53 protein-coding genes (2 of these 53 cut by a window edge) are annotated in these 56,421 nt (G+C 68.5%); 23 read left to right on the top strand and 30 right to left on the bottom strand.

Features of this window, described 5'->3' with window-relative positions; translation table 11 throughout:
• The 6 genes from BM133_RS27405 to BM133_RS27380 all read left to right on the top strand — a co-directional run.
• Positions 1-84: the end of an SMP-30/gluconolactonase/LRE family protein gene (locus BM133_RS27405; RefSeq protein WP_093441023.1), read on the top strand. It extends 849 nt beyond the left edge of the window; only the last 84 of its 933 coding nucleotides appear in the window; the start codon falls outside the window, past its left edge; its stop codon occupies positions 82-84.
• Positions 85-372: 288 nt separating this feature from the next.
• Positions 373-1,254 (top strand): LysR substrate-binding domain-containing protein, encoded by an 882-nt coding sequence (locus BM133_RS27400; RefSeq protein ID WP_093441021.1) that lies wholly within the window; start codon positions 373-375, stop codon positions 1,252-1,254.
• Between the two features lie 130 nt (positions 1,255-1,384).
• Positions 1,385-2,887, top strand: coding sequence for an FAD-linked oxidase C-terminal domain-containing protein (locus tag BM133_RS27395; RefSeq protein WP_093441017.1), 1,503 nt, complete (start codon positions 1,385-1,387; stop codon positions 2,885-2,887).
• Positions 2,888-2,896: 9 nt separating this feature from the next.
• Positions 2,897-3,994, top strand: coding sequence for a glycolate oxidase subunit GlcE (glcE, locus tag BM133_RS27390; RefSeq protein ID WP_093441015.1), 1,098 nt, complete (start codon positions 2,897-2,899; stop codon positions 3,992-3,994).
• 20 nt (positions 3,995-4,014) lie between these two features.
• Positions 4,015-5,256, top strand: coding sequence for a glycolate oxidase subunit GlcF (gene glcF, locus BM133_RS27385; RefSeq protein WP_093441012.1), 1,242 nt, complete (start codon positions 4,015-4,017; stop codon positions 5,254-5,256).
• 89 nt (positions 5,257-5,345) lie between these two features.
• Complete coding sequence (locus BM133_RS27380; RefSeq protein ID WP_093441010.1) at positions 5,346-5,771, top strand: hypothetical protein; 426 nt, start codon at positions 5,346-5,348, stop codon at positions 5,769-5,771.
• A gap of 11 nt (positions 5,772-5,782) precedes the next feature.
• On the opposite strand, the gene BM133_RS27375 is transcribed toward BM133_RS27380, so the two are convergent.
• The 3 genes from BM133_RS27375 to BM133_RS27365 form a co-directional block, all read right to left on the bottom strand.
• Positions 5,783-8,170: a CHASE2 domain-containing protein gene (locus tag BM133_RS27375; protein WP_093441007.1), complete on the bottom strand. Its 2,388-nt coding sequence runs from the start codon at positions 8,168-8,170 to the stop codon at positions 5,783-5,785.
• 9 nt (positions 8,171-8,179) lie between these two features.
• Positions 8,180-9,442, bottom strand: coding sequence for a FecR family protein (locus BM133_RS27370; RefSeq protein ID WP_177224955.1), 1,263 nt, complete (start codon positions 9,440-9,442; stop codon positions 8,180-8,182).
• 227 nt (positions 9,443-9,669) lie between these two features.
• Positions 9,670-10,407, bottom strand: coding sequence for a response regulator transcription factor (locus BM133_RS27365; RefSeq protein ID WP_093441003.1), 738 nt, complete (start codon positions 10,405-10,407; stop codon positions 9,670-9,672).
• A gap of 303 nt (positions 10,408-10,710) precedes the next feature.
• Between BM133_RS27365 and BM133_RS35240 the strand changes: the two genes are divergently transcribed.
• Genes BM133_RS35240 through BM133_RS27350 form a run of 3 tightly spaced genes read left to right on the top strand, consistent with a single transcriptional unit; the run spans position 10,711 to position 17,180 of the window.
• Positions 10,711-15,855 (top strand): ESPR-type extended signal peptide-containing protein, encoded by a 5,145-nt coding sequence (locus BM133_RS35240; protein WP_177224954.1) that lies wholly within the window; start codon positions 10,711-10,713, stop codon positions 15,853-15,855.
• 20 nt (positions 15,856-15,875) lie between these two features.
• Entirely contained in the window at positions 15,876-16,736 is an 861-nt protein-coding gene (locus tag BM133_RS27355) for an OmpA family protein (RefSeq protein WP_093440998.1), read from the top strand.
• A gap of 42 nt (positions 16,737-16,778) precedes the next feature.
• Positions 16,779-17,180 carry a hypothetical protein gene (locus tag BM133_RS27350; RefSeq protein WP_093440995.1) on the top strand — a complete coding sequence of 134 codons (402 nt, stop codon included), beginning with the start codon at positions 16,779-16,781 and terminating at the stop codon, positions 17,178-17,180.
• Between the two features lie 2 nt (positions 17,181-17,182).
• Here the strand turns inward: BM133_RS27350 and BM133_RS27345 are convergent, their stop codons facing one another.
• The 3 genes from BM133_RS27345 to lplT form a co-directional block, all read right to left on the bottom strand.
• Positions 17,183-17,671 (bottom strand): glutathione peroxidase, encoded by a 489-nt coding sequence (locus tag BM133_RS27345; RefSeq protein WP_093440993.1) that lies wholly within the window; start codon positions 17,669-17,671, stop codon positions 17,183-17,185.
• Positions 17,672-17,680: 9 nt separating this feature from the next.
• Complete coding sequence (locus BM133_RS27340; RefSeq protein ID WP_093440990.1) at positions 17,681-18,580, bottom strand: DMT family transporter; 900 nt, start codon at positions 18,578-18,580, stop codon at positions 17,681-17,683.
• Positions 18,581-18,650: 70 nt separating this feature from the next.
• Positions 18,651-19,955 carry a lysophospholipid transporter LplT gene (gene lplT, locus BM133_RS27335; RefSeq protein WP_093440986.1) on the bottom strand — a complete coding sequence of 435 codons (1,305 nt, stop codon included), beginning with the start codon at positions 19,953-19,955 and terminating at the stop codon, positions 18,651-18,653.
• Between the two features lie 180 nt (positions 19,956-20,135).
• Here lplT and alr point away from each other — a divergent pair, with 180 nt between their 5' ends.
• The 3 genes from alr to BM133_RS27320 all read left to right on the top strand — a co-directional run bounded on the left by alr (position 20,136) and on the right by BM133_RS27320 (position 22,977).
• Complete coding sequence (gene alr / locus BM133_RS27330; RefSeq protein WP_093440983.1) at positions 20,136-21,251, top strand: alanine racemase; 1,116 nt, start codon at positions 20,136-20,138, stop codon at positions 21,249-21,251.
• Positions 21,248-21,985 (top strand): hypothetical protein, encoded by a 738-nt coding sequence (locus BM133_RS27325; protein ID WP_093440980.1) that lies wholly within the window; start codon positions 21,248-21,250, stop codon positions 21,983-21,985. Before alr ends, BM133_RS27325 begins: the two co-directional genes overlap by 4 nt.
• Before the next feature lie 290 nt (positions 21,986-22,275).
• Positions 22,276-22,977: a hypothetical protein gene (locus BM133_RS27320; protein ID WP_256219370.1), complete on the top strand. Its 702-nt coding sequence runs from the start codon at positions 22,276-22,278 to the stop codon at positions 22,975-22,977.
• 9 nt (positions 22,978-22,986) lie between these two features.
• Here BM133_RS27320 and BM133_RS27315 read toward each other — a convergent pair whose 3' ends face one another.
• The 14 genes from BM133_RS27315 to hpaR all read right to left on the bottom strand — a co-directional run bounded on the left by BM133_RS27315 (position 22,987) and on the right by hpaR (position 33,922).
• Complete coding sequence (locus tag BM133_RS27315) at positions 22,987-23,964, bottom strand: 2-dehydropantoate 2-reductase (RefSeq protein WP_093440975.1); 978 nt, start codon at positions 23,962-23,964, stop codon at positions 22,987-22,989.
• Between the two features lie 31 nt (positions 23,965-23,995).
• The gene (locus tag BM133_RS27310; protein ID WP_093440972.1) at positions 23,996-24,787 is read right to left on the bottom strand and encodes a class II aldolase/adducin family protein; all 792 of its coding nucleotides are present in this window, start codon (positions 24,785-24,787) and stop codon (positions 23,996-23,998) included.
• 18 nt (positions 24,788-24,805) lie between these two features.
• Positions 24,806-25,795, bottom strand: coding sequence for a Bug family tripartite tricarboxylate transporter substrate binding protein (locus BM133_RS27305; protein ID WP_093440968.1), 990 nt, complete (start codon positions 25,793-25,795; stop codon positions 24,806-24,808).
• 130 nt (positions 25,796-25,925) lie between these two features.
• Complete coding sequence (locus BM133_RS27300) at positions 25,926-26,393, bottom strand: nuclear transport factor 2 family protein (protein WP_093440966.1); 468 nt, start codon at positions 26,391-26,393, stop codon at positions 25,926-25,928.
• Positions 26,394-26,418: 25 nt separating this feature from the next.
• Positions 26,419-27,240: a 4-hydroxy-2-oxoheptanedioate aldolase gene (gene hpaI, locus BM133_RS27295; RefSeq protein ID WP_093440963.1), complete on the bottom strand. Its 822-nt coding sequence runs from the start codon at positions 27,238-27,240 to the stop codon at positions 26,419-26,421.
• Positions 27,241-27,253: 13 nt separating this feature from the next.
• Positions 27,254-28,057, bottom strand: coding sequence for a 2-oxo-hept-4-ene-1,7-dioate hydratase (gene hpaH / locus BM133_RS27290; RefSeq protein WP_093440960.1), 804 nt, complete (start codon positions 28,055-28,057; stop codon positions 27,254-27,256).
• A gap of 12 nt (positions 28,058-28,069) precedes the next feature.
• Positions 28,070-28,477, bottom strand: coding sequence for a 5-carboxymethyl-2-hydroxymuconate Delta-isomerase (locus BM133_RS27285; RefSeq protein WP_093440958.1), 408 nt, complete (start codon positions 28,475-28,477; stop codon positions 28,070-28,072).
• Positions 28,478-28,491: 14 nt separating this feature from the next.
• The gene (locus BM133_RS27280) at positions 28,492-29,319 is read right to left on the bottom strand and encodes a DODA-type extradiol aromatic ring-opening family dioxygenase (RefSeq protein ID WP_093440955.1); all 828 of its coding nucleotides are present in this window, start codon (positions 29,317-29,319) and stop codon (positions 28,492-28,494) included.
• Positions 29,316-29,651: an aromatic ring-opening dioxygenase subunit LigA gene (locus BM133_RS27275; protein ID WP_093440953.1), complete on the bottom strand. Its 336-nt coding sequence runs from the start codon at positions 29,649-29,651 to the stop codon at positions 29,316-29,318. Before BM133_RS27275 ends, BM133_RS27280 begins: the two co-directional genes overlap by 4 nt.
• A gap of 3 nt (positions 29,652-29,654) precedes the next feature.
• Positions 29,655-30,629, bottom strand: coding sequence for a tripartite tricarboxylate transporter substrate binding protein (locus tag BM133_RS27270; RefSeq protein WP_093440950.1), 975 nt, complete (start codon positions 30,627-30,629; stop codon positions 29,655-29,657).
• Positions 30,626-32,089, bottom strand: coding sequence for a 5-carboxymethyl-2-hydroxymuconate semialdehyde dehydrogenase (gene hpaE, locus BM133_RS27265; RefSeq protein WP_093440948.1), 1,464 nt, complete (start codon positions 32,087-32,089; stop codon positions 30,626-30,628). Before hpaE ends, BM133_RS27270 begins: the two co-directional genes overlap by 4 nt.
• On the bottom strand, positions 32,086-32,859 hold the full coding sequence (locus BM133_RS27260) for a fumarylacetoacetate hydrolase family protein (RefSeq protein WP_093440945.1): 774 nt from the start codon (positions 32,857-32,859) through the stop codon (positions 32,086-32,088). The genes hpaE and BM133_RS27260 overlap by 4 nt, the downstream gene beginning before the upstream one ends.
• The gene (locus BM133_RS27255; protein ID WP_093440942.1) at positions 32,856-33,491 is read right to left on the bottom strand and encodes a fumarylacetoacetate hydrolase family protein; all 636 of its coding nucleotides are present in this window, start codon (positions 33,489-33,491) and stop codon (positions 32,856-32,858) included. The genes BM133_RS27260 and BM133_RS27255 overlap by 4 nt, the downstream gene beginning before the upstream one ends.
• The gene (gene hpaR, locus BM133_RS27250) at positions 33,488-33,922 is read right to left on the bottom strand and encodes a homoprotocatechuate degradation operon regulator HpaR (RefSeq protein WP_093440940.1); all 435 of its coding nucleotides are present in this window, start codon (positions 33,920-33,922) and stop codon (positions 33,488-33,490) included. Before hpaR ends, BM133_RS27255 begins: the two co-directional genes overlap by 4 nt.
• Positions 33,923-34,021: 99 nt before the next feature.
• On the opposite strand from hpaR, the gene radA reads away from it, so the two are divergent.
• The gene (gene radA / locus BM133_RS27245) at positions 34,022-35,410 is read left to right on the top strand and encodes a DNA repair protein RadA (RefSeq protein ID WP_093440937.1); all 1,389 of its coding nucleotides are present in this window, start codon (positions 34,022-34,024) and stop codon (positions 35,408-35,410) included.
• A 52-nt stretch (positions 35,411-35,462) separates the two neighbouring features.
• Here the strand turns inward: radA and BM133_RS27240 are convergent, their stop codons facing one another.
• Positions 35,463-35,918: a hypothetical protein gene (locus BM133_RS27240; RefSeq protein WP_093440935.1), complete on the bottom strand. Its 456-nt coding sequence runs from the start codon at positions 35,916-35,918 to the stop codon at positions 35,463-35,465.
• Positions 35,919-36,085: 167 nt separating this feature from the next.
• Here BM133_RS27240 and BM133_RS27235 point away from each other — a divergent pair, with 167 nt between their 5' ends.
• Positions 36,086-36,463, top strand: a complete 378-nt coding sequence (locus BM133_RS27235) for a VOC family protein (RefSeq protein WP_093441264.1) — start codon at positions 36,086-36,088, stop codon at positions 36,461-36,463.
• Between the two features lie 43 nt (positions 36,464-36,506).
• Positions 36,507-36,935 carry a glycerate kinase gene (locus BM133_RS27230; RefSeq protein ID WP_093440932.1) on the top strand — a complete coding sequence of 143 codons (429 nt, stop codon included), beginning with the start codon at positions 36,507-36,509 and terminating at the stop codon, positions 36,933-36,935.
• Here the strand turns inward: BM133_RS27230 and BM133_RS27225 are convergent, their stop codons facing one another.
• Entirely contained in the window at positions 36,936-37,880 is a 945-nt protein-coding gene (locus BM133_RS27225) for a LysR family transcriptional regulator (RefSeq protein WP_093440930.1), read from the bottom strand.
• A 129-nt stretch (positions 37,881-38,009) separates the two neighbouring features.
• On the opposite strand from BM133_RS27225, the gene BM133_RS27220 reads away from it, so the two are divergent.
• On the top strand, positions 38,010-39,365 hold the full coding sequence (locus tag BM133_RS27220) for an MFS transporter (protein WP_093440927.1): 1,356 nt from the start codon (positions 38,010-38,012) through the stop codon (positions 39,363-39,365).
• 38 nt (positions 39,366-39,403) lie between these two features.
• Positions 39,404-40,615, top strand: coding sequence for a M20 aminoacylase family protein (locus BM133_RS27215; RefSeq protein WP_093440926.1), 1,212 nt, complete (start codon positions 39,404-39,406; stop codon positions 40,613-40,615).
• Between the two features lie 9 nt (positions 40,616-40,624).
• Here the strand turns inward: BM133_RS27215 and BM133_RS27210 are convergent, their stop codons facing one another.
• The gene (locus tag BM133_RS27210) at positions 40,625-41,632 is read right to left on the bottom strand and encodes a recombination-associated protein RdgC (RefSeq protein ID WP_093440923.1); all 1,008 of its coding nucleotides are present in this window, start codon (positions 41,630-41,632) and stop codon (positions 40,625-40,627) included.
• Positions 41,633-41,766: 134 nt separating this feature from the next.
• On the opposite strand from BM133_RS27210, the gene BM133_RS27205 reads away from it, so the two are divergent.
• From BM133_RS27205 to BM133_RS27190, 4 genes are all read left to right on the top strand, one after another.
• Positions 41,767-42,720 carry a branched-chain amino acid transaminase gene (locus BM133_RS27205; protein WP_093440921.1) on the top strand — a complete coding sequence of 318 codons (954 nt, stop codon included), beginning with the start codon at positions 41,767-41,769 and terminating at the stop codon, positions 42,718-42,720.
• 5 nt (positions 42,721-42,725) lie between these two features.
• Positions 42,726-42,935, top strand: a complete 210-nt coding sequence (locus BM133_RS27200; RefSeq protein WP_093440918.1) for a zinc-finger domain-containing protein — start codon at positions 42,726-42,728, stop codon at positions 42,933-42,935.
• Positions 42,932-43,342 carry an ABZJ_00895 family protein gene (locus BM133_RS27195; RefSeq protein ID WP_093440916.1) on the top strand — a complete coding sequence of 137 codons (411 nt, stop codon included), beginning with the start codon at positions 42,932-42,934 and terminating at the stop codon, positions 43,340-43,342. Before BM133_RS27200 ends, BM133_RS27195 begins: the two co-directional genes overlap by 4 nt.
• 107 nt (positions 43,343-43,449) lie before the next feature.
• Entirely contained in the window at positions 43,450-44,916 is a 1,467-nt protein-coding gene (locus tag BM133_RS27190) for a hypothetical protein (RefSeq protein ID WP_143100225.1), read from the top strand.
• A 93-nt stretch (positions 44,917-45,009) separates the two neighbouring features.
• Here the strand turns inward: BM133_RS27190 and BM133_RS27185 are convergent, their stop codons facing one another.
• From BM133_RS27185 to BM133_RS27155, 7 genes are all read right to left on the bottom strand, one after another.
• On the bottom strand, positions 45,010-46,257 hold the full coding sequence (locus BM133_RS27185; RefSeq protein WP_093440911.1) for an O-antigen ligase family protein: 1,248 nt from the start codon (positions 46,255-46,257) through the stop codon (positions 45,010-45,012).
• A 165-nt stretch (positions 46,258-46,422) separates the two neighbouring features.
• Positions 46,423-47,622, bottom strand: coding sequence for an ATP-binding protein (locus tag BM133_RS27180; protein WP_093440908.1), 1,200 nt, complete (start codon positions 47,620-47,622; stop codon positions 46,423-46,425).
• Between the two features lie 6 nt (positions 47,623-47,628).
• The gene (locus BM133_RS27175) at positions 47,629-48,351 is read right to left on the bottom strand and encodes a response regulator transcription factor (protein ID WP_093440906.1); all 723 of its coding nucleotides are present in this window, start codon (positions 48,349-48,351) and stop codon (positions 47,629-47,631) included.
• Between the two features lie 53 nt (positions 48,352-48,404).
• Complete coding sequence (locus BM133_RS27170; RefSeq protein ID WP_093440903.1) at positions 48,405-50,063, bottom strand: NAD(P)/FAD-dependent oxidoreductase; 1,659 nt, start codon at positions 50,061-50,063, stop codon at positions 48,405-48,407.
• An 8-nt stretch (positions 50,064-50,071) separates the two neighbouring features.
• Positions 50,072-50,917: a beta-ketoacyl synthase chain length factor gene (locus BM133_RS27165; protein WP_093440900.1), complete on the bottom strand. Its 846-nt coding sequence runs from the start codon at positions 50,915-50,917 to the stop codon at positions 50,072-50,074.
• Positions 50,914-52,122: a beta-ketoacyl-[acyl-carrier-protein] synthase family protein gene (locus tag BM133_RS27160; protein ID WP_177224953.1), complete on the bottom strand. Its 1,209-nt coding sequence runs from the start codon at positions 52,120-52,122 to the stop codon at positions 50,914-50,916. The genes BM133_RS27165 and BM133_RS27160 overlap by 4 nt, the downstream gene beginning before the upstream one ends.
• A 146-nt stretch (positions 52,123-52,268) precedes the next feature.
• Positions 52,269-53,909 (bottom strand): AmpG family muropeptide MFS transporter, encoded by a 1,641-nt coding sequence (locus BM133_RS27155; RefSeq protein ID WP_093440898.1) that lies wholly within the window; start codon positions 53,907-53,909, stop codon positions 52,269-52,271.
• Positions 53,910-53,968: 59 nt separating this feature from the next.
• Here BM133_RS27155 and BM133_RS27150 point away from each other — a divergent pair, with 59 nt between their 5' ends.
• Together BM133_RS27150 and atzF are read left to right on the top strand one after the other, a co-directional pair.
• Positions 53,969-54,823: a M48 family metallopeptidase gene (locus BM133_RS27150; RefSeq protein ID WP_093440895.1), complete on the top strand. Its 855-nt coding sequence runs from the start codon at positions 53,969-53,971 to the stop codon at positions 54,821-54,823.
• Between the two features lie 221 nt (positions 54,824-55,044).
• Positions 55,045-56,421, top strand: the 5' portion of a protein-coding gene (atzF, locus tag BM133_RS27145; protein ID WP_093440893.1) for an allophanate hydrolase. It continues 342 nt past the right edge of the window; 1,377 of the gene's 1,719 nt are visible here — the first part of the coding sequence; it begins with the start codon at positions 55,045-55,047; its stop codon lies beyond the right edge, outside the window.

Genomic DNA, 56,421 nt, shown 5'->3' with positions numbered 1-56,421 from the left:
GTCGAACGGCTGCCGGCATCTGGCACGGTGATCTCGGTGCGCGTCGATACGCCGGGGCTGCCTGTCAACTTCTTCGAGGACTGAAGTGGGGCATTCAGGGCGCGATCCCGCCGACGGGGTACCTTGCTCCGCGAATGTCCCCCGCCTTCGGCTCCTCCTTGATTTCGCTGCGCAAGGCACCCCATCGGCGGGATCGTTATTCAGTGCAGTCGTTGATCGGCCAACCCAACGACCGCGCTTCTCGTGCGCAGGGCATCGGGTGCTCCCCGCAGCGAAATCAAGGAGGAGGCCGCAGGCCGGGGGACATTCGCGGAGGGGAGTACCCGGTGGCCTGTGCACGCGCCCTGAACAAGAGGCCGGAACGTAGAAGCCATGGCCCTCCAGCACATCCCACCGATCCAGTGCCTCCTCACCTTCGAAGCGGTGGCCAGGTTGCGCCACGCGGGTCGCGCAGCCGACGAGCTGTGCGTCACCCCCAGCGCAGTCAGCCACCGCATCCGCCAACTCGAAGCGCACGTCGGCTTCAAGCTCTTCGGCCGCAGCGATTTCAGCCTGACAGCCGACGGAGCCGCCTATCTCGCGAACGTGCGCACGGGCCTCGCGGCGCTGCAGGCCACACCGCTCGCCAATGCCGCACCGCGCGCCACGCGCCTGCGCATTGCCGTCACACCTACCTTCAGCCGCCAGTTCCTGATGCCCCGGCTCGAACTGTTCCGCAACATCTACCCGGACATCGAACTCGTGCTGCAGGTGTCGATTCCGCTGCTCGACGTGACGGCCGAACAGGCCGACCTCGAAGTGCGCTACGGCACCGGCACGTATGCCGACTGCGAGCACCGCCTGCTGCTCGAAGAAGAAGTGGTGCCCGCCTGCAGCCCCAGTTACCTCAACGAGTTCGGCCCGTTCGATGGCTTTCGCACCGCGGCGGAGATCGCGAGCGCGCGGCTCATCCGCAGTCCGCTCGAACCCTGGGGGACCTGGTTCGCGAGTTGCAGCATCGACCAGCCCGAGCCGCACGTCGGCTCGCAGTTCAACGACCTGGGGCTTGTCTACGACGCCGCCGCGAGCGGCTTCGGCGTGGCGCTGGTGCGCCAGAAGATGGGCGCCGCATGGTTCGAATCGGGCCGGCTGGTGGCGCTCTCCGACCGGGCCGTGCCGTCGCCGCACCGGCACACCATCTGCTGGCAACCCGGCACGCTCGAGCGCTGGGAATGCGCGGCGTTTGTCGACTGGCTGGTGCAGAGCCTGCGCTGACCGGCCGGGTGCGCCGGCAAAGTTCTCTCAAGCGTCGCGCAAAAAAGCTTCAACCCGGCGGCGCTGCATTTCCGTAGAGTGCGGTACACCACGAGACATCCCGCCAGAAGAAGACAAGAGGCCTTGCCGCATGAATGCGCCGCTCACTGCCGTCCAGCACGGTTCGCTACAGAAATCAGAGCGCCAGTCGCAGGTGGTGCGCGCGCTGCAAAACCACCTGCCCGCGCACGCCCTGATCTGGCATGCCGAAGACACCACGCCCTACGAGTGCGACGGCCTCACCGCCTACCGGCAGCGGCCGCTCGTCGTGGCCCTGCCCGAAACCGAGGCGCAGGTCGCCGCCGTGCTCAAGACCTGCCATCAGCTCGGTGTGCCCGTGGTGGCGCGCGGCGCGGGCACCGGGCTCTCGGGCGGCGCGATGCCGCATGCGCTGGGCGTGACGCTCTCTCTGGCCAAGTTCAACCGCATTCTGAAGATCGATCCGGTGAGCCGCACGGCCGTCGTGCAGTGCGGTGTGCGCAACCTCGCGATCAGCGAGGCGGCCGCGCCGTTCAACCTCTACTACGCGCCCGATCCGTCGAGCCAGATCGCCTGCACCATCGGCGGCAACGTGGCCGAGAACTCGGGCGGCGTGCATTGCCTGAAGTACGGCCTCACGCTGCACAACGTGCTGCGCGTGCGCGGCTTCACCGCCGAGGGCGAGGCGATCGAATTCGGCGGCGAGGCGCTCGATGCGCCGGGGCTGGACCTGCTCGCGCTGGTCGTCGGCAGCGAAGGCATGCTGGCCGTGACCACCGAGGTCACCGTCAAGCTCGTGCCCAAGCCGCAGCTCGCGCGCTGCATCATGGCCAGCTTCGACGACGTGCGCAAAGCCGGCGATGCGGTGGCCGCGGTGATCGCGGCCGGCATCATCCCCGCGGGCCTGGAGATGATGGACAAGCCCATGACCGCCGCCGTCGAAGACTTCGTGCGCGCGGGCTACGACCTGGATGCCGCGGCGATCCTGCTGTGCGAATCCGACGGCACGCCCGAAGAGGTGGAAGAGGAAATCGGCCGCATGACCGCCGTGCTGCGCGGTTGCGGCGCCACCGCCATCGCGGTGAGCAGCAGCGAAGACGAGCGCATGAAATTCTGGAGCGGCCGCAAGAACGCCTTTCCGGCCTCGGGCCGCATCAGCCCCGACTACATGTGCCTGGATTCGACCATCCCGCGCAAGCGCCTGGCGGACATCCTGCTCGCGATCCAGGAGATGGAGAAAAAATACAACCTGCGCTGCTGCAACGTGTTCCACGCGGGCGACGGCAACCTGCATCCGCTGGTGCTGTTCGATGCGAACGACCCCGACGAGCTGCACCGCTGCGAACTCTTCGGCGCGGACATCCTGGAGACCAGCGTCGCGATGGGCGGCACCGTGTCGGGCGAGCATGGCGTGGGCGTGGAAAAACTCAACAGCATGTGCGTGCAGTTCACCGCGGCCGAGAACGAGCAGATGTTCGGCGTGAAGCGTGCCTTCGATCCGGCCGGCCTGCTGAACCCGGGCAAGGTCATTCCCACGCTGCAGCGCTGCGCCGAATACGGCAAGCAGGTGGTGCGCGGCGGCAAGCTGCCGCATCCCGATCTGCCGCGCTTTTAAAAAAGAATCATGGATCAAGCCCTCAGCCAGATCATCGAGCGCATCCGCGCCGCAGCCGCCGATGCCACGCCGCTCTGCATTCGCGGCGGCGGCACCAAGGACTTTCACGGGGAAGTGCTGCAGGGCGAGGTCCTGAGCACCGCCCAACTCACTGGCATCACGAGCTATGAGCCGAGCGAACTCGTCGTCACCGTGCGCGCCGGCACACCGCTCGTGGAACTCGAAGCCGCGCTGGCCGAGAAGGGGCAGTGCCTGCCTTTCGAGCCGCCGCACTTCGGCAACGACGGCACCGTCGGCGGCATGGTCGCAGCCGGTCTCAGCGGCCCTGCGCGCGCCAGCGTCGGCGCGGTGCGCGACTACGTGCTCGGCGCCACGCTCGTGAACGGTCGCGGCGATGTGTTGAGCTTCGGTGGGCAGGTGATGAAAAACGTCGCGGGCTACGACGTCTCGCGCGTGCTCGCGGGTTCGCTCGGCACGCTGGGCGTGATCGCCGAAGTGAGCCTCAAGGTGCTGCCCGTTGCGCCGGCCGAGGCCACGCTCGAGTTCGCCTGCAGCCAGGCCGATGCGCTGCGGCTGCTGAACGAATGGGGCGGCCGGCCGCTGCCGCTGAATGCGAGTTGCTGGTTCGAATACGGCGGTGCCGGCGCGCTCTACCTGCGGCTGCGGCTGCGTGGCGCGGTCGCGGCCGTGGAAGCGGCATGCACGCATCTCGGCGGCGAGCGCAAGGACAACGCGCGCGCCGCTGCCGATTGGCAGGCGCTGCGCGACCAGCAATTGCCGTGGTTCGACACCGCCCATGGCCCGGACGCACTCTGGCGCCTCTCGGTGCCGCAGACCGCGCCCGTGCTAGCCATCGACGGCCATGCGCCGCTGATCGAGTGGCACGGTGGACAGCGCTGGTACAAGGCGCCCCCCGGGCAGGCCGCGCGCATCCGCGAGATCGCGCATGCGGCAGGCGGGCACGCCACGCTGTTCAGGACGCCCGCTTCGGACATCCCCCGCTTCGATGCGCTGAGCGCCCCCGTCGCCCGCATCCACCGCGCGCTGATGCGCGAGTTCGATCCGCACCGCATCTTCAACCGCGGCCGGCTCTTCGCAGACGAATAAATAACAAAAGACACCCCGCGATGCAAACCGAACTCGCCCCCGAATTCCGCGACACCGACGACGGCCGCGAAGCCGAAGCCATCCTGCGCAAGTGCGTGCATTGCGGCTTCTGCACCGCCACCTGCCCGACCTACCAGTTGCTGGGCGACGAGCTCGACGGTCCGCGCGGACGCATCTACCTCATCAAGCAGGTGCTCGAAGGCAAGGCGCCGACGCGCAGCACACAGCTGCACCTGGACCGGTGCCTCACCTGCCGCAACTGCGAGAGCACCTGCCCGAGCGGCGTGCAGTACGGCAACCTCGTGGACATCGGCCGCAAGATCGTCGATGCGAAGGTGCCGCGTCCCGCGATGGAATCGGCCACGCGTTGGCTCTTGAAGGAAGGGCTGCCGTCGCCGCTGTTCGGCCCCGCGATGAAGCTGGGCCAAGCGGTGCGCGGCCTGTTGCCCGATGCGCTCAAGGCCAAGGTGCCAGCGAGGCAGGAGGCGGGCGAATGGCCCAACGCCACGCATGCGCGCAAGGTGCTGATGCTCGCGGGCTGCGTGCAGCCGTCAATGATGCCCAACATCAACAGCGCCACCGCGCGCGTGCTCGATGCGGCCGGTATCCAGGTGGTGATCGCGAAGGAGGCGGGCTGCTGCGGGGCGGTGAAGTTCCACCTCGACGACCAGGAGGGCGGCAAGGCGCAGATGCGCGCCAACATCGATGCGTGGTGGCCGCAGGTGGAGCGCAATGAAGTCGAAGCCATCGTGATGAACGCCTCGGGCTGCGGCGTCACCGTGCGCGAGTACGGCCACATCCTGCAGCACGATGCGGCCTACGCGGCGAAGGCGGCGCGCATCAGCGAACTGACGCGCGACCTGAGCGAGCTGCTGCCCGATCTCGTGCCCGCGTTGAAGGCCCGTGTGCGCGCACCCGAGGGCGTGGTCGCCTACCACCCGCCGTGCACGCTGCAACACGGCCAGAAGCTGCGCGGCGGCGTCGAGACGCACCTGCGCGCGCTCGGCTTCGACGTGCGCGTGGCCATGAACGAATCGCACCTGTGCTGCGGCTCGGCCGGCACCTACTCGGTGCTGCAGCCCGAGCTGGCCTACCCGCTGCGCGACCGCAAGCTGGGGCACCTGAAGCAGCTGCAGCCGGCCACCATCGCCTCGGCCAACATCGGCTGCATCACGCACCTGCAAAGCGGCAGCGGCGACACGCCGGTGAGGCACTGGGTCGAACTGCTGGACGCGGCGCTGGGGGCGCAGGGCAGGGCCTGATCGCACAGCAGCGCAGGGCGCGGTCCGACTCGTGCGGCGGGCGCCGGCGGCGCATCATGGCGGCACCGAATCCGAAAGGAGCCTCTGCCATGTCCCACGTTTTCCAATTTCCGCTGCGACGCATCCTGCTGGCCTGCGCTTGCGTGGCCGGTGCCGTGGCGGCGCACGCCCAATCCGCCATGCCCGCGTGGCAGGGCGCAGGCCCGACGCGCTATGTGTGCGGCGGCATCGGCTCCGACGAATCCAACGCCATGCGCGCGGCCATGAAGGAGCACCCGCTCTCGCTGCTGTTCGCGCGCGCCGACGGTGCCTACATGGCCAGCGTGGACGTCGCGATCAAGGGCGGCGATGCCAGCTCTTCCGCCGCGCTGGCCTTCCGCGCCGGTGGCCCGGTCTGCCTGGTCGACATTCCCGACGGGCGCTACACCATCGACGTCACCACGCCCGGCGGACAAGCCAAGAGCCAGACGGTGACGGTGGGCGGCGGCGCGAAGACGGCGAGCTTCCGCTTCTGAGTCTTCCGAACCTAGGGCGTGTTGTGTCCAAGCGGCAAGGTCAGCCAGAAGGTGGTGCCCGCGCCCGGCGCGCTCTCGGCCTCGATGCGTCCGCCATGCTGCTGCAGCACCGCGCGCACCACTGAAAAACCGAGGCCCATGCCGCGCGCGGCCGGCACCGTGGCCTGCGTGGCTGCGGCGCCGTCTTCCTTTTTCATCACCAGGCGCTGGCCGCGCGGCGTGGTGAGCAGCGCCTGCAGTTGCGAAGGGGTCATGCCCGAGCCCTCGTCGCCGACGGCGATGCGCACGCCGCCATCGGGCCGGCCGTCGATGCCGGGGACGATGTCCATGCGCAGGCTCACGCGGCCGCCCCGCCGGCTGTGGCGGATGGCGTTGTTCAGCAGGTTCACGATGGCGCGCGTGAGCAGCGCGCCGTCGGCGGGGATCACCGTTTCGTCGCTCTCGTCCAGCCGCGCCTCGATGCGCACGCCGTTGGCCTGGGCGTAGGGCCACGCCTGGTCGCGCGCATCGAGCAGCACCGCACCCACGTGCGTCTCGGCGAAGCGGTAGTCGTTCGACTCGGCCTCGGTGTAGTCCATGAAGCCCTCGGAGAGCGCGAGCGTGCGCTCGGCCTCCCGGCGGATGGCCTGCAGGAGGTCTGCCGAGGGCGGCGCGGCACCGGCCTCCTCGGCGTGCATGGACAGCAGGCTGAGGATGGTGACTTGCGGGCTGCGCAGGTCGTGCGACAGGAAGCGCCGCCACTCGTCGCGCTGGCGCTGGGCTTCGCGCTCGGCAGTGAGCTCGGGCAGCACGATCACCCAGGCGCGGTCTTCCGGCGCGGCGGCGCCGAAGGCCGCGGCCTCCAGGCGGAACACGCGCGCCTCGGGTGTGAGGTATTCGCCATGCAGGCGCGCGGTCCAGTGCAAGCCGTGCGTTGCCGCCGAGGGGCCGGCCGCGGCATCGGCCCTTGGCGTGGCCGCCATCGGCGCGATCAGCGCCGGCAGCGACACGCCGCGCAGCGCGCCTGCACCGTCATCGTCGTGGCGGGAAGGGAGCACCCCGCCGCCCAGCAGGCGAACGGCCGCGGCGTTGCTCGAGGCGATGCGCCCTTCCTCGTCGCAGATCAGCATGGCCACGGGCATGGTGTGCATGGCCTCGTCCATCAGCTTCTGCATGCGCTGGACGCGTGCGATGGCCCGGTCGAGCGCCCGCTTGGGGCGGGCCATGGGGTCGGCAATGGGCGCGCCGCGCGCGGGCAGCACCTCGAAGGCGCCGGCCGGCAGCGCATCGAGCGCCTGGGCGCGCTCCCGCAGATAGGCGAACTGCGACTCCAGCCGCCGCCAGCTCCACAGCAGGTAGAGGAACACGAGCCCGAGGATCGGCGCCGCCGGCGGCAGCCACCAGTGCCGCGCGAACATCGCGACCACGCTGACCAGCAGGCAGGCCGCGGCGAGGCCGAACGCGATCGGCAATGCGTGGTGCGCCATGCGGACCAGGAGCCACAACGCGATCCACAGCGGCACGAGGGTCCACGCCGCGTAGACCAGCGGCGACAGCACGCTCACGTTGCGCTCGTGCAGCAGGTTGTCGATGGCGTTGGCGTGCACCTCCACGCCGGGCAGCACGCCGCGGATGCGGGCGTTCGGCGTGAGCGTCTGGTCGCCCAGGCCCGGGGCGGTGGCGCCCACCAGCAGCAGCTTGTCGCGCAGCAGGTCGCCCGGCACCTCGCCGCGCAGCACGCTCACGTAAGGCACGGTGCGGTAGCTGCCGCGCGGACCGGCAAAGAGCAGGTGCAGCGGGTCCTGCCGCAGCCAGGTGCCGGCCGGCGCGGCCGCCACGGCGCCGGCGGGAGCACGGTTGGCCATCAGCGCGCCCACGTAAGGCTGGAGATGCCCCGCATAGCCCTCGCGCAGATAGAGCGTGCGCGCCACGCCATCGGTGTCCGGCGTCAGCCCCGCATGGCCGACGCCCCTGGCGCGCTCGGCGAACATGCCCAGGGGCGGAAGAAAGCCCGGCCAGCTGCCGGCCATCGGCGTCAACGGGTTCGCATGCAGCAGCGGCAGGTAGACCGGAAGTTTTTCCATGGCCTGCGCCAGCCGCTGGTCCTCCCGCGAGTCGGCGCTGGGCTCGGTCAGGAAAAGATCCAGCAGCACCGCGCGCGGCTTGTCGGCCGCCAGCCGCTCCAGGAGCCGCGCATGCGTGTCGCGCGGCCAGGGCCAGCGGCCCAGCTCGCTCAGGCTGCGCTCGTCGATGGCGATGATGAGGATGTCCGGCGTCGGCGTGTGCGAGGCCAGGAGCAGCGTCTGGTCGTGGATGGCGGCGTCCAGCTGCAGCAGGCCGGGACGCTGCGCGAGCCACAGCATCGCGATGGGCAGCAGCAGCGCCATCAACAGCCGTTCGACGACGAGCCGCGTGCGCATGGTGCGGGCTCAGCGCGCGGGGATGTCGAAGCTGCCGCCGAAGCCTTGCTGCAACGGTTGCAGCTGCGGCGCGTCGACGGAAGCGGCGGTGCCCGACTCGCGCACCCGCCAGTGGTAGCGGCCGCCGAGCGCGAAGGGGCCGACCGTCATGCCGGTGGCATAGACGGCGGGCTCGTTGACCAGCAGCAGCGAGAAATCGGCGCTGCGCGAGAGCTCGAAGGCATAGCGGCGCCCGGCCACGCCGGGCCAGCGGATCTCGACGCGGCCGTCCGCCGCCGGTGTCGCCGTGCCTCCTGCACTGCCGCCCTGTCCGGCTGCAGTGGCGGGCGGCAAATAGACCGTGCTGTCGCCGGGCAGGCCTTCGAGCCGCGCTGCGTCGAACGCGGTCAGGCGCAACTGATAGAAGCCGGCTTCCAGCCCGGATGGCACCGTGAACGCGGGACCGGGGCCGCGCTGTTCGTGCACCGGCAGCAGGAAGCGCTCGTCGCGCGCGAGCTGCAGCCGGTAGGTTTGTGCGCCCGCGACCGGCACGAGCCACAGCGTCCTGTCGCTGCCGCGAGGTCCGGTGGCGGGCACCAGTTGCGGGGCGGGCAGCAGCGTGCGTGCCTCGGCGTTGCCGCTTTCCAGCAGCACCGCGCCGTTGCCCGCGCGCAGCACGAGCGCGGGAGCGGGAGCGGGAGCCTCCGCGGGGCGCTGCGGGTCCTGCGCGGCCACGGGGTTCCTGCTGACCACCACCTCGCCCTCGATCACCTCGCCGGTCAGCAGGCCTTCTTCGTCGCGCACGCGGAAATGCGTGCCGCGCACGCCCAGGCCCATCGATCGCGCGCGGATCTCGAACTGCTGGCCGGGTTGCTGCTTCTCGACCTGCGACTCCACGCGGCCCTCGATGAGCCGCAGCCGGATCGTCGCGGCATCGACCGCCAGCACCTCGAGCGCGCTGCGCGATGGCAGCACGACGCGGCTGCCGCCGGGCAGGCCCAGCGTGACGAAGGCGTCGCTGCCGGTGAGCAGGGTGTCGCCCGGCTGGATCGGCATGCCGGCCGTGAGCGCCTGCTCGGGTCCGGTGCCGCGGCGGCGCCAGGCCGGTCCTTCCACGGCCGCCACCACCGCTGCGCCTTCGGGCACGATGCGGCCGTCCACGAAGTACAGCACCTTGCCCGGCTGCAGCAGGCGGGGCTCGCCCACATGGTTGCGCTGCTGCACTTCGGGCCAGCGTTGCGGCGACTGCAGGCGCTGGCCGGAAATGCCCCAGAGGGTTTCGCCAGGCTGCACGACATGCGGCGATGGTTGCGACGGTGGTTGGGGTTGGGGTTGCGGCTGCGCCGAAGCCGCCAGTGCAAGGAGCCACGCGCACAACGCCAGCGGCCCGCCCCACAACCGCGATGGCGACGGCGACGGCGACCGCGACCGAAAACCTCGCCCCGTCCTGGGCCCGCTCATCGTCATGCAGTGATCTTTTCTCGTTGGCAGGAGCATAGCCCCGGCCCATGGCGCCACCCTCATGGCTCCGCCTGCTGCGTGGCCTCGAGCCGGTAGCCGCGCCCGTAGACCGTTCGCAGGCTCAGCCCGCGCTCGGCCTCCAGGCCGAGCTTGCTGCGCAGCCGGTAGATGTGGCTGTCCAGCGTGCGCGAGGGCAGCTCTTCGCTGCTGTAGCCGGCGCTCTCCAGCAGGTGGGCGCGCGAGACCACGCCGCCGATGTGCTGGAACAGCGTGAGCGCGAGCTTGAACTCGCGGTCGGTGAGGGCATGCCGCTCGGCCGGTGCGCCGTGCGGCGCCACGGGATGGATCAGCACGCTCTGCGTGAGCCGGTCGAACTCCCAGCGCCCGAAGCGCTCCTGGTCCGACTGCGCGACCGGCGTCCTTCGTGCCATCAGGCGCTGCACGCGCGCGCGCAGCTCCAGCGGGCGGAACGGCTTGACGATGTAGTCGTCGGCGCCGAAGTTCAGCGCCTGCACCACGTCCTGCTCCGACGCGCGCGAACTGAGCATGAGCACGGGCACCAGGTCCCGCTGCCAGGTGCGCAGCCATTTCAGCAGCTCGACCCCTTCGAGCCCCGGCACGTTCCAGTCGAGCACCAGCAGGTCGAAGCTTTCCCGCCGCAGCACGCCCTGCAGCGCCGTGCCGTCGGCGAAGGTGGTGCACGCCACCGTCGTGTCACCCACGGTGAGCAGGTGCTCCAGCGTGCGCACGAGGTGCGATTGCTGGTCCGGGTCGTCTTCGAGGATGGCGATGCGCATGAGCTCCGTTCGTCTGGCGGCGGGATTCTGACAGTGAATCGGAGGCGCGAATCTGACGAATTCGTGCGGGTCCCGCGCCTGAAACATTGTTATGGCTCATTAATAAGTAGTAAAGAAATTCACACATTGGTCCGAAAAGCGCCGGCAATTCTGACCAAACCTCGTGGCGTCTTCTTGCACGAAGGCCCCCCTGGACATCATCCGCGCCCTGTGCCTTGCCGCAGCTGCGTGGACGCCGCTCCCACGACAGCTGGTTGAAGGATTCGTATGGGGCGGTTGGATCGAAGTCGAGGGATTGCTGAAATGAACAGGACGTACCGCTCCGTGTGGAGCGAACAGACCGGCACGTGGGTTGCCGCTTCCGAAATGGCCAAGGGCCGCGGCCGGGGCTCGCGCAGCGTGCGCTGCGCCGTGGCGATGGGCGTGCTGTTGCTGGGCGGCTCCGCCTTTGCGCAAAGCGGGATCGGCACGCCGTCCCCGGACCTCAGCTCGTGGTTGACGATCGGCCCGGCACCGGGTCCGGGCGTGCCGAACAGGGGTGTCTTGATGCCGCGCGTGGCATTGGGAGATGCAACAACCTGGGGCCTCGCCGCCCCGACGCCGGTGGACGGCATGGTCATCTACAACACCACCGCCGGTACCGCGGCCAATGGCCTGATGGCCGGACTGATGACCTGGAAGGGCGGCGCGACCGGCAAATGGGTCAGCGTCGACGAGACCCCCTACCTGCATGTCAACAGCGCCGCGGCAGGCAACTCCACGCTCGCCAATTCCGGGGCGACCGGCAGCGAGAGCATTGCCATCGGCCCCAATGCCGTTGCCGCAGGCGGACAAAGCACTGCAATCGGTTCCGGTGCCGTGGCCACAGGCATCGGCGGTGTATCCGTGGGGGCCGGGGCGGGTGCGAATGCCACGGGCACCGGCAACATCGCGGTCGGGCAAGGAGCGGGAACCCAGTTCGCCGGCGACTTCAACACCGGGGTCGGTGCAACGGCGGGCATCGCCACCCAGGGCTCTTACAACCTGGCTTCCGGCTACACGGCCGGCGCGAGCACCAAGGGCGATCGGAACACCGCCTCCGGCTTCTTTGCAGGCACCCAGACGACGGGCGACGACAACGTCGGCAGCGGCTCGCTCGCAGGCGCGTTGACGACCGGCAGCCGCAACGTTGCGCTGGGAACGGCGGCCGGAACCGTGGGTGCGACGACCGCGAACGGCATGACTCCCCAGTCCGGCATCACGGCCAGCGACACGGTCAGCATCGGCACCACGGCGGTCGCCAGCAAGGACAGCGCCATTGCCATCGGCACCGGCGCGCAGGCAACGGGCTGGAACAACGTGGCGATCGGCGAAAGCGCGAGGGCCATCAACAACTTCAACAACACCGCAGTGGGCTATGCCGCGAATGCCAGCGGCGCCGAGTCGACCGCGATCGGTTCGCGCTCCGTTGCGAGTGGCAATCAAGATACGGCAATCGGCGTGGGCGCTACTGCAACCGGTTCCGGCAGCTTTGCTGCCGGTGCAGGCGCGCATTCCTCCGGTGTGTATTCGGTGGCGCTGTTGAGTTTCGCGAGCGCTCCGGCGGCGGTTGCCATCGGCCTTGCTGCGAATGCCAGCGGGTCGAATTCCGTTGCCATTGGTGGCGGAGATCCCTCCACCTACCTGGGCGGGGCCGCAGCTTCGGCTTCCGGCGCGGTGGCCATTGGAAACAGCTCCGTCGCGTCGACTGTCAATTCCCTCGCGTTGGGACAGGGCGCCACCGTCAACGCGCCGGCGACTGTGACCGCCATCGACAGCGGCGTGGGCGGCATTGCCATTGGCCAGGGCGCCACGGTGACCGGAGGCTCCGACACCTATCCGAACATGGCCATCGGCTACCAGGCCAAAGCCGTCGGAGGGGTTTCCGCAACCGCAGTGGGCGGCCGCGCCAACGCGGCGGGCACCGACTCGGTGGCGCTGGGCGTGGATGCCATGGCTTCCGGGCCGCAGTCGACAGCCTTGGGGCGGTCGGCGACCGCAAACAATGTGGCGGCCACAGCCGTGGGGCGCTCCGCGACGGCGACCGCGAATCGTGCGACCTCCCTGGGCTACTCGGCCGATGCGACAAACAACCGCGCCACTGCCATCGGCAGCGATTCAACGGCATCGGGGGCCTACGCCACGACGCTGGGGGTCCAGTCGACGGCGTCGGGTACGGCATCTTTTGCCCAAGGTTATCTGTCGAACGCAAGTCAGTCGGCGGCGATCGCCGTCGGCTATGCGGCGAAGGCCAGTGCCGCCGATGCCATCGCGATGGGTCGTGGCGCGCAGGCCAGCGGCGTGAGCAGCATCAGCATCGGCACGGGCAACGTGGTCTCGGGCAACAACAGCGGTGCCATCGGCGACCCGAGCGTCGTCGATGGCGCCAACAGCTACAGCGTGGGCAACAACAACAGCATCGGCGCGGGGGCAAACAACACCTTCGTGCTGGGCAACAACGTCAACATCGGCAAGAACATCAGCGGCGCCGTGGCACTGGGCGACAGCAGCGGCGTGACGCAGGCCGACGGCGTGGCGCTGGGCAGCAAGTCGCAGGCGACGACGGCTGCGGGAGCGGTGGGCTACGACCCGGGCACGGGTGCTCCCGCACTTGCAGGCACGGCCATCGCCAACACCACCAGCACGCTGGCGGCAGTGAGCGTGGGCGGCAACGGGCAGTACCGGCAGATCACCAACGTGGCAGCCGGCGCGGCCGACAGCGATGCGGTCAACGTGAGCCAGCTGAAGGCGGTGAGCGCTTCTGCGGCAGCGGGGGCCGTGCACTACTACAGCGTGAATGACGGCGGAGCGCAGGGGGGCAACTTCAACAACGACGGTGCCACAGGCGTCAATTCGTTGGCGGCAGGTGTGAACGCGGTTGCAGCCAGCCGGTCCGGCGTGGCCATAGGCGAGGGGGCGCGTGTCACGGACACCACCGGTTTTGGTGCCGGCGTGGCTGTCGGCGCGAATGCCCAGTCCAATTCGTGGGGCGCGCTGGCCATCGGCAACAACGCTGGCAGCGGCTACACAGGCGGCGGCTTCGACACCCTGGTGGGCGTCAACACGGGACTGAATTCGACCAACGTCAACCCCAACAGCTATTCAGGCTCCACGCTGGTGGGCATGGCCGCGGGCTCGAATGCCACGCTGGGCTACCGCGACACCTTCATCGGCTACCAGGCCGGACAGCAGTCGAAGGTCGGCGCCTCGCAGGGGGGCGTCCAAGGCAACAACGTGGGCATCGGCGACAGTGCGTTCTCAGGCAGCACCGGCAATTGGGATGTGGTCGTGGGCCGCGAGGCCGGTACGAATTCGACCGGCTCCAACAACCTGGCCGTGGGCGGCTTTCGCACCGGCACATCGGTCAACGGCAGCGGCAACGTCGCACTCGGCTCGGAGGCGGGCCAGAGTGTGACGGGCAGCGGCAACGTGGCCATCGGCTCGGCGACGGGGGACGGCTTCCCGATCACGGGCACGGGTGCGGGGTCCGGCACGAACGGCTCGAACAACATCGCCTTCGGTGCTTCGGCGGGCCAGGACATCACGGCCAGCAACACGGTGTCAATCGGCCAGGGCGCGCGCGGCAGCGCGGACAAGGCCATCGCCATCGGCACCGGTGCGCTCGCCTCGGGCAACCAGTCGATCAGCATCGGCACGGGCAACGTGGTGAGCGGCGCACGTTCGGGCGCGATCGGCGACCCGAACGTCATCGACGCCGACGACAGCTACGCCATCGGCAACAACAACACCATCGCCGCCGGCGCCAAGCAGAGCTTCGTGCTCGGCAACAACGTCGCGGTGACCAACGCCAACAACGTCGTGCTGGGCAACAACAGCGCCGACAGGGCGGCCGCGCAGGTCAACAGTGCCACGGTGCCGGGCGTGATCGCCACGCTGAACCCCGACGGCACCGTCAGCTACAGCGCCGGGCCGGCCATCACCTACGGCAACTTCGCCGGCACCGCCACGGGCGTGGTGAGCGTCGGCGCGGCGGGGGCCGAGCGGCAGATCGTCAACGTGGCGCCGGGCGCCATCACCGCGACCAGCACGGATGCCGTCAACGGCAGCCAGCTGTACTCGGTGGCCAGCACCGTCAACGCGCTGAGCGGCAGCATCACCACCATCGTCAACAACGCGCAGACGCATTACTACAGCGTCAACGACGGCGGCACCAAGCAGGGCAACTACGCCAACGACGGTGCCAGCGGCGCCAATTCGGTGGCGGCCGGTGCCGGGGCCAGCGCCTCGGGGGCCGGTGCCGTCGCGGTAGGCAACGCGGCCACGGCCAGTGCGGCCAACAGCGTCGCGGTGGGCTCCAACGCCACCGCCGGCACCGCCAACAGCGTCGCGCTGGGCAACGGCTCGACCACCACCGCGGCCACGCCCACGGCCAGCACCACCATCCAGGGGCAGACCTACAACTTCGCCGGTGCCAACCCGGTCGGCGTGGTGAGCGTGGGGGCACCGGGTGCCGAGCGCCAGATCCAGAACGTGGCCGCGGGCCAGCTGAGCGCCACCAGCACCGACGCGGTGAACGGCAGCCAGCTCTACGCGACGAACCAGGCGGTCAACAACATCCAGACCGGGGGCGGCATCAAGTATTTCCACGCCAACTCGCAGGCCGCGGATTCGCAAGCTGCAGGCGCGGAGAGCGTGGCCATCGGCCCGCAGGCCATCGCGCTGGGGAACAACTCGTTCGCGGGCGGCAACGGGGCGCAGGCGAACGGCGCGGGCAGCATCGCGCTGGGGGCGAACGCCATCAGCACGAGCAGCAACGGCGTGGCGATCGGCAACGGCGCCTCGGCCGACCGCGCGAGCATGAGCGGGCAGAAGGAGTTGTTCTCGAACGCCGTCGTGAACTCGGCGCAGGGCGCGGTCTCGGTGGGCAGCACGGGCAACGAACGCCAGATCACCAACGTCGCCGGCGGCACACAGGCCACCGACGCGGTGAACGTGCGCCAGCTGCAGGCCGTGCAGGCCGGCGGCGTGCGCTACGACACCAACGTGGACGGCAGCGTCAACTACAACAGCATCTCGCTGGGCAACAACACCGGACCGACGACGATCCACAACGTGGCGCCGGGCGTGGCGCCCACCGACGCGGCGAATGTGCAGCAGCTGAACCAGCAGGGCGCAGCCAACACGGCCTACACCGACGCACGCACCAACGCGCTGGGCGGCGAGATCCGCGACGTCGCACGCAACGCCTACGCCGGCGTGGCCGCCGCCATGGCGGTGCAGATGCCCGGCACCTACGTGCCCGGCAAGACGGTGATGCGCATCGGCTACGGCGTCTTCAAGGGCGAGAGCGCGGTGGGCGTGAGCTTCCGCCGTACCTCCGAGAGCAACGCGTGGAGCCTGACGGGCGGTGTCGGCATGAGCCGCGCAGGGGCGGCCGCCACGGTCGGCGCCGAGTGGGTCTTCAATTGAGCGCAGGGAGAAAACAAATCATGAATCGAACGATCTGCGGCGCAGCGCTGGTGGCGGTGATGCTGGCCATCCAGGGCTGCGCCTCGCCGGGCGCGGCCATCGACAAGGACGCGCAGGCGCGTGTCGCATCCGAGCAGCCGGCGGCGCCCAGGCCCGAGGACTTTCCGGAGCCCGGCGGTGCCAAGTGGAAACAGGGCGCCTTTCCCGGCACCGATGCGTTTGCCCGCATCCGCACCGGCATGGGCAAGGACCAGGTGCGCGAGCTGCTGGGCTGGCCGCACTTCAGCGAAGGGCTCTGGGGCGTGCGCGAGTGGAACTACATCTTTCACTTTCGCACCGGCAAGGGCGCCGACTACGTGACGTGCCAGTACATGGTGCGCTTCAACGGCGACGGCATCTCGACCGGCGGCTGGTGGAAGAACCCCGACTGCGCGCTGCTCGCCCAGCCGCCGGGGGCCACGCCGATTCCGGCCACGCCCAAGCTCGCGCCGCCGCAGAAGGTGACGCTGAATGCCGATGGCCTGTTCCGCTTCGACGGGGCATCGCTCTCCGACCTGCTGCCCGAGGGGCGCGTGCGCGTCGAGCGCCTGGCGGGCGAGCTGCGCAACAACTTCCGCTCGCTGCACTACATCCTCGTGACCGGGCATACCGATCGGCTGGGCGGCGACGCCTACAACGAGGCGCTCTCGCTGGAGCGGGCGAACACCGTGCGCGAGTTGCTGGTGCAGCAGGGCATCGACCGCAAGCTCATTCGTGCCACGGGCATGGGCAAGCGCCAGCCCGTTGTCGGCGATTGCGAAGGCACGCGCAGCTCACCCGCGCTGCTGCGCTGCCTGCAGCCGAACCGGCGCGTCGAGATCGACGTCGCAGGGGAGCAGTAGGCAATGAGCGCGCGAATCCATCGGGGGTGCCGGATTGCTCTGGTGGATTCGGATGCGCTGCAGCGCATCTGCACCAACAACTCGCTGTGGGCGCTGGGTGCGGACAGCGCGCCCTTCAGCCGGATGCCGGAGCTCGCGGCGTCGATCCGCGCAGGGCATCGGTTCGATGCCGTCATCGTGGGCCTGCACGCCGACGCCGCCGAGACAGTCGCGGCATGGCCCGGGGTGCAAGAGGCCGCGGGCCAGCCGCTTCCCGTGCTGTACCTGGCACATCCCACCGAACTGGAGACCCTGCAACAGCTGCCTTCGACGGTGCTTTCGCAGGTGTCGTTCCGGCTGCTGGCCTCGCCGGTGGACGAGGGCGCGCTGCTCGCGTGGCTCAATGCACTGGACCTGCGGGACGGACGACGCGCAGGCGGCAAGGTCCTGCGCGTCGGTGCCTGAGATCAGCCAGCCGCCAGCGCCGCCTCGACATCGCGCGTGAGCGAGGCCGGCGTGTCCAGCGGCGCGTAGCGCTTGAGCACCGTGCCGTCGCGCCCGATCAGGAACTTGGTGAAGTTCCACTTGATGGCCGTGAGGCCCAGGAGCCCCGGCTTCTCTTTCGTCAGCCACTGGTAGAGCGGTGCGGCGTTGCTGCCGTTGACGTCGATCTTCTCCATCATCGGAAAACTCACGCCGTAGTTCTTGGTGCAGAAGGCGCCGATTTCCTCGTTGGTGCCCGGGTCCTGCGAGCCGAACTGGTTCGACGGAAAACCCAGCACCGAAAGGCCCTGGTCGGCGTACTTCTCGTGCAGCGCCTCCAGCCCCGCGAACTGCGGCGTGAAGCCGCATTTGCTCGCGGTGTTGACGATCAGCAGCACCTTGCCCTTGAAGGTGGAGAGCTTCACCGGCTTGCCGTCGATCTGGTTGGCCTCGAAGTCGTAGACGCTGGTCATGGAGTGTCCTCAGTGAGTGGCGCAAGCGCTGGAGGCGCGATCATCGCCCCGCACGGGCGTTCGCGCAAACGCCGACCAGACCGCGCCCGCCACGATCAGCGCGCCGCCCAGGAGGATGCGCGCATCCATGGTGGCCGCGCCCAACGCCACGGACGAGACGCTGGCGAACAGCACTTCCGACAACATGATCACCGAGGCCGCGCTGGACGTGAGCCGCGCGGCGCCGTACTGCAGGCACACGTTGGCCACGATGAAGCCGCCGCCCAGGAGGACTGCCCAGCCGAGCCAGCCGGGTGTGGCCAGCAGCGGGGAGGCGATGCCGCCAACGCTGGAGCCGACGAGGGCCGCGGCGCCGCCCACCACGGCGCAGCCGCAGAACATCGCCAGCGCGCGCGATTCGCCCGGCGCTTCGCGCAGATGGCGCAGCGTGATGTTCGTCACCGCGAAGCTGAAGCCCGCCGCCACCCCGAGCCAGTCGGGCAGGCTCGACGGCACGGGCCAGTCGGTGCCGGGCGCCTTGAGCACCACGACCACGCCGGTCAGCGCCAGTGCCACCCGTGCGAGCGCGCCGCCCGTGGGCCGCTCGCCGAGCAGCAGCCAGGCCAGCAGCACGTTCCACAGCGGCATCAGGTAGAACAGCAGCACCACGCGCACCACATCGCCCTGCGTCGCGGCCCAGTTGAAGCCCACGTTGGTGAAGCCCGCCGCAAGGCCCAGCGCCATCAGCATCGGGAACGCCGCGAAGGCCTTCCATGCATGCCGGCGCAGGAGGCCCATCACCACCGCGATGACCAGGTAGATGAGGCAGGTGGTCCACAGCGGATGCAGTCCGTGGCCGGCGAGCTGGCGGAATGGAAACCACGAAACGCCCCAGGCGAAGGCGTTGAAGACAAGTGCGAGCGCGGGCATGGTGGCGTTGGAGAAATGGAGGCTTCGGCGCCCGGCGCGCCGGCCGTCTCACCAACGCAGTCGCGCAAGGTCAGTGATGTTTGTCGCTGCGGGCGATCGCCAGCAGGTGCTCGACTTCTTCCGGGTACTTCTTGAGGTTGTTCTCGTGCCAGCGCTTGATGAGCCACATGCAGCCCGCCACCACGAGGCCGAAGGCGCTGATCGCGCCGTAGGCCGACAGGCCCAGTCCCGTGCACACGCTGTAGAAGCCGCCCAGGAGAAGAATGCAGGCCTGCTCGTTGAAGTTCTGCACCGCGATCGAGCGGCCCGCGCCCATCAGGTTGTGGCCGCGATGCTGCAGGAGCGCATTCATCGGCACCACCAGGAAGCCGCCCAGGCCGCCCAGGATGATCAGGAACGGCACCGCGAGCCACACGTTGCCGATGAAGTTCATGCAGATGACCATCAGCCCCATCGCGATGCCCATCGGGATCACGCGGGTGGCCATGTCCAGCCGCATGCGCATCGAGGCCACGATGGCGCCCACGGCCGTGCCGATGGTCACCACGCCGGTGAGGGCCGAAGCCTGCGTCGTGTTGTATCCCAGCGCGAGCGAGGCCCACGCGAGCACGATGTACTTGAGGTTGCCGCCCGCGCCCCAGAAGAGCGTGGTGGTGGCCAGCGAGATCTGGCCGAGGCGGTCGCGCCACAGGCGCGCATTGCAGTGCCAGAAGTCGGGCAGCAGCGCGGCGATGTTGCGCACGAAGCTATGTTCGGGGTTGGAGCGCAGCGGGCGCATCTCCACGCCGGTGTGCGGGATGCGCGTGTTGAACCAGGCCGCCAGCATGTAGACCAGGATCAGCACCGAGATCGCGGCCTCGGCCGGCGAATCGATGCCGGTGTCGATCAGCGGGAAATCGAAGGCCAGCAGCTGGCTGGAGACCGCATGGCCCACCAGCGTGCCGCCCAGCACGATGCCCAGCAGGATGGATGCGATGGTCAGCCCTTCGATCCAGCCGTTGGCCTTGACCAGTTGCGAGGCGGGCAGCAGCTCGGTGAGGATGCCGTACTTGGCCGGCGAGTAGGCCGCAGCGCCCAGGCCCACGATCGAATACGACAGGAGGGGGTGCGAGCCGAACAGCATCATCAGGCAGCCGATCACCTTGATCGCATTGCTGATGAACATCACCTTGCCCTTGGGCAGCGCATCGGCGAACGCGCCCACCAGCGGCGCGAGCACCACGTAGAAGACCGCGAAGATCGGCACCAGGGCCGCGCGTTGCCATTCGGGGGCGCCCGAACTTCGCATGAGATCGACGGCAACAACGAAAAGCGCTTGGTCGGCCAGCGACGAAAAGAACTGGGCCGACATGATCGTGTAGAAACCGCGCTTCATCGATGGGCTGGCTGGCCAGAGGGTCTGCTGGCGGTAGTGAAAAAGTGTCGCGTCCGGAGCGAATGGGCGGTTATAGCATGGGGGTACGGCGCCCAAATGGGCATCCCCACCGGTTTCGACCCCATTCCCGGAAATGCTAAAACGTGGTCTGCATTTCCTCCAAGACCGCCGAGAGCCCCCATGCCGCGCCCCATTCTCGCCACCGTCCATACCGCTGCCCTTCGCAACAACCTGGGCAGGGTCCGCCGCTCGGCGCTCGACGCCCGTGTCTGGGCCGTGGTCAAGGCCAATGCCTATGGCCATGGCATCGAGCGGGTCTATGAAGGCCTGCGCGGCGCCGACGGTTTTGCGCTGCTCGACCTGGCCGAGGCCGAGCGCGTGCGCGCCCTGGGCTGGCGCGGCCCGGTGCTGCTGCTGGAGGGCGTATTCGACGCGCGCGACCTGGAGCTGTGCTCGCGCCTGGACCTCTGGCACACCGTGCATTGCGACGAGCAGATCGACATGCTCGCAGCGCACAAGACCCTCAAGCCGCAACGTGTTTTCCTCAAGATGAACTCGGGCATGAACCGCCTGGGCTTCACGCCCGAGCGCTTCGGCTCGGCCTGGACGCGCCTGAATGCGCTCACGCAGGTCGACGAGATCTCGCTGATGACGCACTTCAGCGACGCCGACGGCGCCCGCGGCATCGCCCACCAGGTGGAGACCTTCGAGCGCGTCACCCGCGACCTGCCGGGCGAGCGCTCCATCGCCAACAGCGCAGCCACGCTGCGCCATGCGGACCAGACGCGCGGCGACTGGGTGCGCCCGGGCATCGTGCTGTACGGCAGCGCCCCGGACTTTCCGGCGAACGACGCGGCGCACTGGCAGCTGCAGCCCACGATGACGCTGTCCACGAAACTGCTCTCGGTGCAGACGCTCAAGGCCGGCGACACCATCGGCTACGGCTCCAACTTCACGGCCGAGGGGCCGCTCACCATCGGCGTGGCCGCGGTGGGCTATGCCGACGGCTATCCGCGCCACTGCAACACCGGAACGCCGGTGCTGGTGAACGGCGTGCGCACCCGCATGGTGGGCCGCGTGAGCATGGACATGATCACCGTGGACCTCACGCCCGTGCCCGATGCGGCGTTCGGCACCGAGGTCACGCTGTGGGGTCACTCGACCGTCACCGATGCGGTGCTGTCCATCGATGACGTCGCGCAGGCGGCGGGCACCGTCGGCTACGAACTCATGTGCGCCGTGGCGCAACGCGTGCCCTTCGCGCCCGCCGAAGCCGACCCAGACACGCAGCAATGAAGGTTCTTTCCAACTGGCGCTCGATGCGCCTTTGGGAAACGCAGATCGAGCGCGACCTGCATCGCAACCACAGCCTGCGCACGCACGGCATCCTGATCGGCACCTTCATGCTGCTGCTCATGTGGGGCGTGTCGGCGCTGCAGATGCACCTGCTGCATGTGGATTCGCTGGCGGTGCGCTATTTCCTCACATTGGGCGTGGGGTATCTGGGCTACCTGCTGGTGCTGCGCTGGTGGGCCCGGCGGCTCGTCGAGAACGGGGTGGGTGTCCATCTCGACGTGGGCGGCGGCGACGTGGTCGACGCTGCCGACCTTGCATTGGACGTTGCCAGCAGCGCGAGCGACGCCGGTTTCGGCGGCGCGGCCGACATGGCCGGCGGCGCACTCGAACTGGCGGGCGAATCCGACGAAGGCGCGATCATCGTCGTGCCGGTGGTCGCCATCTTCCTGATCTGCGTGGCGGTGCTGTTCGGCGCCGGCTCGCTCGTGCTGCTGTATTTCAGCTGGGATGCGCTGCTGGCCGTCGCCATCGAGGTGGCGTTCTCGTATGTGTCGGCGCGCGCTGCGGTGCGCGTGGCGCGCGAGGGCTGGCTGGTCGCGGCGGTGCGGCTGACCTGGAAGCCGCTGCTGGGCGCGCTGATCTCCGCGGTGATCCTCGGTGCGCTGCTCGATCACTTCATGCCGCATGTCAATTCGCTGCCCGAGGCCGTGCGCGTTTTGCTGACGACGCACTGAGCTTCCTGTTTTCGCGGCCGGCGGGTTGCCGATCATGGCGGCGGCGTGGTGGGCAACGATGCCGCCAAAACCCGTTGTACAGCCGCAGCTTCCGTGAATTTGTAGCCGTGCGGTGTCGAACCGCGCCCTCCGCCCCAATGACAATGCCGACCGGAGGGAGAACAGTTCACATGATCTCGACGCACAAGACCCGCGCTGCATTCGCTTGCGGCATTGCGATGGCAACCCTTGGTTTCTCGGCATACGCCGCAGAGCCGGATGTGCCGGCGCCACCAGCCCCATCCGCGGCGATGGCCGCAGACGTCCCCGTTCCTTCGCCGCCATCCGTTGCCCCGCCCGCCGAAGCGGCAGCCGCGCCGCAGACCCGCGTGCGCGTCAATCGCGCCGCCTACAAGCCGGGCATCGAACGGCTTCGCGTGGTCCGGCGCGAGAACACGGGCAACCAGGTCGCAGGGCAGATCGCGCTGAACGTGGCGCTGTCGTTGATCGCCGGTGGGATTTCCGTCGGCGCGCAAGGCTTCTCGAAAGACGACCTCGCCGGCACGACGCTGGAAGAGCTCAAGGACGATCCGGTGGGCGCCAATCCGGCCATCGGTGAACTGACCGACGCCCTGAGCAAGGTCGCCACCGACATCTACCGCAAGCGTGCCGAGGCTGCGCATGCCCTCGCGCTGACCGACGGCTCCACGCCCGAGGAAATCGAGGAAGCGGGTCGCGTGCAGAAGGAAGCCGACACGCCGCTGAATCCGGGCCCCTGGCACCTGGTCTACGAAAACCTGACGGGAACGGACGAACTGTTCCGCCTGAAGTTCGGTGCCCAACTCGGCCGCGCGGGCTTCATGCGGCCGCCGGCTGCCTGCTCCTACCAGTCGGAACCCATCGCCTGGACGCAATGGCAGGCCGACAACTGGCAGCGGCTGCGCGAGGAGCGTGCGAAGGCGGTGGCGAGCTGCACCGAGACGCTGGCCGCCACGCCCGAAAAGTTTTGGTAATCGGGGCGCTCAGTACAGCCCGAGCTGCCGCGTGCGCAACCGCGCCAGCCCCAGCAGTGCATCGGTGAACGGCGTAGCCACGCCCGTCAACTCGCCCAGTTCGCGCACCACGGTCACCAGCGCATCCAGCTCCACCGATCGCCCGGCCTCCACGTCCTGCAGCATCGAGGTCTTGAACGCGCCCAGCTTCTTCGTCACTTCGTGCCGGTCTTCGGGGCTCTGCGTGATCTCGATGCCGATGCGCCGCCCGATCTCCTTGGCCTCCAGCATCACGGCCGAGATGAACCCGCGCACGTAGTCGTCGCCCATGATGAGGTCGGTGGTGGCACCGGTCAGCGCGCTGATCGGGTTCACCGTCATGTTGCCCCAGAGCTTGAACCACACGTCCTTCTGGATCTGCGGCGACAGCGTGGTGTTGATGCCCGCGCGGGTCAAGAGATCGGCCAGCGCCTGCACGCGCGGCGTGGCCTCGCCCGAGGGCTCGCCCACGATCAGTCCGTTGCCGAAGTGATGCCGCACCACGCCCGGCCCGTCGAGCGAGCAGCTGGCATGCACCACGCAGCCGATCACGTTGCGGGCCGGAATGGCCTTGGCGATCGCACCGTCGGGGTCCACTGCGGCCAGCCGGTGGCCCGTGATCTCGCCGCCGAAGCCGCCTTCCAGAAACCACCAGGGCACGCCGTTCATCGCGACCAGCACGAGGGTGTCGCGCCCGATCAGCGGGCCGATGCGTTCGGCCACGGCCGCCAGCGCGGGCGCCTTCACGGCGATCACCACCAGGTCCTGCACGCCGAGCGCCTCGGGGTCGGCCACCGCGTTGACGGGCACGCGGGTGCGCACGTCGCCGCGCATCAGCGAGAGGCCATCGCGCTGCAGCGCTTCGAGCGTCGCGCCGCGCGCCACCACGTTGAGCCGTTCGCCGGCCTGCGCGAGGCCGGCACCGATCCAGCCGCCGATCGCGCCGGCGCCGTAAATACAAATCTTCATGGGAATGCTCGCCTCGATCTTTTCAGTTTCTTCAATTTCTGTACCCCGGATCGATGCGGTCCACCTGCCGCACCAGCGCATTGAACACGTCCTGCCCGGCGCCGTGCGCGGGGCTGAACTGCAGCGCATCGCGCGTGCAGCGCTGCGCGATTTCCTCGCTCACCGGAATGGCCGCGCCCATCGAGAAGGTCGCCATCTGGATCTCGCAGGCGCGCTGCAGGGTCCAGAGAATCGCGAAGGTCTGCGGCAGCGTCTGGCCCCAGGCCAGCAGGCCGTGGTTGCGCAGGATCACCGCGTTGCGGCTGCCGATGCTCTTGAGGAGGCGCGGGCCTTCGTCGGCATGGATCGTGATGCCCTCGAAGTCGTGGTACGCCACCATGCCGTGCAGCTGCGCGGTATAGAAATTGGTCTGCTGCAGGCCGCCCTGCAGGCACGCCACGGCCACGCCGGCCGTGGTGTGCGTGTGCATCACGCAGTGCGCGCCGGGCAGGCCGTCGTGGATGGCCGCGTGCACCGTGAAGCCGGCCGGGTTCACCGGGTACGACGAGCCATCGAGCACCTTGCCGTGCAGGTCGATCTTCACGAGGTTGCTGGCTGTCACTTCGCTGTAGTGCAGGCCGAAGGGGTTGATGAGGAACTGCTTCTCGCCACCGGTCACGCTGTCGGGCAAGCGCACCGTGATGTGGTTGTAGATCATCTCGACCCAGCCGAGCATCGCGAAGACGCGGTAGCAGGCCGCGAGCTCTTCGCGCGCGGCGCGCTCGTCGGGGTGGATCGAGGGATGGACCAGCGCCGAAGGCGTGGTGGCGAGTGGGGTGTTCATGGCAGTTCCTTCATACGGTTAACCCTCCGCGGTGAAGCCGACCTCTTTCACGATCGGCGCCCACTTGGCGGTGTCTTTCTTCAGCAGCTCGGTCAGCTCCGCGGGCGTGGAGGACATGGCCTCCAGCCCGAAGGTGCCCAGGCCGTCGATCACGTCCTTCTGTGCGAGCGAGTTCTTCATCGCGGTGTTCAGGCGCGCGACCAGTTCGGGCGAAGCCTTGGCCGGCAGGAAGAAGGCGAACCATTCGCTGTGCGCCATGTTCTTGATGCCCTGCTCGCCGAAGGTCGGCACATCGGGCGCGAAGCGGCTGCGCTTGGCACCCGAGACGCCCAGGATGCGCACCTTGCCCGACTGCAGGTGCTGCGTGATGTCGCCGATGGGGCCCGACACCGCCGAGATGTTGCCGCCCAGGAGGTCGAGCATGGCCGGCTGCGTGCCGCGGTAGGCGGCATGCTTCAGATCGACGCCGCCCTGCATGCCCAGCAGCGCGCCGATGAAGTGCGGCGTGGAGCCCGCGGCCGGCGAGCCGTAGTTGGCGCCGGCCGGGTTGGACTTGGCCCATGCCAGGAATTCGGGCACGCTCTTCACGCTGGCCGGCACCGACGGGCCGACGGCAAAGCCGAAGTCGAAGATGCAGCCGATGGTGACGGGGGTGATGTCCACCATCGGGTCGTACGGCAGCTTCTTGTAGATGTGCGGATAGATCGTGAGGATCGAGGTCGGCGTCTGCAGGATGGTGGTGCCATCGGCCGGCCGGCCCTTCACGTAGGTGACCGCGATCTGGCCGCCCGCGCCGGTGCGGTTCTCCACCACCGCCGCCTTGGCGTATTCGGGGCTGAGTTTTTGCGCCACGCGGCGGCAGATGGTGTCCGACGTGCCGCCGGCCGCAAAGCCGGTGACGATGGTCGCGGTCTCGATGCCGGCCTGCGCATAGGCCTCGTGGCCGATGCTCGCGAGCAGCGCGGAGGCGCCGGTGGTCTGAAGGATCTGGCGGCGTGTGAAGCTCATGATGTGTCTCTCTCCGGATGGTGGTGATTCGGGAGCGCGTATTTTTCCAGCAAGGCGTGGCGCGGGACCCCCGCGTTTACCTCACGTTCGACACGTTGCGACACGCTTTTCCCGACCGGAGAGGTCATGGTCAGAACATTCCGTTGTCGTTCGCGGCGGTTTCGGGCACGGGCTGGTTCACGTCCCAGTGCTCGACGATCTTGCCGTTCTCCAGCTTGAAGATGTCCACGATGGCATTGCCGCGCGTGCCCGGCTCGCGCACCGCATGCACATGCAGGATCACGTAGTCGCCTTCGGCGAAGGAGCGCTTGATGTCGCTGTGCGACTTCGGAAACTTCTCGCGCAGGAAGGCGATGAACTTGCGAAAACCCTCGGGGCCGTCGGCGGCCGTGGGGTTGTGCTGCACGTAGCGGTTGCCCACGTACTGCAGGGCGGCGTCGGCGTCCTTCTGGTTCAGGCCCTTCTCGTAGAAGGCCAGCACGGTCTGGCGATTGGCCTCCTGCTGCGCCTGGGTGATCGGGCCGCCGCCCGGTTGCGCGCAGGCTGCGAGCAAGAGGGTGGTGGCTGCGAACATCGCGGCCAGGATCGTGCGTTTCATCTGGAGCTCCCGGTGTGAAAGGACTTCAGTAGCCGTTGGGCGTTGCCGCGCCGGCGGCGCTCTTGTACTTCGCCGCCAATTGCTTCGCCGCGGCCGTGAGCACGACGGTGTCCACGCCCACCGCCACGAACAGCGCGCCGGCCGCGAGCCACTTGCGCGCCTGCTCCTCGGTGGTCGAGAGAATGCCCGGCGCCTTGCCGGCCTTCCGGATGCGCGCGATGGCATCGGCGATCACCGCCTGCACCTCCGGATGGTTGGGCTGCCCCACGAACCCCATCGACGCCGACAGGTCCGCCGGCCCGATGAACACGCCGTCCACGCCCGGCGTGGCCGCGATGGCATCCAGGTTCTTCATCGCCTCGACCGTCTCGGCCTGCACCAGCAGGCAGGTCTGCGCGTTGGCCTCGTGCAGGTACTGCGGATAGGCCTGCCAGCGCGAGGCGCGCGCGAGCGCGCTGCCCATGCCGCGGATGCCCTCGGGCGGATAGCGCATGCCCTGCACCATGCGCGCGGCCTGCTCGGCGGTATCGACCATGGGCACCAGCAGCGTCTGCGCGCCGATGTCCAGGTACTGCTTGATGAGCGTGGTGTCGCCGGTCGGGATGCGCACGACGGGATGCGAGCGCTCCGATTCGGGCTGCGCCGACCACGCGCTGGAGATGCCCTGCAACTGCCCGAGCACCGAGCGCACGTCGTTGGGCGCATGCTCGCCGTCGACCAGCAGCCAGTCGTAGCCGCAGCCGGCGAGGATCTCGGCGACGTAGCTGTCGGCCAGGCCGACCCAGAGGCCGATCTTTTGTTGTCCGGCCTGCATGGCCTGCTTGAAGGTGTTGATGGGGGTGTGCATGAACGTCTTTCTTTCAGACAAGGCGAAACGAGATGGCGCCCAAAGGGCCGTAATCGGCGTGGAAGGTGTCGCCGGGCAATGCAGTGGTCGGGCGCGTGAACGAGCCGGCGAGCACCACCTCGCCGGCTTCCAGGTGTTCGTCCCACGGCGCGAGCTTGTTCGCAAGCCACGCCACGCCGGTGGCCGGGTGGTTGAGCACGCCCGCGGCCACGCCCGTCTCCTCGATCACGCCGTTCTTGTAGAGGAGCGCGCTCACCCAGCGCAGGTCGACCGCATCGGGCTTCACCGGCCGTCCGCCCATCACGATGCCGGCGTTGGCCGCGTTGTCCGAGATGGTGTCGAACACCTTGCGCGGCGCCTTGGTGTGGCGGTCGAACTGCTCGATGCGCGCATCGATGATCTCGATGGCGGGCACCACGTAGTCGGTGGCGGCGAGCACGTCGAAGATCGTCACGTTCGGGCCCTGCAGCTTCTTGCCGAGGATGAAGGCCAGCTCCACCTCGATGCGCGGCGCGATGAAGCGCGCGAACGGAATGTCGCCGCCCTGCTCGAAGAACATGTCGTCCAGCAGCGTGCCGTAGTCGGGCTCGTCGATCTGGCTGGACTGCTGCATCGCGCGCGAGGTGAGGCCGATCTTGTGGCCCTTCACGACGCGGCCTTCGGCGATCTTGTGCTTCACCCATTCGCGCGAGATGGCGTAGCCGTCCTCGACGGTCATCTCCGGAAAGCGCTTGGAGAAATGCTCGACCTGCACGCGCGACTTCTCGCTCTCGTGCAGCTCGGCGGCCAGCTTGGCAATGGTGTCGGAAGAGAGCATGGAAGCCTTCGCTCAGGTCTTGTTGAAGAGAGGATGCAGGTTGCTGTGCTTGCCGTCGTAGACCTGTCCCGGGCTTTCGTCGATCTGCAGCGTGATGCCGATGTGGCGCTGGTCGAAGATCGGCGCGAAATGCGCGCGCACGTCGGCCAGCAACGCGTCGCCGGCCTTTTTTTTCACCGCCTCCGAGCGGCCCGCGGCCATGCGGATGTTGAGGTACACGAAGGCGTAGTCGGCCTTCCCGTCGGCCACGGCATAGTGCGCCGCGGGGTAGGCCAGCACGCGCGTGCCGCCGATGGGGAACACGGGCTTGTCCGCCTCGTCACGTTGCTTGAGCATGGTGTCGGCGAGCGTGCGGCACAGGGCCGACATGTCGGTCTCGGCTTCGATGTTGGGGGTGTACAGGATCACCAGGTGCGGCATGCGTGTTCTTTCGTTCAGGCCACCGACATCGTGGCGGCCGTGCAGGTCACCGCGAAGATCGGGATGGCCTTCATGTGAAGGATCTCGCCCTTGCCGCGCGCGGCCGCGGCGACGCAGAGGAAGGTGCGGATCTCGAAGCCGCCCTGGCCCGCTTCGCGGTAGGTGGCCTCGTCGTTGTAGTCGTCCTGCGAGAGCAGCGCCTCGCGGTCGTTGGCACACCAGCGGCGCATGAACTCGGCGTCCCACTCGGCATTCACCTTGCCCGAATCGGGCGTGGCGGGCCAATGCGAAATGCCGCCCGTGCCCACCAGCGCGATGCGCTCGGGCGCCTTGTCGCAGGCGCGCCGCAAGGCCTCCCCGAAGGCCCAGGCGCGGTGCAGCGGCGTGAGCGGCGGGCCCTGGCAGTTGATGTTCACCGGGATGACCTTGGTATCGAAATCCGGCGTGAGAAAGTGCAGCGGCACCATGATGCCGTGGTCGAACTTCCATTCTTCGGCATAGGCCACGTCCACGGTCTGCATCACCTCGCGGATCAGGCGCTGCGAGAGCGCGGCATCGCCGGGCACTCTCGTCTTCTCGATGCCCAGCCACTTCGGGTCTTCGATGGGGCCCTCGTAGCTGTCCGCCATGCCGATGGCGTAGGCCGGCATGTTGTTCATGAAGAAGTTGGCGAAGTGCTCGGCGGCGATGACGATCACCGCATCGGGCTTCGTCGCGCGCATCGCCTCGCCGAAGCGGTGGAACTGCGCGTGGAACTCGTCCTTCACCGCCGGGTCGGCCAGGTGCGCGCGGCCGGTGATGCCGGGGGCGTGGCTGCACACGCCTGCGAATACGAGACTCATACGCCTGCCACTTTCTCATCGGTTCCGGTTGTCATCGCGTAGATGCCTGCGCGCACGGGGCCGTACTTGCGGACGCCCTCGCGCATCGCTTCGAGATAGTCGGCCCATGCGATGCCCAGCAGCGGTGCGAAGTGCATCAGCAACTGGCCATTGCAGCCGAGCACGTAGAGCTTGCCGATGTCGCCCGAGTCGATGGCCTCGCGCTCTTCGTCGCCGAGGTCGTAGCCGGCGAGCAGCGCGGCACGCACCTGGCCGCCTTCCGCGTACCGGCGCTGCACTTCGGCTTCGCGGTTCAGCGCGAAGAGAAACTTCTGCATCGCATAGAGGCTCATCGTTCAGCCCTCGATCTGGATGTTGGCTTTGCGGATCACGTCGCCGTACTTCGCGATCTCGCTCTGGATGAAAGCCGCGAAGCGTTCGGGCGTGCCCGACAGCGAGGCGATGCCGCCCTTGCGGAAGGCCTCGGTCACGGCAGGGTCCGCGAGCGCGCGGTTCACCTCGTCGTTCATGCGCAGCACGATGGCGTCGGGCGTGCCGGCGGGTGCCAGCAAGCCGTTCCACGAATTGGACTCGATGGCCACGCCCTGTTCGGCCAGTGTGGGTATGGTGGGCGCATATTGCGAGCGCTGCGCGGTCGCCATGCCCAGCGCGACCAGCTTGCCGCTCTGAATGTGGCCGCGGAACTCGGGCCAGTTGCCGAACATCATCGTCACCTGGCCGCCGAGCAGGTCGGTGAGCGCGGGGCCCTGGCCCTTGTAGGGCACGTGCACGATGTCCAGGCCCATCTGCAGCTTGAGCATTTCGCCCGACAGGTGCGCCGAGGTGCCGTTGCCGAAGGAGGCGAAGCTCAGCGTGCCGGGCTTCGCCTTGGCCTGGTTGCGCAGGTCGGCCAGCGTCTTCAGGCCACTGGCCGGATGCGTGGCGAGCACATGCTCCGACATGCCCATGAGCGCGACGGGGCGCAGGTCTTTCTGCGTGTCGTAGGGCAGCTTGCGCACCAGCGTCTGGTTGGCCGTGAAGCTGTTGGCCACGCAGACGAAGCTGTAGCCGTCGGGCGCCGACTTGGCGACCGCATCGACGCCGATCACCGTGCCCGCACCGGGCTTGTTCTCGACGATGACGGCCTGCTCCAGCGTCTTGCCGAGCTCGACCGCCACGAGCCGTGCGACGAAGTCGGTGGTGCCGCCGGGCGTGAAGGGCACGACGATGCGCACCGGCTTGTTCGGCCAGTCGCCGCGTGCACGTGCCAGCGAAGGCAGCGCCGCGAACGCGGCGGCGCCCTGCAGCAGCGCGCGGCGGCTTGTGTTCACGCCACGCCCCAATGCGGAATGTGGTGTGAGCCCATCGACACCGCGATGTTCTTCGGCTCGCAGAACACTTCGTAGCTCCAGGTGCCGCCCTCGCGGCCCGTGCCCGAGGCCTTGGTGCCGCCGAAGGGCTGGCGCAGGTCCCGCACGTTCTGGCTGTTGACGAAGCACATGCCGGCTTCCACGGCCGCGGCCACGCGGTGGGCCTTGCCGATGTTCTCGGTCCATACGTAGCTGCTCAAGCCGTATTGGATGTCGTTGGCCAGGCGGATCGCGTCGGCCTCGTCCTTGAACGGGATGAGGCAGGCGACCGGTCCGAAGATCTCGTCCTGCGCGATTTTCATGCGGTTGTCGACGTCGGCGAAGACGGTGGGCACGACGTAGTTGCCCTTCTTCACGCGGTCCGGCAGGTTCGATGGCGCATCGAGGCCACCGCACAGGATCGTCGCGCCTTCCTTCGGCCCGAGTTCGATGTAGCTGCGCACCTTGGCCAGGTGGGCCTGCGAAATCATCGGTCCGACGATGGTCTTCTCGTCCAGCGGATCGCCCACGGTGATGCGCTTGGCGCGCTCGGCGAACTTCGCGGCGAAGTCCGCGTAGATCGACTGCTGCACCAGGATGCGCGAGCCCGCCGTGCAGCGCTCGCCGTTGTTGCTGAAGATCATGAACACGGCCGCATCCAGCGCGCGGTCGAGGTCGGCGTCGTCGAAGATCACGAAGGGACTCTTGCCGCCCAGCTCCATGCTGAATTTCTTCAGGCCCGCGCTCTTCACGATGCGGTTGCCCGTGGCGGTGGAGCCGGTGAACGAAATGGCGCGCACGTCGGGGTGCGCCACCAGCGGCTCGCCCGCTTCCTTGCCGTAGCCGTGCACGAGGTTCAGCACGCCGGGCGGAATGCCGGCTTCCAGCGCGAGCTCGCCCAGGCGCGCGGCCGTGAGCGGGGAGAGTTCGCTCATCTTCAGCACCGCGGTATTGCCGAAAGCCAGGCACGGTGCGACCTTCCAGGTGGCCGTCATGAAGGGCACGTTCCACGGGCTGATGAGCGCGCACACGCCCACCGGGTGGAACAGCGTGTAGTTCAGGTGCGTGGGCGTCGGATACGTGTGGCCGTCCACGCGCGTGCACATCTCGGCGAAGTAATAGAAGTTGTCGGCCGCGCGCGGAATCAGTTGCTTGCCGGTCTGCGCGATGACCTGGCCGCAGTCGTTGGTCTCGGTCTGCGCGATCTCGGGCACGTGCGCGGCAATCAGGTCGCCGAGCTTGCGAATCAGTTTTGCGCGCTCGGGTGCGGGCATGCCGGCCCATTTCGGAAAGGCTTCTTTCGCGGCGACCACGGCCGCGTTCACCTCGGCTTCGCCGCCCGAGGCGACTTCGGCCAGCACTTCCTGGGTGGCGGGGTTGACGGTTTCGAAGTAGTCCGTGCCGGCAACGCTTTTGCCGTTGATCAGGTGATCGACTCTCATGCTTTTCCTTGGATGGTGTTCTGGAGCGCGCCGATGTGCTCGATCTCGGTGACGACGACGTCGCCCGGCTTGCAATCGACCACGCCGTCGGGCGTGCCCGTGAGGATCAGGTCGCCCGGCGAGAGCGTCATGAAGCGGCTGAAGTATTCGATGAGAAAGGGCGCATCGAAGATCATGTCGCGCGTATTGCCCTGCTGCGTGACGGTGCCGTTGACGGTGGAGCGCAACGCGAGCGCCATCGGATCTGGAACGTCGGCCGCGTCGACGAACCAAGGCCCCAGCGGCGTGCAGGTGTCGCGGTTCTTCACGCGCAGGTTGGGGCGGTACCAGTTCTCCAGGTAGTCGCGGATCGCGTAGTCGTTGGCGACCGTGTAGCCGCCGATGAAGTCGCAGGCGTCGTCGCGCTTCACGTGGCGCGCGGTCTTGCCGATCACGATGGCGAGCTCGCATTCGTAGTGCATGAACTGCACGCCGGCCGGCCGGTGCGTGAGCTGGCGGTGGCCGATCAGCGCGCTCTGGCCCTTGACGAACACCAGCGGTTCTTCAGGCGCCTTGAATTCGAGTTCCTTGGCGTGGTCGGCGTAGTTGAGGCCGAGCGCGAGGATGGTGCGCGGGCGTACCGTGGGCGCGAGTGGGGGGAGCCAGGTGAGCTGGTCTTGCGGCACGATGCGGCCGTCTTCGATGCGCACCGCGGCGTCCGGCTGGCCGTTGAATTCGTGGCTCGTGCCGGTGTGTTCGCGGCCTTCGTGGATGACGCGTGCGTGCTTCATGCGGCGGTCTCCTGCACCAGCGTGTTGGTCAATGTCTCGAAGCCCGGCGAGGAGATCTCGATGCGGTCGCCTGCGCGTGCCAGCGGACGGCCCGCATCGCAGCCCAGCATCAGCACGTCGCCGTGCGCGAGCGTCATGAACTCGCCGACGTCGGCGAGCAGCTGCTGCGCCGGACGCACGAGCTGCGAGAAGTCGATCGACTGCTTCAGTTCGCCGTTGACGCGTACTTCGACGCGGAAATTCGCGGGGTCGGCCACCTCTTGCGCATCGCGCAGCGTGGGGCCGATGCCCAGGAAGCCGTCGAGACACTTGAACTTCACCGGCGGGCGGAAGAAGCTCGCGTGCGGGATCGACAGGTCGTTCATCAGCACGAAGCCTTCGACGTCGCCCTCGGCGCCGATCACCATGCCGATGCTCGCGCCGATTTCCACGTCGGGCACCGATGCAGGCACGGCGATGGCGCTGCCGTGCGGGCTCCAGGTGTTGGCGGTCTTCACGTAGAGCACCGGCGCTTTGGGCGGCGCCTTGTAGGGCGGCGCGGTCATCTGCGGCGCGAGCGCCTCGACCTCGGCGCGGAAGTTCAGCAGCGTGCCGTACACGGTGCCGGTGGGAAGGAAATGCGCGGTGCTCATGAGGGTTGCTCCAGTGCGATCAGTTCGTCCAGCAGGCCGTAGAGCTGCGTGAGCCTGGCCTTGCCGAGCGACTTTTCCATCCAGTCGTAGTGCGCCTCGATGCTGGTGCCCAGGCGCTTGACCAGCTTCATGCCGTGCGGCGTGGCCTCGACCACGGTGCGGCGCTGGTCGGCCGGGTCGCGGGCGCGGGTGATGAGGTTGTCGCGCTCCATGCGCGCGAGCACGCCGGTGAGGCTCGGCCCGAGGATGAAGGCCTCGCGCGCGACGCGGCCGGTGTCGACCGCGCCGTGCTCGCCGAGCACGCGCAGCACGCGCCATTGCTGGTCGGACAGCGCGTGCTCGCGCAGGCTGGGCCGCGTGTGGGCCATCACGGCTTCGCGGGCCTGAAGCAGCAGGCGCGGCAAATTGCGGTGGGTGAACGTGGTGCTCAAGAGCGGTGCCTTTTGAAATTACTTAACATGTTAAATGATTGGCGGTTTCTTTCCAAGCCGCCGGCCATCAGGGTTTGTGCGGACACCTAAACTCGACGGATGGCCAAGGACAAATCTCTTTTCGTCTGCAGCGAATGCGGCGGCACCAGCCCCAAGTGGCTCGGCAAATGCCCGAGCTGCGGCGCCTGGAACACATTGATCGAACAGGTGGCGGGCAGCAACGCACCGGCCAACAACCGCTTCGGCACCCAGTTCTCGCCGCTGGCGGGCGTCTCCGAACTGGCCACGCTCTCGGAGATCGAGGCGACCGACATCGCGCGCACCCCCACCGGCATCGACGAACTCGACCGCGTGCTGGGCGGCGGCATCGTCTCGGGCGGCGTGACGCTGATCGGCGGCGATCCGGGCATCGGTAAATCCACGCTGCTGTTGCAGGCGGTCGATGCGCTGCAGCGCGCGGGACAGAACGCGCTCTACGTCACCGGCGAGGAAAGCGGCGCACAGGTGGCGCTGCGCTCGCGCCGGCTCGGGCTCGATCACTCGCAGGTGCAGGTGCTGGCCGAGATCCAGTTGGAGAAGATCATCGCCACGCTGGACGCCACGCGCCCCGCGATCGCGGTGATCGACTCGATCCAGACGGTGTATTCCGACCAGCTCACTTCGGCCCCCGGTTCGGTGGCGCAGGTGCGCGAATGCGCGGCGCACCTCACGCGCTTTGCCAAGACCAGCGGCACGGCCGTGGTGCTGGTGGGTCACGTCACCAAGGAGGGCGCGCTCGCAGGGCCGCGCGTACTGGAGCACATGGTCGACACGGTGCTGTATTTCGAAGGCGACACGCATTCGAGCTTTCGTCTCGTGCGCGCCATCAAGAACCGCTTCGGCGCGGTCAACGAGATCGGCGTGTTCGCAATGACCGAGCGGGGCTTGAAGGGCGTGGCCAATCCGAGCGCGATCTTCCTGAGCCAGCACGCCGAGCCCGTGCCCGGCAGCGTGGTGCTGGTCACGCTCGAGGGCACGCGGCCGATGCTGGTGGAAATCCAGGCGCTGGTGGACAACGGCGGGCCGAGCCCGCGGCGCCTGTCGGTGGGCCTGGACCGCGACCGCCTTGCGATGCTGCTGGCGGTGCTGCACCGCCACGCGGGCGTGGCCTGCATGGACCAGGACGTGTTCGTGAACGCGGTGGGGGGCGTGCGCATCAGCGAGCCCGCGGCCGACCTGGCCGTGATGCTGGCCATCACCTCGAGCCTGCGCGGCAAGCCGCTGCCCAAGGGCTTCATCGCCTTCGGTGAAGTGGGCCTGGCCGGTGAGGTGCGCCCCGCGCCGCGCGGGCAGGAGCGTCTGCGCGAAGCCGCCAAGCTGGGCTTCAGCATCGCGGTGGTGCCCAAGGCCAACGCACCGCGCAAGGGTTCGAAGGAGATCGAAGGCCTGACCATCCACCCCGTCGAACGCATCGAAGAGGCGATGGACGTGGTCCGCCGCCTCGATTGATTCATTGGGAAAAAAATGCCCGGCGCGCCAGTGACGCGCCGGGCCACCCTCCCTATCCCCCGATGTGCATCGTGAACGCCGGCCCGCTGTTGAGCACGCATTGGCCGCTGCCCAACGTGGCCGAGTTCATCGTGTACTGGCAACTCAGGTTGCCGCCGCGATTGCCGCTGGCGTTCGCCACACCGGCACTTCGCGAGCCGGCAACCCGGGTCGCCTCTCCCTGAAACTGTTCACCGCCAATCTGCGCATTGAAATGGCCGCGGCCGTTCATGTCGTTGGTCACCGTGCCTGCCACGGTTCCGTAGCGCGCCGCTTCGGCATTCGACGGATACAGGCGTGCACTGAAGCTCTGCGCGATCGGTCCCGGTGCGACGGCATAGGCCTGCGAAGGCGGTGCCGCGGGTGCGGGTTGTCCGAGTGGCACCACGTAGCAACCGCTGAGGACGGCGGCGGTGAGCGTGGCGGCGAGAGTGAGACGAACGAAGGTGACGGAACGCGGAATGGTCATACGCTTTTCTGTGGCCCGGGTTGATGCCCGTGAGATGAAATGTGCCGTCTCGCGCCACCGTGGCATGTGCATTTCGAGGCGAGTACCGTTTTTCGCCCCCGGTGGTAGCCACGGCCGATACAGCAGAATCGCGCCCCGACCGATATGCGAACTTTCGAATGAAGCCCATGCCTTCTCCCATTGCCGCAGTGATGATTCATGTCGCCGACGTGGAACTTGCGCTGCGTTGGTATCAGCGCGCGCTCCCCGAAGCCGAGCGCGTATCGATCGGCTCGCCGGCCTTCGAGTGCCTCTCGCTCCACGGCGTGCTGCTCGAGATCGTTCCGCAGGACGAGAAGGTCGGCGCAGGTGCTTTCGGGTCGGTCGTCTATTGGCGCGTCGATGATTTCGATGCGGCATTGCTGAGACTCCAATCGCTCGGCGGGACGCTGTACCGCGGTCCGCTGCGGATCGAGGATTCGCAGTGCATGTGCCAGGTGCAGGACCCGTGGGGAAACTGCATCGGCCTTCGCGGCCCGTCGGCCGAACGCGGGCCGGCCGCGTGACCGGAGTCCCCGTGGTCAGGTCGCGAACAGCCGGGCGGCGACAATGTGCGCCATGAATTTCCAGAAATTGCTGGTGCCCGTGGGCGGCATCGTTCTTCTTGCCCTGGCGTGGCGCAGCTACGGCTGGGCCGGCGTCGCGCTGACCGGCGGGGTCATCGTGATGTTCCTGCTGCTGCACTTCAACCGCGCGATGCAGGTGCTCAAGCGCGCTGCCGACCGGCCGGTGGGCTATGTCGCCAGCGCGGTGATGCTCAACGCCAAGCTCAAGCAGGGCGCGACGCTGATGCACGTCATTGCGATGACCCGCGCGCTCGGTGAGCTGCGCTCTCCCGCCGACACGCAGCCCGAGCTGTACCGCTGGACCGACACGGGCGGCTCGTACGTCGATGCCGTGTTCAACGCCGGCAAGCTGCAGAGCTGGGAAATGACGCGGCCCGAAACGCCGGCCGACGAAGAAACCTCCGCCAGCTAGCTACCCCGCGCCGGCCTTGCGGCGCGGCCGGCGCCAGGGCGGATTCACCTTCGCATGGTGGCGCGCCTCCTTGGCGAACTCGGCACACATGTGGGTCATCAGGTCGGCCGAGCGATAGACCAGGTAGACGTCGAAGTCCGGTATCTCGTCGGTGATCGGCAGGCGCTCCAGCAGGCCGGGCTGCATCCGCACCGCCCCGGCGTCGTGGAACACGGTGTCCGACCACATGCTGACCAGGTCGGTCTGCGTGGCCAGTTGCAGGCCAAGGAGGTTCGATGCGCTCTGCACCATGCGCTTGGGCAGTTCCAACCCGTTCACGCGCATCGTGGACACCAGCGGGCTGCCGGGCTCGTCGATGGGGTCCAGCACCAGCCAGTCGGCCTCCAGCAGCGTGCGCAGCTTGCGCACCCGCCGCAGCGGATGGCCGGTGCGTACCGCCACGTGCATCGACAGCGAGAACAACGGCTCCCACTGAAAGGCGTTGGTGCCGGGGCCGTTGCAGGTGGAGACCAGCGCCAGGTCGAGCCGGCCTTCGCGCAGCCCTTCGAAGAGCTGCTGCGGGCGCTGCTCGTAGGCGCGCAGCGCCACGTTGGGAAAGCGCCGCCTGAACGACGCCATCGTGTTGGGCAGCGGCCCGCCCGAGGCCACCGCGGTGAAGCCGATGTTCAGTTGCGCCTCGTCGTGCCCGCGAATGGCCTCGATGTCTTCGAGCGCATGCCGCAGTTCCTGCTCGACCAGGCTGGCCCGCTTGACCAGCGCCGTGCCGTAGGCCGTGAGGGTCACGCCGCGCGTGGTGCGCAGCATCAGCGTCACGCCCAGTTCGCGTTCCAGTTCGGCAATCGTCTTGGACAGCGCCGGCTGCGTGATGTGCAGGCTGCGCGCCGCCTCATGGATGCTTCCGTTCTGGGCGACCGCCAGGAGAACGCGCAGTTGTTGCAGCTTCATCGGGCCTCCGTGATCCGCATGGAATCCCCTTGGCGATTCCATTTGGTTATCAGCATGAAAATATGTGATTCTGCGCTGGCGCGCTTTGCCTGAATACTCCGCCGCAATCCTGTTCGTGGAGTCGATTCGATGAGTGAAGCCGCTTTGCCCGCCAGCCAGATGGGGGGCGCTCTCCCGGCGGCAGCTGCGCCGCTTTCCCCTTCCTCTTCTTCTTTCTCTTCCGATACCGCGCACGCCAAGGGCAAGCAAAGCCAGTTCCGCCTGATCGCCGCCTGCTCGCTGGGCAATGCGCTGGAGATGTACGACTTCACCGTCTACAGCTTCTTCGCGCTCCTGATCGGCAAGCTGTTCTTCCCGTCGGACAGCCCTTATGGCTCGCTGCTGCTGGCCGTGGCCACTTTCGGCATCGGCTTCGTGATGCGGCCGCTGGGCGGCGTCGTCATCGGCAGCTACGCCGACCGCAAGGGGCGCAAGGCCGCGTTGACGCTCACCATCGGCCTCATGGTGGCCGGCACGCTGTGCATCGCGCTCGCGCCCACCTATGCATCGGCGGGCGTGTTCGGCTCGCTGATGATCCTGGCGGGGCGCCTCTTGCAGGGCTTTTCGCTCGGCGGCGAGGTGGGCGCCGCCACCTCGATGCTGATGGAGTCGGGCGGCATCCGGGGCCGCGGCTTTCGCGTGAGCTGGCAGCTCGCGAGCCAGGGCGTGGCGGCGGTGCTGGGCGCCCTCACCGGCGCGGCGCTGTACGCGGCGCTGCCGCAGGCCTCGCTGGAGAGCTGGGGTTGGCGCCTGCCCTTCCTGTTCGGCCTGCTGATCGCGCCGGTCGGTTTCTACATCCGCGCCAACCTGGAGGAAACGCACCAGTCCCGCAGCCAAGAATCCAGCCCCGTGGGCCGGCTGCTGCGCGAGCACGGCGGCACGGTGCTCAAGGGCATCTTCGCCACCACGGCGGGCACGGCCGCCATGTACCTGGTCGTGTTCTTCATGCCGACCTACATGATCCGCGTGCTGCACATGCCGCCGTCGCTGTCGTTGCTGTCGGGCTGCGCCACCGGCATCACGATGTTCGCGGTGGCGCTCGTGGCGGGGCGCCTGGCCGACGGGCTGCCGAACCGCAAGCCGCTGGTGATCGGCTCGCTGGTGCTTGGCCTTCTGGCGGTGTACCCGGCGTTCTGGCTCATCAACCACTACCCGAGCGTGCCACTGGTGCTGTGCCTGTCGGTGCTGCTGACGGCCATCGTGAACCTCGGCACCACGCCCTTGTTCCTGATGCTGCTCGAGATGCTGCCGATCGGCGTGCGCGCCAGCGGCATCTCGGTGATCTACAGCGTCGGCGTGACGGTGTTCGGCGGGTCCTCGCAATTCATCGTGACCTGGCTGCTCGCCACGACCGGCAACCCGATGGCGCCGGCCTTCTACATGATGGCCTGCGGCGTGCTGAGCATCTGCGCGATCGCGAGCCTGCGCGCACGCCGGGCCGACTGAAATTTCTTCCCTGCGCCGAACAACGGACACCCACATCCATGACCCGCGAACTCAGTCTCCAGACCACCCGGCTCCTGTCCCGATTGCTGCCGCAGGCCGACGTCGACACCCAGGCCTTCGTCGACATCCGCCGCCGGATCCATGCCAATCCCGAACTCGGCTTCGAGGTGGGCGCGACCGCCGAGCTGGTCGCCGGCCTGCTGCGCGAATGGGGCTACGAGGTGCACACGGGCATCGGCAAGACCGGCATCGTGGCGCAGATGAAGGTCGGCAACGGCACGCGGCGGCTGGGTATTCGCGCGGACATGGATGCGCTCCCTGTCGTCGAGGCCACGGGCCTGCCGTACGCCAGCAAAACCCATGGCCGCATGCACGCCTGCGGCCACGACGGCCACACCGCCATCCTGCTCGCGGCCGCCAAGGCACTGGCCGCACGCCGCGATTTCGACGGCACGCTGAACCTGATCTTCCAGCCCGACGAGGAGAACCTCTGCGGCGCGCGCGCAATGATCCAGGACGGCCTGTTCGAGCGCTTTCCCTGCGACGCGGTCTACGCGCTGCACAACGCGCCGGGCGTGCCGGTCGGCAGCTTCCTGGTGATCGAGGGGCCGGTCACGCTGTCTTCGGACGTGGCCGACGTCACGATCAAGGGCGTGGGCGGACACGGCGCCATGCCGCATCTCTCGCGCGACCCGGTGCCCGCTGCCGCCGCGGTGGTGACGGCCCTGCAGACCGTGGTGGCGCGCAACGTGACGCCGGGCGATACGGCCGTCGTGTCGGTCGGTTTCATCCGCGGCGGCGCCACGCACAACGTGATTCCGCAATCGGTGGCGCTCGGCCTCAATGTACGGGCGGCGCGGCCCGAGACGCGTGCGGTGGTCGAGCAGCGCATCCGCGAGATCGTGAGCCTCACGGCACAGGCCCACGGCGTCCAGGCCGAGATCGACTACCGCCAGCTCGTGCCGCCGGTGGTCAACACCGCGGCCGAGTGCCGGCTGATGGAACAGGTCTGCGCCGAACTGGTCGGCGCGGAACATGTCGCCACCGAGGCGCCGAAAGGCTTTGCGGGCAGCGAGGACTTCGCCTGGATGCTCGCCGAGTTGCCGGGCTGCTATGTGCTGCTCGGCAACGGGGAGGGCGAGTTCGGCGGCTGCATGGTGCACAACCCCGGCTACGACTTCAACGACCAGGTGCTGCCATTGGGCGCCGCTTGCTGGGTCCGTTTGACGCAGACCTACCTGGTCGCCTGAGCGCCGTCTTCAGAACGGCGCGTCTTCTTCTTCCTCGGCGGCATCGGCCGGGGTCGTGGTGGTGGGCGCTGCCGCTTTGGCGGCGGGCTTGGGCGCTTCGTCCGCCGGTGCCGCCGAGAACGCCGCCTCGCCGCCCAGCGCGTCGAGCAGCGCCGGCACGAGCTGGCCGAGTTCGCCGGTGGCGATCGCCACGTCGGCGTCGTAGTTGTCTTCCTTCTTGCCGCCCGCCGCGCCGTCGCCCGTGCCTTCGAGGAAAACGATCTTGCGGATCAGCATGCCGTGCGTGAGCTCGAACGACACGCGGTCGTCCCAGGTGAGCGCCAGGCGCGTGGGGCGCTTGCCGTCGGTGATGTGCTTCTGCACCTCCTCGATGTCCAGCGGGTGCTTGGCGTAGCGCACCACGGCCTTCGAATCGTCCGAGGCCTTGAGCTCGCACTCGCGGTCGATGGTGAAGCCGGCCGGCGGCTCCTGCGTCAGGAGCCAGTCGGCCATGGCGGCGGCCGGTTCGATCTGCGTGTTGATCAGCGCCACCGCGAAGCCGTCCAGCGACTTCACCAGGCTGGTGACCACTTCGTCGGCGCGCGAGGCATTGCCGCTGTTGATCACCAGGCGGTTCTCGGCCTTGTCGATCCACACCGCCACGCGCGCGCTGCGGGTGAAGGCCATCGGCAGCAGCTCCAGGGTGATGTCTTCCTTGAGCTCCTTCTTTTCCTTCTTGCCGGGCTTGCGGCCGGTGGTGGCCTCGATCTGCGCGCAGCGCTCGTCCAGCTTGCGGCGCACCACGGAGCCGGGGACCTGCTTGCTCTCGATCATGTATTCGACGAGCCACTGGCCGTCGATGGATTCGACCAGCGGGCCGCCGGCTTCGCCGCGGGGCTCGGCCCAGCCGGCGGACTTTTCCTGCGAGGGGCCGCAGGGCTCGAAGCGGTGCTTCCCGAGCCCCTCTTCCGCCTCGGCCAATGTTTGGGACCAGGCAGGTTCGATGCGATAGACGATGACGTTCTTGAATACGGACACGGAAACCCTTTTTCCACTGGTTTGCACAACCGGCCATTGTCGGGCACCCCGTTCCGGGCTCGGCCGTAAAATCGAAAGCTTTTGCGACTTCGCCCCTGTCGCACCCCCCACACCGCTCCCAAAGGAATCAGGAAATGAGCTCGATCCCCCCCTCGCTGGACGACCGTGACGGCAAGATCTGGATGGACGGCGAACTCGTGGACTGGCGCGACGCCAAGATCCACGTGCTGAGCCACACGCTGCACTACGGTTGCGGCGCCTTCGAGGGCGTGCGCGCCTACAAGACAGCGGACGGCAGCACCGCCATCTTCCGTCTGGCCGAACACACCGAGCGGCTTTTCAACAGCGCCAAGATCCTGCGCATGAAGATCCCCTTCTCGCCGGAGCAGTTGAACGAAGCGCAAAAACAGGTCGTGCGCGAGAACAAGCTGGAAAGCTGCTACCTGCGCCCCCTCATCTGGATCGGCTCCGAAAAGCTCGGCGTGAGCCCCAAGGGCAACAAGATCCACGCCATGGTCGCGGCCTGGTCCTGGGGTGCCTACCTCGGTGAAGAGGGCATGCGCCGCGGCATCCGCGTGAAGACCTCCAGCTACACCCGCCACCACGTCAACATCACGATGACGCAGGCCAAGTCGGTGAGCAACTACACCAACTCGATCCTGGCGAACATGGAAGCGCTGGACGACGGCTACGACGAAGCGCTGCTGCTGGACGCGAGCGGTTTCGTGTCGGAAGGCGCGGGCGAGAACATCTTCGTGGTCAAGGGCGGCGTGGTCTACACGCCCGACCTGTCGGCCGGCGCCCTGAACGGCATCACGCGCAACACGATCCTGCACATCTGCAAGGACCTTGGCATCGAGCTCGTGCAAAAGCGCATCACGCGCGACGAGGTCTACATCTCCGACGAGGCCTTCTTCACCGGCACGGCCGCCGAAGTGACGCCGATTCGCGAACTCGACCGCATCGAGATCGGCAACCGTGGCGACGGCGGCTCGCGCGGCCCGATCACCGAGAAAATCCAGTCTGCCTTCTTCGACATCGTGAACGGCAAGAACCCCAAGTACGCCCACTGGCTCACGAAAGTCTGAACCCCATGTCTACCAATGCAGTCGTCGAACTCCTGGCCAAGGAGCTCAACCACCAGGGCGGCGTGTTCTGCCCCAGCCCCAAGGCGGACATGCAGCTCTGGAACAACCATCCCAAGGTCTACCTGGACGTGGCGCGCACCGGCGAAGCCAAGTGCCCGTACTGCGGCACGGTGTACCGGCTGAAGGCCGGCGAAGCGGTCTCGGCACGGCATTGACGCTTCGAGCCCTGCTGTGGCGCTTCGCCGCGGGCTACCTCGTGCTGCTGATCGCCGTGGGCGTCGCGCTGAATCTGGCGGGCGCCAAGTCCAGCACGGGCGGCGACATGGCCGCCTTGCTCGGCACCGTGGCGTGGGTGTGCATGGACTTCGCCAAGAAGAACGGCCGCTACTTCACGCCCGATGAAAAGAAGCGCGCCGTGCTGGGCATGCTCGCCATCGACATGGCGATGCAGACGGTCGTGACGGTGGCGCTCGGGCTGTTCGCCGGTGCGGCGGGCCTGTCGCTGGGCCCGGCTTTGCTGGTGCTGCTTTTCGTCGGCGTGCTGCACGCGCTGGTGATCTGGTTCTTCGTCGGCTTTGCCGGCAAGCAGCACGCGGCGGCCGAGGCCAGGCGCAAGGGCTGAGCACCGCGCCGGCGCGCCATTACTACCGGTATCGGTGATGGTGCGCGACAGGCGCCATTTCTAGCATCGACCCACTGGCGTTCAGACCAGATAGGAGTCGATTTGCGATGAAGAAATCTTTGGGTAGTTTTGCCGTGAGCGCGCTCGTGCTCGCTCTTTCGGGTTGCGGCGGCGGTGGTGGAGGAGGAGGCGGTTTCCCGTTCATTCCCTCGGGCGTCGCTCCGCCGCCCGCCGATTCGAGTGTTGCCGTCTCGGGCACCGCCGCCACCGGCGCGCCGGCGGCCGGCAGCCTCGTATCTCTGCGCTGCGCGAACGGCGTGGGTGCCTCGGCCACCACGGCCGCCGGCGGCACGTGGTCGACGAAGCTCGATGCACCGGTGTTCCCGTGCGTGGTCACGGTCTCGGGCGGCTCGCTGCCCTCAGGCCAGAAACTGCATTCGCTGTTGCGCGCGGCCGGCTACGTGAACATCACGCCGCTGACCGAGCTGATCCTGGCGCGCGCCGCCGGCGCGACGCCCGGCAGCATCGAGACGGCCGATGCCGCCGCGCTCGCGGCGCTGGCCGCGAAGCTGGAAGCGGCCCAGGCCGACATCGTCGCGTTGCTGGCCGAGTCGGGCTACGGCGCGTTCGCGTCGAACCCGTTCACCACGCAATTCAAGGCCACCGCGGGCGATGCCTACGACGACCTGCTCGAACACCTGGCGCTGTCGCTGGCCGACGGCGACACCACGCTCGATGGCATCGTCGCCGCGCTGCTGGCAGCCGGCGAGGACGATGGCTTCGACCTGCCGATCACGCGCACGCTCACGAGCGCCGAGCTCGCGGCACAGCCGCAGCTCAACAAGGCGCACCTGAGCAGCACCGCAGGGGTGCTGTCGATGAAGCTCGACGCGGGCGGTAACCCGGGCGGCGCCTACGTGGGCGGCGGCACCGGCAACAAGGCCGTCCTGCAGATGCCGGGCCTGGCGGGCGTGAAGGTGCATGACCTCCAGAAGGTCGAGCTCGAGCTCAAGGGCGAAGCCGCGGGCATCGGCGCCGGGCTGCCGTATGCGTACCTGAACATGACGGTGGACCTGCATTGCGACGCCACACCGCTCGCGGCCAACGCCACGCTGGACCAGGTGCGCGCGCGCCGGCGCATCCTGATCTTCGACACCTTCTACAACTTCATCCAGAACTCGACGGCAATCTCGACCAGCGAGTTCAAGTCGATCGCCATCACGCCGGCCACTCCGGGCTGGCGCATTTCGGCAGGCACGCCGGTGGGCACCGTGGCGGTCAACCCGAACTACGGCGGCAGCGAGACGCTGGAGGGCTTCGACTACGCCGCGTACCCCGATGCCTGCATCATGGACGGCATCACCGGCGACGGCGGCATGCCGCGCAACGCCGCGGCCGATGCGGCCTGTGTCGGCACCGTCGGCTTGCCGGGTTCGGCGCCCGCGGTCTGCGGCGCGAACTACAGAGGACCGATCCTGGTGCTGGGCGACAGCGGCACGGTCACCGCGTCGGAATGGAGCGTCAAGCGTGTGAAGGTGGCGGCCAAGCGCAAGCAGACCTTCCGCTTCGAGTAGCCTACCGGAGCGGTGGGCTGGCAGCGCGGCGCGGGGGGGCATGTGCGGCCGTCTTGCGTTCTGCGTCCGTCAGGCGCAGGACGCACGGTCCCTTCATGCCGTCGGGGGAAGCACTTTCACACGGCGTGCCGGCAGCAGGTCGCGCCATGGATCGGGGTCTTTCGCTTCCTGCGCGAGCCGCAGATACACCATCGCGATCCACAGCAGCGCCAGCCCGATCTGCGCATCGCGCATGGCCGAGTTCACGCTCGATGCGATCAGCGCGATCAGCGTCGCTGCCAATGCATAGCGGCCCGCGATGTCGGGGCGCTTCCATGCCTGCCACACGGCCGCCACCATGATGGCCAGCAGGCTCAGCAGCGCGGGCAGGCCGCCCTGCGCGCCCACCCAGAGGAAGTCGTTGTGCGGCATGTTCGAGTCCGCGAACATGGCCGGGCCGCGCTTGTGCCACTGCTCGGTCCAGCCGCCGATGCCCCAGCCGGTGAGCGGCCGGTCGGCGATCATGAGGCCCGTGTCGCGGTACATGTAGTAGCGGATGACCCAGCTGCCCTTGAAGACGGCGCCGGCCTGCGCTTCCTCGAGTTCCTGCACGCCGGTCTCCACCTTGTGCTGCAGCTGCGGCAACTGGTAGAGCCCGGCGCCCAGCACCACGGCCCCCAGCACCAGTGCGCTCACCAGCATCTTCAGGTGGTTGCGCCACTGGTGGATGCACACCACCGGCACCACCAGCAGCAGCGCGAGCACCGAGGTGCGCGAGGTCAGCGGCAGCGCGACCACGAAGCCCAGCCCGAGCATCAGCACGAAGGCCGGAATGGCGCGCAGCGGCTTGTGACCAGCGATCTGCGCCAGGCCCCACACGGCGGCCGTGGCCGCCACCACGCTGAACAGCAGCGCGTTGCTGATCGACTTGTTGCCCACTTCCATCACCACTGCGCGCAGCGGCGACCAGAGCGGAAAGCCGATGGCGTAGTAGAGAACGATCAGCAGGATGTTCAGCGCCGCGATCAGGAGGAACCCGCGCAGCGCCCAGATCGCCTCTTCGCGCGTGAGCGCCATCGCCATCAGGATCGTGAGGCCGATGCGCAGGCCGTGGAACAGGTTGGAGCCGGTCTCGGGGTAGTGCCGCCCGAAGGCCAGCACGAGGAGGGTCCAGCCCAGGTAGGCCACCACCGGCCACCACAGTGGGTTGGCGCGCAGGCGTGCGAAGCGCTCGCCGTACCCGCCGGCGACCAGCATGGTCAGCAACAGCAAGATGGCCGACAGGTAGGTGACGCCGACCGGCATGAACACCACCAGCCCCCAGAACATGGCCGCGGGCCGAACGATGTGCGATCTCTGCATAGGGGCGCGATTTTAGGTGGGGCTTATGGCACCCACCTGACTGGCTGGGTGCTCCCCCAGGCTTCGCGCACTCCGTGTCGCTTCTCCTTCCCCCTCACCGGGGGCGGCGCCTGCGGCCCGGCGAAGCCGGTTCCGCGGCGTCCCTCGAATGAGAGCCCGGGATTGTCAGTGAGCGGGAGCTGCGACCGGCAGGCGGATCACGAAGCTCGCGCCGCCCTTTGGCGCGTCTTCGCAGCGCACCGTGCCGCCGTGCCGCTCGGCAATCGACTTCACCAGCGCCAGCCCGAGGCCCACGCCGCCGTTGCGCTCGCTCGCACCGGGGAGCCGGTAGAAGGGCTCGAAGATGCGCTCGCGCAGGGCCGGCGGCACGCCGGGGCCGCGGTCGTTCACGCGCACCGTGGCAAAGCCGTTGGCGCTGCCCAGTTCCACGCTGATCTCGCCGGCGCCGTAGCGGCGGGCGTTCTCCAGCAGGTTGCGGATCGCGCGGCGCAGGAGGCGGGAGACGCCGGGCACGGTGAGCGCCGCGTTGTCGGTGCCCTCGGCCAGGTCGAGCTCGGCATTCACCTGCGAGCACTCCTCGGCGGCCAGGCCCGTCAGGTCGACCGCCTCGACGGTGCCCATGTCGGCCTCGCTGGCGTCCAGCCGACTGGCCAGGAGGATTTCGTCGATCAACTGGTCGAGTTCGCCGATGTTGCGCGAGATTTCCTCGCGTGCTTTCGGGCTCGGTCGCTCGCCCATCAGCTCCAGACCCATGCGGATGCGGGTGAGCGGCGAGCGCAGCTCGTGCGATGCGTTGGCCAGCAGCGACTTGTGCGAGCGCACCAGCTGTTCGATGCGTTCGGCCGACGCGTTGAATCGTTTGGAGAGATCAGCCACTTCGTCCTGCCCTTCTTCGGTCACGCGCACCGAGAGATCGCCCTCGCCCCATCGCTGCACGCCGCGCTGCAGCGACTCCAGCCGCTGCGTGATGCGCCGCACGATGGGGTAGACGCCCAGTGCCACTGCCACGCCCACCAGCGCGATCATCCAGCCGAGCCCGAAGGGCGTGCGCCACGGCGCGAAGCCCTCGCTGCCGGTGGGCCTCTCGCGCGGTGCCACGCGCAGCGTGATGGCCTTGCCGTCGCTCAATGTCACGTCGAATTCCAGTCCCTGGCCCGGCACGCGCAGCGCGGTGCCCGAGCCGATCGTGCGGTCCTGCGCATCGAGCACGACCACGTTGCGCGGCACCGGCGCCAGGCGCTCGCGCTCGGCCTCGGCGGCCTCGCGCACGATCCAGTTGGCCATCAGCGTGAGGATGACCACGCCACCCACCACCGCGAGCCAGATGCGGACGTAGAGGTGGCGGGAATACAGCTTTTGCAGCATCAAGCGTCAGTCTTGCTGCTTGGCGAATACATAACCCACGCCGCGCACGGTGAGGATGCGCTTGGGGTTCTTGGCGTCGACTTCGATGGCCGCGCGGATGCGGCCCATGTGCACGTCGATCGAGCGGTCGAAGGCTTCGAGCTCGCGGCCGCGCACGGCCTCCATGATCTGGTCGCGCGTGAGCACGCGGCCCGCGCGCTCGGCCATCGCGACCAGCAGGTCGAACTGGTAGGAGGTCAGGTCCGCCAGCACACCGGCCACCGACACGGTGCGCGCGTTGCGGTCGATCTCCAGCGTGCCGAAGCGCATCACGGTGGAGGCTTCGCTTTCGGTGGCGTTCTCGCTGCGCCGGCGCAGCACCGCGCGGATGCGCGCCAGCAGCTCGCGCGGCTCGAAGGGCTTGGGCAGGTAGTCGTCGGCGCCGATTTCCAGGCCGATGATGCGGTCCATCGGATCGCCCTTGGCGGTGAGCATCAGCACCGACACCTTGGAGATCGGGCCGGGCAGGGCGCGGATGCGGCGGCAGACCTCCAGCCCGTCGGTGTCGGGCAGCATCAGGTCCAGGATCACGAGGTCGGGTGCGTGCTGCTGCAACTGCTCCAGGCCGCTCGCGCCGTCACCGGCGTGGTTGAAGGCGAAACCCGACTGCGTCAGGTACTCGCCCACCATCTGCGCCAGGCGGGCGTCGTCTTCGATCATCAGGAGTTGGGGGGTGCTCATGCGCTTCATGGTCGTCCACAGGGAGCAAGCGGGCTTGAACGCTCCGTAAAGTTGGGTAAACCTCAGGCGTGCGTGTCAACCGGAGGTGCTGCGAAAAGCATAGCGTCGCGGACTGTTGCCGCGGGCGGTACCCGGAGATTCTCTTCGAGGAGCGCGCACAGGGCGCCGGCTTCCACGTCCGGATCGGCGGCGCGTGCCCGGGCCAGGATTTCGGCGGCCAACTGCCGCAGCATGGCCGTGGAATCCTGGATGCGGGCCTTGAAGCCGGCATCGTCCAGCGTGTCCTTCAGGCTGCGGTTGAGCTCGGCGAACCACGGCATCGCGGCCTGGTCGAGCATCACGGCCGGGTTGCGCCTGTCGCTGGATGCCGACCAGTCGCGCATCAGCCGCTGCACCGCGACGTTCAGCCGCTGGCAGTGTTGCAGCTCGTCCTTCAGGGCGCCGAGCGCGGGCAGGTCGGTCAGGCGCCGCTGGAAGAAGATCTGCGCGAGCACGCCCCAGTAGTAGGCGTAGTCCCAGATCACCTTCACCGGCAGCACCTCGGGGTCGCCGAAGAGCGGGTACTGGTCCTGGTAGAGGGCGAGCGTGCTCTCGTAGAACGAGTGGTAGAGCTGGTCGTAGACCTGGGCTCGCGCCTCCAGCGGGCGGCCTGCGCGGTCCTGCGCGACGAGGTCGGTGATGTAGGTGTTGCCGATCGCGATGAAGTCGCTGCCGGGCGAATAGAAGGGGTCCAGAAAGAGCCCCGCCTCGCCGGTCATTGCCCAGCAGTCGCCCGAGAACACCTGCTTGCAGCCGTGCGAGAAATGCTTGAGGAACGCGAAGTCCTGCAGCAGGTGGCGCTTGCCATCCAGCGCCTCGAAAAGCCGCGGCTGGTAGGTGGCGAACCACGCCATCGCCTTCTCGAAGGTGTCGATGGTGTCCAGCGGATGCAGCTTCGGGTCGGCCACGATGCCCACCGAATGCGAGCCCGAGGCCAGCGGAATCAGCCAGGCCCAGTAGCCCGCGCCCACGAAGTGGTTGGTCGACAGCCAGCGCGCCTGCGGATCGCAGCGCTCGCGCCATTGCGCGTTGTCGCTCCAGTCGTCCACCGCGATGCGCTCGCCGATGCGAAACCACACCGCGTTGACGTCGTGCGGGTTGGGCTCGGTCAGGCCGAGCTTGCGCTTGAGCATGCCGGCGCGGCCGCAGGCGTCGATGAGCCAGCGCGCCTCGGTGGCGTGGCTTTCCTCGCCGCGGGTCCATTCGATGCGGTGCGGCGCCCCGGGATTTTCAGAGCTATCGGCGAGGTCGATGCGCCGCACCAGCGCGCTGTCGACGAAGCGCACGCCGCAGCGGGCGGCCTCTTCGGCCAGGAAGTTCTCGAAGATGCCGCGGTCGATCTGGTAGCTGGGCACCGCCAGGTAGCGGCTCGCGCCGATCTCGGTGACGTTGTCGATGTCGCTGCGGCCTTCGCTGAAGAAGAAGCGAAAGCCGAACTTGCGCAACTGCGACCCGTCCATGTGGGCCTTCAGGCCCAGCACCGTGTCGAAGTAGTGCGCCCCGATCTCGACCGACGATTCCCCCACCTTGTGGGCGGCGTGCGGTACCGGGTGCGTGCGGCGCTCCAGCACCAGCACCTTCAGGTCGCCGAAGCGCTGGCGCAGCTGGATGGCCAGCGTAAGTCCGGCAAGACCGCCTCCCATGATCACTGCGTCGAAAGAATCCTGCGCAGTGTCGGTCATGGTGTGTGTCAGTCCTTGGGAGGAGGCCGCAGCTGCAGCCGCAATGACAGGGTGGGTGAGAGCGCCAACCCGACCGGCGGGCCCGCGCCGTCGTCCAGGTGCGCGAGCGCCTCGAAAAGGCCGAGCGCCTGCGCCATCGGGTTGATGCCGCAGAGCGACTTTGCCGCCTCCGAGCGCGGCGCCGTGTAGGTGGAGGCCGCATCACCAGTATTAGCGGCCAGCGACCACTCCAGCGCGGCGACGGTGCGCTCGCTGCGCTCCGGCGCGATCACCATCGCCACCGCCAGCAGCCCGCGGCTGTCGGTCACCGAGGTCAGCGGGCCGACCGTGGGCGTGTCGTAACCCACCAGCAGCACCGGGCTCTGGTCGGCCGCGCACTGCACGGCCGCCTCGAGCAGGCCGGTCGCAAAGCTGTGCTCGAAGGCCGAGACCGAATTGCTGGCCGCCATGCAGCCCGTGCCGATGGTCCAGTAGCCCACGGCGGCGTTGTGCACCGAGTTGTGAAAACGCGTGGGCGACAGCACCGTGGGGTCGGTCGCGAGCGTGCTGCACATGTAGTCGTTGATCGAGAGGTCCCCGTGCGCCGAGACGAACACGCAGGGCACGTCGGCCGCATTGCGGCCAGAGGCTGCCATCGCGGCGGCCGCCACTTCCAGCGCCAGTGCCACGGTGTCGGGCGCGCGACGGCGTTCGGCCGGGGCCAGCACCTGCGGCGACGGGCGCCTGGCCGGCGGATCGATCAGCGTGCCCTCACCGCGGAAGGCCGCGCGCGCGGCGTCCCAGCCGGGGAGCGTCGGCGTCCAGAAGGCGGGGCCTTCGATGTAGAGGGTCGGGGGCGTTGCGGTGGCGCTCATGCCGCCTCCGCCTTGCCGAACACCAGCGAGCAGTTGTTGCCGCCGAAGCCGAAGGAGTTGGAGAGCGCGTAGCGCACCTCGCCGCGTGCGGGCGCCAGCTTGATCTGCGGACCGAACCCTTCGTCGATCGTGCGCGTGTTGACCGTGCCGGGCTTCAGGCCGCGCTCGATCGCCAGCAGGCTGATCACCGCCTCGACGATGCCCGCGGCGCCCAGCGTGTGGCCCATGAAGCCCTTGGTCGAACTGGCATGCGTCGTGGCCGGGAAGCGGCGCGCCACCAGCGCGCCTTCGACTTCGTCGTTCTTCTGGCTCGCCGTGCCGTGCATGTTGATGTAGTCGATGGCCTCGGGGGCGAGGCCCGCGCGGGCCAGCGCCTCATCGAGCGCGCGCTCGGCGCCCAGGCCCTCGGGGTGCGGGGTCGACATGTGGTGCGCGTCGCTCGCCTCGCCATAGCCCAGGAGGTGCAGCGCCGATGCATCGGCGCCGGTCTGCACGCGCTCGACCAGCGCGAAGCCCGCCGCCTCGCCCAGGCTGATGCCGTTGCGGCCGGCGTCGAACGGACGACAGGGCTCCTTGGACACCAGCTCCAGCGAGTTGAAGCCGAACAGCACACTGCCGCAGAGCGTGTCCGCCCCGCCCACCACGGCCGCGTCGGCCAGGCCCAGGCGGATCAGCCGCTCGGCCGAGGCGAACACCTTGGCGCTCGAGGAGCAGGCGGTCGAGATCGTCTCGCTCGGCCCTTCCAGGCCCAGCAACTGCTGCACGAACATCGCCAGCGAATGGGGCGTGTGCACTTCGGCGCGGCGCTGGTCCTGCGGGAACATGCCGCCCGCATCCAGCTGCGTGTAGGCCAGCTCGGTCTCGCCGATGCTGGAGGTCGAGGTGCCCAGGATCAGCGCGACGCGCGAGGCGCCGTACTTCTCGCGCGCCGCAGCCACCGCTTCGATGAAGCCATCGGCCTGCAGGCCCAGCCAGGCCAGCCGGTTGTTGCGGCAGTCCCACGAGGCCAGGGCCTCGGGCAGGCGGATGTCCTCAAGCCCGTCGACGCGGCCGATCCACGTGGGCAGCGGCGCATCGCCGAAATCGTTGGCGCGCAGGCCGCTGCGTGATTGTTCGAGCGCTTCGGCGAGCGACGTCTTGCCGACGCCGACGGCCGAGGTGGCCGTGTAGGCACTGATCTGTAGGGGAGAAATACGGGAGAGCACGATGAATCTTGGGGCTGGCGGCAAGCGGAAGAACGTCGGTGTGACGACAGGCGTAATTTTCACGCAATGAACGTCACGCAGCCTACCAGCAGTGCGCGCTGCTCAGCGTCGGCTGTTTCCCATAGATGCAGCCTAGGGCCAGGGCCCTATTGACGGTCGGCGGCGCCTGTGGTCGCGGTTGCCGTCGCCGCGAAGCGCGAGGCCAGCGCCACCAGCACCAGCACGGGCACCCCCAGCAGCGCGGTGCTGGTGAAGAACTGGCTGTAGCCGTAGGCATCGACGAAGGCACCCGAGTAGCCGGCGATGAACTTGGGCAGCAGCAGCATCAGCGAACTGAACAGGGCGTACTGCGTGGCCGAGTAGCTGATGTTGGTGAGGCTCGACAGGTAGGCGATGAAGGCCGCCGAGGCGATGCCGCCGGCCAGGTTGTCGGCCGAGACCACCGCGATGAGCGCCGTGAGGTCGTGCCCGCGCGAGGCCAGCCAGGCGAACAGCAGGTTGCTCGCGGCGCTGAGCACCGCGCCCAGCATCAGCACGCGCATCACGCCCAGGCGCATCGACAGCACGCCGCCCACGAAGGCGCCGGCCAGCGTCATGACCACGCCGTAGATCTTGCTGACGGTGGCCACCTCGTCCTTGGTGAAGCCCATGTCCACGTAGAACGGATTGGCCATGATGCCCATCACCACGTCGCTGATGCGGTAGATGGCGATCAGCGCCAGGATCAGCGCGGCCTGCCACTTGTAGCGGCGGATGAAGTCGGCAAAGGGGTCGTAGAAGGCCTTGTCGATCCATGCCGCGAAGGGCACCAGCTGCGAAGGGGCGGGCACGCGCAGGCCCTTGCGGGCGACCCACAGCATCAGCAGCACGTAGAGCGCCAGCACCGGAAAGAACACCGTGCCCAGGAAGAACAGGAGCCCGGTGTCCGCCCGCCGCAGCTGGAACAGGCCCACGAAGAGGAAGGTGCCGATGAACATCAGCACGCCGTACACCGGCACGCCGGTGGTCGAGAACAGCGCCCGGCTGGCGGCGATCTGCGCGGCGGAATGCCGGCCCTCGTTCGGCGCGGGCTCGGCCGACAGCAGCACCGTGAGCACGCCCACGCCCATCGAGGCGGCCATCACCAGGTAGGCCGTTTTCCAGGCGCCGTTCTGGTAGACGGCCGCGCCACTCGCGGCGCTCGCGGCAATGGCGGGCGCCACCTCGGCCCAGGCCGCGACCCACAGCACGCCGGCGCCGGCCCAGATCATCGCGAGGCGGTAGCCCGTCTGGTAGGCGGCGGCGAGCGCGGCTTGCTTGCGCGTCTCGGCCGATTCGATGCGAAAGGCGTCCAGCGCGATGTCCTGCGTGGCCGAGCCGAAGGCCGCCAGCAGCGCGCACCAGACCAGCGGCGTGAGCCCCTGGCGCGGATCGTTCAGCGCCATGCCGACCAGCCCCGCGATCACCATGCATTGGGCCAGCAGCAGCCAGCCGCGGCGCCGCCCCAGCAGCGTGGTCAGCGGCGGCAGCGGCAGGCGGTCGACCAGCGGCGCCCAGACCCACTTGAAGCCATAGGCCAGGCCCACCCAGCTCAGGTAGCCGATGGTGGTGCGGTCCACGCCGGCTTCGCGCAGGCGAAAACTCAGGGTGCCCAGCACCAGCAGCAGCGGCAGCCCGGCCGAGAAGCCCAGCGCCAGCATGCGCAGCGTGGCCGGCTCGAGGTAGACCTTCAGGACGTCGCGCCAGGGCGGTGAAGGGGCGGTGGGGGTTTCGAGCGGCGGGGCGGACATGAACCCCGGATTGTCCATGAGCCGCTGCGGGAACCCGCCTGCCCGTTTGTCTTCATTTGTTCCTATGATCCGCCCCCATGTGCACACGCTGCGATCGCCCCATTTCCGCCACTTCCCCTGCCTCGCCCTGGCAGTTGCGCAGGGCCTTCCTGTTGATCGCTGCCGGCGTGGCCTTCAGCCGGCCGGCGCTTTCGCAGGTCAACGTGGGCAACGCCTCGGTGGCGCGCAACCTCGTGCCGGCGGACAAGATCGAGGCGGCCGGCGTCCAGCAGTACGGCCAGCTGCTCGCGCAGGCCCGCGCCAAGAATGCGCTGGCCGGCGACAACAACGCGCAACTGCAGCGGCTGCGCGCCATCGCGCAGCGGCTCATTCCCTTCGCCACGCCCTGGAACACCCGGGCGCGCGAATGGAAGTGGGAGGTCAACCTGATCGGCAGCAAGCAGATCAACGCCTTCTGCATGCCCGGCGGCAAGATCGCCTTCTTCACCGGCATCCTGGAGCAACTCAAGCTGAGCGACGACGAGGTCGCGATGGTGATGGGCCACGAGATGGCCCACGCGCTGCGCGAGCACGCCCGCGCTCGCATGGCCAAGAGCGCCGGCACCGGCGCGGCGCTGTCCATCGGCGCGCAACTGCTCGGCCTCGGCCAGGTGGGCGATCTTGCGGCGCGTGCCGGCACGCAGCTCATCACGCTCAAGTTCAGCCGCGGCGACGAGACGGAGGCCGATCTCGTGGGGCTCGAACTCGCGGCACGCGCGGGCTACGACCCGAAGGCCTCGGTGTCGCTCTGGAACAAGATGGCGACCGCCTCGAAGAACCAGGGCGGGTTGAGCTTCCTGTCGACGCACCCGAGCGGAACGGACCGGATCGCCAAGCTCGAAGCGAACATCCCCAAGGTCGAGAGCCTTTACCGCAACGCCAAGCGAAGCTGAGGCCGGCGCCCTTGCAGGACTCCCTCTCCCTTGGGCAGAGGAGGGGGGTGAGGGCAGCGGCCTTCACCTGAGGGCAGCGCCCCATCGGCGGCACCCCGCCCTCACTCCACCGTCCCTCAAGGGGAGAGGGCGCAAATCTCCCAACCCCGGTCTGCATCCCAGCCCTCGTTCCGGCTGGCACATTGCTTGCATCTCGACTTGTACACAAGTTTGGATGCCTGATGATGGTGCATGAACCCGACCCGCTGACCGCCGCTGCCTGGATCGCGAAATTCGCCGCCCCCGTGGCCGGTGCCGAAACCGCCGACACCCCGGGCGTGACCCTGCCGCTGGCCGGCCTGCGTTTCGCGGTCAAGGACAACATCGACGTGGCCGGCGTGCCCACCACCGCCGCCTGCCCGGCCTTCGACCGCCGGCCCACGGCACACGCAGCCGTGGTGCAGCGGCTGCTCGAAGCCGGTGCATCGCTGGTCGGCAAGACCAACCTGGACCAGTTCGCCTGCGGCCTGAACGGCACGCGCTCGCCCTATGGCGAAGTGCCCAACGCCTTCGATGCGCGCTACGTCTCGGGCGGCTCCAGCTCCGGTTCGGCTTATGTGGTGGCCGCGGGAGAGGTCGATTTCGCCCTCGGCACCGACACCGCCGGCTCGGGCCGCGTGCCCGCCGGGCTCAACAACATCGTGGGCCTCAAGCCCTCGCGCGGGCTGCTCAGCACCTTCGGCGTGGTGCCGGCAGCGCAGAGCGCGGACTGCGTCTCCATCTTCGCGCGCACCGTCGCGCTGGCCGTCGACGTGATGCTGGCCGCCGCCGGTCACGACCCGCGCGACCCGTATTCGCGCGACATCGCGATGCGCCGCAGGCCGCTGCCCGCGCGCTTCTGCTTCGGCGTGCCCGATACGCTGAGCTTCTTCGGCGACGCCGCAGCCGAAGAAGCCTTCCGCGATGCGCAGGCGAAGCTCGTGGCGCTGGGCGGCACGGCCGTCACCATTCCCTACGCACCGCTCGCTGAAGCCGCTGCGCTGCTCTATGAAAGCGCCCTGGTCGCCGAGCGCTACGCCGCGGTGCGCGCGTTCTTCGATGCCCATGCCGACGAAGTGATCGAGCCGGTGCGCAGCATCCTCGCGAGCGGCAGGGGCTACACCGCCGCCGATGTGTTCGAGGCCCAGACGCAACTGCGCGCGATCGCGCAACAGGTCGAACCGATGTGGCGCGGCATCGACGTGCTGCTCGTGCCCACCGCGCCCACGCACTACACGCGCGAGCAGATGCGCGCCGACCCGGTCGTGCTCAACCGCAACCTCGGGGCATACACCAACTTCGTCAACCTGCTGGACTACGCGGCGCTCTCGGTGCCCAGCAGCCTGCGCGCGGACGGCCTGCCGTTCGGCATCACGCTGATCGGCCCGAGCGGCAGCGATCTCGCGCTGGCCGACCTGGGCCAGCGCTACCACCACGCGACCGGTCTTTCGCAGGGCGCGACCGGCCAGCCGCTGCCTGCGCCGCGCCCCGTGCCGGGTCTTGCGGCACCGGCGCCGCAGACGTTGCCCATCGCGGTGGTCGGCGCGCACCTCTCGGGCATGCCGCTCAACGGCCAGCTC

The organism is Variovorax sp. 770b2 (genome assembly GCF_900115685.1).
GTDB lineage: Bacteria > Pseudomonadota > Gammaproteobacteria > Burkholderiales > Burkholderiaceae_C > Variovorax.
This window is presented reverse-complemented; position numbering and strand designations above follow the sequence as displayed.

Coding starts and splice junctions, on each gene's coding strand:
- BM133_RS27400 (WP_093441021.1), top strand. CDS start 373: ATGGCCCTCCAGCACATCCCACCGATCCAGTGCCTCCTCACCTTCGAA.
- BM133_RS27395 (WP_093441017.1), top strand. CDS start 1,385: ATGAATGCGCCGCTCACTGCCGTCCAGCACGGTTCGCTACAGAAATCA.
- glcE (WP_093441015.1), top strand. CDS start 2,897: ATGGATCAAGCCCTCAGCCAGATCATCGAGCGCATCCGCGCCGCAGCC.
- glcF (WP_093441012.1), top strand. CDS start 4,015: ATGCAAACCGAACTCGCCCCCGAATTCCGCGACACCGACGACGGCCGC.
- BM133_RS27380 (WP_093441010.1), top strand. CDS start 5,346: ATGTCCCACGTTTTCCAATTTCCGCTGCGACGCATCCTGCTGGCCTGC.
- BM133_RS27375 (WP_093441007.1), bottom strand. CDS start 8,170: ATGCGCACGCGGCTCGTCGTCGAACGGCTGTTGATGGCGCTGCTGCTG.
- BM133_RS27365 (WP_093441003.1), bottom strand. CDS start 10,407: ATGCGCATCGCCATCCTCGAAGACGACCCGGACCAGCAATCGCACCTC.
- BM133_RS35240 (WP_177224954.1), top strand. CDS start 10,711: ATGAACAGGACGTACCGCTCCGTGTGGAGCGAACAGACCGGCACGTGG.
- BM133_RS27355 (WP_093440998.1), top strand. CDS start 15,876: ATGAATCGAACGATCTGCGGCGCAGCGCTGGTGGCGGTGATGCTGGCC.
- BM133_RS27345 (WP_093440993.1), bottom strand. CDS start 17,671: ATGACCAGCGTCTACGACTTCGAGGCCAACCAGATCGACGGCAAGCCG.
- BM133_RS27340 (WP_093440990.1), bottom strand. CDS start 18,580: ATGCCCGCGCTCGCACTTGTCTTCAACGCCTTCGCCTGGGGCGTTTCG.
- lplT (WP_093440986.1), bottom strand. CDS start 19,955: ATGAAGCGCGGTTTCTACACGATCATGTCGGCCCAGTTCTTTTCGTCG.
- alr (WP_093440983.1), top strand. CDS start 20,136: ATGCCGCGCCCCATTCTCGCCACCGTCCATACCGCTGCCCTTCGCAAC.
- BM133_RS27325 (WP_093440980.1), top strand. CDS start 21,248: ATGAAGGTTCTTTCCAACTGGCGCTCGATGCGCCTTTGGGAAACGCAG.
- BM133_RS27320 (WP_256219370.1), top strand. CDS start 22,276: ATGGCCGCAGACGTCCCCGTTCCTTCGCCGCCATCCGTTGCCCCGCCC.
- BM133_RS27315 (WP_093440975.1), bottom strand. CDS start 23,964: ATGAAGATTTGTATTTACGGCGCCGGCGCGATCGGCGGCTGGATCGGT.
- BM133_RS27310 (WP_093440972.1), bottom strand. CDS start 24,787: ATGAACACCCCACTCGCCACCACGCCTTCGGCGCTGGTCCATCCCTCG.
- BM133_RS27305 (WP_093440968.1), bottom strand. CDS start 25,795: ATGAGCTTCACACGCCGCCAGATCCTTCAGACCACCGGCGCCTCCGCG.
- BM133_RS27300 (WP_093440966.1), bottom strand. CDS start 26,393: ATGAAACGCACGATCCTGGCCGCGATGTTCGCAGCCACCACCCTCTTG.
- hpaI (WP_093440963.1), bottom strand. CDS start 27,240: ATGCACACCCCCATCAACACCTTCAAGCAGGCCATGCAGGCCGGACAA.
- hpaH (WP_093440960.1), bottom strand. CDS start 28,057: ATGCTCTCTTCCGACACCATTGCCAAGCTGGCCGCCGAGCTGCACGAG.
- BM133_RS27285 (WP_093440958.1), bottom strand. CDS start 28,477: ATGCCGCACCTGGTGATCCTGTACACCCCCAACATCGAAGCCGAGACC.
- BM133_RS27280 (WP_093440955.1), bottom strand. CDS start 29,319: ATGAGTCTCGTATTCGCAGGCGTGTGCAGCCACGCCCCCGGCATCACC.
- BM133_RS27275 (WP_093440953.1), bottom strand. CDS start 29,651: ATGAGCCTCTATGCGATGCAGAAGTTTCTCTTCGCGCTGAACCGCGAA.
- hpaE (WP_093440948.1), bottom strand. CDS start 32,089: ATGAGAGTCGATCACCTGATCAACGGCAAAAGCGTTGCCGGCACGGAC.
- BM133_RS27260 (WP_093440945.1), bottom strand. CDS start 32,859: ATGAAGCACGCACGCGTCATCCACGAAGGCCGCGAACACACCGGCACG.
- BM133_RS27255 (WP_093440942.1), bottom strand. CDS start 33,491: ATGAGCACCGCGCATTTCCTTCCCACCGGCACCGTGTACGGCACGCTG.
- radA (WP_093440937.1), top strand. CDS start 34,022: ATGGCCAAGGACAAATCTCTTTTCGTCTGCAGCGAATGCGGCGGCACC.
- BM133_RS27240 (WP_093440935.1), bottom strand. CDS start 35,918: ATGACCATTCCGCGTTCCGTCACCTTCGTTCGTCTCACTCTCGCCGCC.
- BM133_RS27235 (WP_093441264.1), top strand. CDS start 36,086: ATGCCTTCTCCCATTGCCGCAGTGATGATTCATGTCGCCGACGTGGAA.
- BM133_RS27230 (WP_093440932.1), top strand. CDS start 36,507: ATGTGCGCCATGAATTTCCAGAAATTGCTGGTGCCCGTGGGCGGCATC.
- BM133_RS27225 (WP_093440930.1), bottom strand. CDS start 37,880: ATGAAGCTGCAACAACTGCGCGTTCTCCTGGCGGTCGCCCAGAACGGA.
- BM133_RS27220 (WP_093440927.1), top strand. CDS start 38,010: ATGAGTGAAGCCGCTTTGCCCGCCAGCCAGATGGGGGGCGCTCTCCCG.
- BM133_RS27215 (WP_093440926.1), top strand. CDS start 39,404: ATGACCCGCGAACTCAGTCTCCAGACCACCCGGCTCCTGTCCCGATTG.
- BM133_RS27205 (WP_093440921.1), top strand. CDS start 41,767: ATGAGCTCGATCCCCCCCTCGCTGGACGACCGTGACGGCAAGATCTGG.
- BM133_RS27200 (WP_093440918.1), top strand. CDS start 42,726: ATGTCTACCAATGCAGTCGTCGAACTCCTGGCCAAGGAGCTCAACCAC.
- BM133_RS27190 (WP_143100225.1), top strand. CDS start 43,450: ATGAAGAAATCTTTGGGTAGTTTTGCCGTGAGCGCGCTCGTGCTCGCT.
- BM133_RS27185 (WP_093440911.1), bottom strand. CDS start 46,257: ATGCAGAGATCGCACATCGTTCGGCCCGCGGCCATGTTCTGGGGGCTG.
- BM133_RS27180 (WP_093440908.1), bottom strand. CDS start 47,622: ATGCTGCAAAAGCTGTATTCCCGCCACCTCTACGTCCGCATCTGGCTC.
- BM133_RS27175 (WP_093440906.1), bottom strand. CDS start 48,351: ATGAAGCGCATGAGCACCCCCCAACTCCTGATGATCGAAGACGACGCC.
- BM133_RS27170 (WP_093440903.1), bottom strand. CDS start 50,063: ATGACCGACACTGCGCAGGATTCTTTCGACGCAGTGATCATGGGAGGC.
- BM133_RS27165 (WP_093440900.1), bottom strand. CDS start 50,917: ATGAGCGCCACCGCAACGCCCCCGACCCTCTACATCGAAGGCCCCGCC.
- BM133_RS27155 (WP_093440898.1), bottom strand. CDS start 53,909: ATGGACAATCCGGGGTTCATGTCCGCCCCGCCGCTCGAAACCCCCACC.
- BM133_RS27150 (WP_093440895.1), top strand. CDS start 53,969: ATGTGCACACGCTGCGATCGCCCCATTTCCGCCACTTCCCCTGCCTCG.